This is a genomic window from Azospirillum sp. TSO22-1 (assembly GCF_003116015.1).
Classification (GTDB): domain Bacteria; phylum Pseudomonadota; class Alphaproteobacteria; order Azospirillales; family Azospirillaceae; genus Azospirillum.
This window is the reverse complement of the sequence record NZ_LGQZ01000051.1, coordinates 1-44953: the sequence shown is the minus strand read 5'-3', so window position 1 is coordinate 44953 and position 44953 is coordinate 1. Positions and strand designations below refer to the sequence as shown.

Here is a 44953-nt window from a genome sequence, read left to right as displayed (position 1 = left end):
GGGTGGAGGACAGGTTCACCTACGTCTCGGCCGCCGGCGGCGCCTTCCTGGAGTGGCTGGAAGGCAAGGACCTGCCGGGCGTCGCCGCGCTCAAGAAGAAGTAAGCGCGGGCAATCCCGCGCGCCGTCCATCACCATTCAAACGCAAGGATGCAAACCGATGAGCAAGACGATCATGTGGGCCGAGACCGACGCCCGGGGCGTCGAGACCGAATGCCTGTTCAACGAGGATTCCCGCACCTACGAGGTGATGGTCTGCGCCAAGGGGCCGTGGCTCTGCCGGTCGGAGTCGTTCCCGGTCGAGGCGGAGCCGGTGCGGGGGATGGCCGACGTGGACCACCTCCGCTCGATCCAGATCGCCGGGCGGCTCGCCGCCGACGTCCGTCACTCCCTCGGCACGCCCCGGACCTGAGGAACGGGGATCACGCCAGCCAGAGGTAGAGCGGAAGGAGCGCAAGCACGACGACGTGCGCGCCGTAATACAGGATCTCGAAGAACAGCGCGGCCTTGTCGAAGCCGAGGGAGGGGGTATCGGCCACGGCCGCCGCCCGTCCCTTGGGAACGGATCTGAACCGGCCGACCAGAACGAGCGCAACCGCGAGCCCCAGCAACGGAAGCAGCGCAGCCACCCCGAACGCATGGTTCATGAAGCCTGCCAGCATGGTCCATGCTCCTTCCCGGTACCGCAGGGGCCAAGTCAATCCGTCGCATCGGACGCGACGGCGTCCGCTTGCACCGCACCCAGTGCATCCTCCGCCTCACCGGCGCGGGCGGCCTTGCGCGCCATGACGTACCCGAGGGCCACGACGGCGATGGCGCCAACGAACGGCACGACGCTGTGCAGGACGGGCGCGTCGTGCTCGACCCAGGCGACCAGCGTCGGATCGGAGACGATCACCTCCCCCGCGATGTACCCGAGGAGCGCGGCGCCGGCCGTCACCAGGACGGGGAACCGATTGATCAAGCCCAGGACGAGCGTGCTGCCGAACACGATGAGCGGGATGCTGATCACCAGCCCGATCACCAGCAGAGGCATGTTCCCCTTCGCCGCCGCGGCGATGGCGATCACGTTGTCCAGGCTCATGACCGCATCGGCGATGACAATGGTCTTGACGGCCTCGATCAGGGATCCCCCGGTGCCGACCGCGTGGTTCTCCTCGTTTTCCGGGATCATCAGCTTGTAGGCGATCCACAGCAGAAGAACGCCGCCGGCGACCTTCAGGAAGGGGATCTGGAGCAGGTAGGCGATCAGGATCGTGAAGACGATGCGCAGGACGACCGCCGGTCCGGTCCCCAGGATGATGCCCAGCTTCTGCTGCTTCGGCGGCAGCGAGCGGCACGCCATGGCGATGACGACCGCGTTGTCGCCGCTCAGCAGGATGTTGATCCAGATGATCTGCAGGAGCGCCATAAGGAACTCGCCGAACTCGAACATTCCGCCCTCCGACCTGAAATCCGCCGCCGATGTCCAGGCAGGGCGCCCTCGCGCCGCACCCGCCGTCCGGTCAGAGTACCCGACACGTCGTTCACATACTAGTATATTAGATATTAGACACGACGCGGCACGATGCCGCGGCGCGCGCGGCGCCCGTCGAGCCTTTTGCCGCAGGGGCGGCGTTGGATTGCCTGCGAGGGGCGCGCGCCCTATCATCGCCGCAACGCCGGGATGGCGGTGAAGGAGCGGATGATCGCGATGCAGAACCCGGGATCTCGACCGCCGGCGTTTCCAGAGTCCGCAAGGTCCGGGGCGCACGACGCGGATCGGACGGTCGTCGCACCGTTGAGCCGCCCCTCACTGACCGAGGCGGCCGCGGCGCAGCTCAGGGAGTTGATCGTCACCGGCCAGCTGCCGGCCGGGACAGCCTTGACCGAGCACGCGCTGGCCGAGGTCATGCGCATCAGCAAGACGCCGGTCCGCGAAGCCCTCGCTCTGCTTCGGACCGAGGGGCTGGTCACGATCCTGCCGCACCGGGGCACGTTCGTGTTCGTGCCGGATCCCCTGGAGGCGGCGCCGATCTGCGCGCATTGGGCGATCCTGGCCACGGCGGCGCTGCGGGCGGCGGCCGAGCACGACCGTGCCGGCCTCGCCGCCGCCCTGGACGGAGTGCGCCTGCGGATCGCGCAGGCCGCGCAACGCGGCGACGAGCGCGCGGTGATCCGCGACGAGGCCGACGCGCAGGCGGCCATCTTTGCGCACTCCGGGAACGGCTTCCTGGCGGACGCCCATCGACTGATCGCCCACAAGATCGCGGCGATGCGCGTTCACGCCGGGCGTCTGGAGATGCCCGCATCTTCGGCCAAGCTCGAGATGGACGCGCTGTTCAAGGGCGTGGACGGCGGCGACGTGGAGGGCGCCGCGGCGCTGCTTTCGGCGCGCATCGAGCGGATCGGGGCCTTCCTCGGGCAGACGCTCGGCGGCGGCAAGGCTTCCCAGGCCCGCAGCGGCGTCATCATGCCGATGGTCCTGCCCTTCCTTACGGACGAGTGCCTGCTGAGCCTGCTTCAGGAGGTCTCGTTCTACCTCATGTAGGCGAGAGCGGAGAGGGCATCCGGCGGCCGGCGGCTTACGCCGCGCGGACCGCCGCGATGAAGCTGCTCACCTCACGACGCAGCGTTTCCGCCTCTTCAGCCAGGCTGCTGGCCGAATCCCGCACCTGAGAGGAGGAGGCTCCGGTCTCCATGACCGCCTGGTTCACGCCGACGATGTTGCTGGACACCTCGCTGGTGCCCCGGGCGGCCTGCACCACGTTGCCGGCGATGTCGCGGGTCGCCGCGCCCTGCTCCTCGATGGCGGCGGCGATGGCCGTGGCGATCTCGCTGATGTGCCCGATGGTCTGCGCGATGTCGTGGATGGCCGACTGGGCGCCGCCGGTCGCCGACTGGATCTCCTTCACCTTGGCCTGGATCTCCTCGGTGGCGCGCGCCGTCTGGTTCGCCAAAGCCTTGACCTCGCTGGCGACCACCGCGAAGCCCTTGCCGGCCTCGCCGGCGCGCGCTGCTTCGATGGTCGCGTTCAAGGCCAGCAGGTTGGTCTGCCCGGCGATGCTGTTGATCAACTCGACCACGGCGCCGATCTGGTCGGCTGCGTCCACCAGACCGCGCATGGTCGCGGTGGTCCGCTTGGCCTGCGTCACCGCCCGCTCGGAGATCTCCGTCGAGGTGCTGACCTGACGGCCGATTTCCGAGATGGACGCCGACAGCTCCTCGGTGGCCGTGGCGACCGTCTGCACGTTCGCCGAAGCCTGCTCCGAGGCCGCCGCCGCCGCCGTCGCCTGCTCGCTCGCGTGGCCGGCCATGGACGACATGGCGGTGGCGGTGCGCTGCATCTCCGTCGCGGCCGAGGCGACCGTTTCGACGATGGATGCCGCGTGTGCGTCGAACGCGCGCACCAGCCCTTCCAGATGCGCGGCGCGGCGCTCCTTGGCGGCCTGCTCGGCTGCCTGCGCGGCGGCGAGGCGCTCCGCGGTGATCATGCTGTCGCGGAACACCATCACCGCGGCGGCCATGGCGCCGATCTCGTCGCGGCGGCCGATGCCGGGGATCTCGACCGCCATGTCGCGGTCGGCCAAGCGCCTCATGCTGTCCGTCATGGCGCGGATCGGGCCGCTGACGCGCTTGTGGGCCGCAAGGAAGCCGGCAACCGTCAGGACGACGGCGGCGGCGACGAGGAAGGTGGCAATGACGGCGTCGAGCGTCGCACGGCCCGCCCGGGCGTCCGCCCGCGCCACCATCTGCTCGACGGCGGCATGCGCCGCATCGACGATGTAGCCTTGGTTGGCGGTGTCCTGCTGGCGGAGGGTGGCGAGATCGACGGGCAACGCCTGACCGCTCACAAGGGCCTTCAGGACCGATTTGCGCATCTCGACGTACGGCCCTTCGAAGTTGGCCTTCGCCTTGGTCACGGCCGCCGTGATGGAGGGGTGCGTGTCGAAACGGGAGACCGCCTCCTCCACGATCGACCACGCGTGCCTCGCCTGGCCGCTGAGGTCGGTGATGGTCAGCGCGTCGTCCTGGGTCCACTCCTTGCCCGTGGCGACGGCGACCTGGATCGGCAGGGCGACGCCGCCGACGTTCAGGCGGGTGGTCCAGGCGGCCCGCTTGATCAGGAGGAGATGGTCGACGACGGGATCGGTGAGCTTCAGCGCCCCGTCCAGGAGATCCGTGGTGGCGGTGAGGGCGTTCATGTACTCCACGGGCGCCTTCGACCACGCGTTCGCCACCTGGGGATCGCGGGCCGCCTTCGTCTGGCGGGCGGCCGCGTCGGCCTTGCCCCGCATCTCGACCATCAGGTCGTGAGCCGACCGGAGGCGGTCGGCGACCGCCCGCAAGCCCGGAAGATCGAGCGTCTCCAGCGCCGCCGCGATGGCGGCGTAGCCCTCTTCGGAGACCCGCCGGTTCGCAGCGACGTTGCTCTCGTCGGCGCCGCTGATGGCGGCTTCGGCGCCGAGGGCGGGAGTCAGCACGCCGCGCTCCAGCCGGACGGCGAGGAGCGTGCGCAGCAGCTCGCGGCTGACCGAGCTGAGGGCGGCGACCTGCTTGGCGCCGTGCGTGCGCTGGACGACATCGACCAGGGTGTAGGTGCTCGTGCTGATCAGCAGCAGGCCGAGCGCGGCGATCACCAACCCGAGAATCGCACGGATCGAGAGGCGCTGGAGAATCTGTGGCATGACGATGCCTATGCGGTTGGAAGGCGCCACGAAGCGGGCACGGCCCGTTCATGAACCGTGGTCCTGCGCCTGCAAGCGATCGGGTTGTGTGACAGCCACAAAGCCAAGGTCGCAAAATTGATATACTAGTATTTTTGTCGGGTGACCAGCGGCGGCTTGTCGCACGCCGCGACGCCCCCTGCCGCCCCGGCCCAACGCCGGTCAGGCGTGGTCGTGCGGCGGGTGCGGGAGGTCGAGGCCGAAGATCGCGACCAGATCCGCGACCTGGGCCGGGGTCAGGTGGCGCGGGTTCAGGTTGCGCAGCAGCAGGTGCAGCTTCGCCGTCTCCTCCAGTTCCTCGGTGGCGAAGACGGCGGCCTCCAGGCTGTCGCCGGCCACCACCGGGCCGTGGTTGGCCAGCAGCACCGAGGAATAGCGCCCGGCCAGCCCGCGGATCGCGTCGGCCACCGCCGGATCGCCGGGCCGGTAGTATGGCACCAGCGCCACCTGCCCGGCCCGCATCAGCGAATAGGCGGTCAGCGGCGGCAGCACGGCGCGCGGGTCGATCTCCGACAGCATCGACACGGCCACCGCGTGCGTCGAGTGCAGGTGCACGATGGCGCGCGCGGCCCCGCGAGTCTCGTACAGCGCCGTGTGCAGCGGGATCTCCTTGGTCGGCGGGTTGCCGGACAGCAGGCGTCCCTGGGCATCCAGGCGGGCGAGCCGCGCCGGGTCGAGGAAGCCGAGCGAGGCGTTGGTCGGCGTCACCAGCCAGCCGCCGTCGTCCAGCCGCACCGAGATGTTCCCCGACGATCCCGGCGTCAGGCCGCGCTCGAACAGCGAGCGGCCGAAGCGGCAGACGTCTTCCCGCAGCGTGCTTTCCGGCATGGTTTCGCCCTCCCCTTCCCCCGATGATCGCCCAGTTCCCGGCGCCGCGCCACAACTGCCGCCGTGCGGCATGTCACAACATTAACCAAACTGGTATATTGCTATGCCGTTCATCTAGGGCGTAAGTGATATGCGCCTTTGTCGCCGGATGACGGCGGCCCTCGCCGCGGGCGGGCCGACGAGCGTCCCCAGTCTTTGACCCGGACCTCGGCCGGCGCACGCGTCGGTGGCGGAGGAGGAGAGTTCCCATGAAGATGAACAAGCAGACGGCGCTGATCGTCGTCGCCATGGTGCTGGGCATCCTGGTCGGTTACGCCTGCAACGTCCTGAGCGGCGGCCCGGCGGCGAAGGAGATCGCCGGGTACTTCGCCATGGTGACCGATATCTTCCTGCGCCTGATCAAGATGATCATCGCGCCGTTGATCTTCTCGACCCTGGTCGCGGGGATGGCCGGCATGGGCGACGCCCGCACCGCCGGCCGCATCGGCGGCAAGGCGGTGGGCTGGTTCCTGATGGCCTCGGTGGCCTCGCTGACCATCGGCCTGATCTTCGCCAACCTGTTCCAGCCCGGCGCCGACGTCGGCGTGCCCCTGCCCGAGGCCGGCACCGCAGTCAGCCTGAAGACCTCGGCGCTGAACCTCCGGGAGTTCGTCACCCACGTCTTCCCGCGCAATTTCTTCGAGGCGATGGCCAACAACGAGATCCTGCAGATCCTGGTGTTCTCGGTGTTCGTCGGCCTGGCGCTCGGCAAGCTGCGCGAGACCAAGGCGCGCACGCTGGTCCAGTCCATCGAGGAAGTGGTGCCGGTGATGCTGACCGTCACCGACTACGTCATGCGCTTCGCCCCCATCGGCGTCTTCGCCGCCGTCGCGAATGTGGTCGCCACACAGGGGCTGGGCGTGCTGCTGGTCTACGGCAAGTTCATGGGCAGCTTCTACCTGACGCTGGTGGTGCTGTGGGCGTTCCTGATCGGCGCCGGCTATCTGGTGCTGCGCAACGACGTGTTCCGCCTGGTCAGGACGGTGCGCGAGCCCATGCTTCTGGGGTTCTCCACCGCATCCAGCGAATCCGCCTATCCCCGCGTCATGGAGGAGCTGAAGGGCTTCGGCATCAAGGAGCGGGTGATCGGCTTCGTGCTGCCGCTCGGCTATTCGTTCAACCTCGACGGCTCGATGATCTACACGACGTTCGCGTCGCTGTTCATCGCGCAGGCCTACAACCTGCCGCTCGGCCTGGAGCAGCAACTGCTGATGCTGCTGGTGCTGATGGTGTCCAGCAAGGGCATCGCCGGCGTGCCACGGTCGTCGCTGGTGGTGGTGGCCGCTGTCCTACCCATGTTCAACCTGCCGGAGGCCGGCGTGCTGCTCATCATGGGCATCGACCACTTCCTCGACATGGGGCGCACCGCCACCAACGTGCTGGGCAACGCCATCGCCACAGCCGTGGTCGGCAAGTGGGAAGACGCCATCGGCGCCGAGGAGGAGATGACGGAGGAGGCCGCACTTTCCGCCGCCGCTGCGGCGGACTGACGGCCGCTGACGTCATGAGCGGCTACGCCGCCCCGTCGGGCGTCCAGATCAGCGCCGGCTTCTCCTTCCAGGCGAAGCGCTCCAGGTGCTGGCCGACGATGCTCTCCACCTGCGCCAGCGCCGCCGCGTCCGACGCCTCGCAACGCAGGGTGAGCGCGCCGTCGCCGGCCTCCATGACGCAGACGCCCATGGCGAACTCCGCCCGGCCGCGGGTCTCGTCGTACTCGACCGCGATCTTGTGGCGGAAATGCTTGCAGAGCTGGACGAGGTAGCGGCTGGCCAGCGCCGTCGTCACCCTGGCTTCGGAGGCGATCATGGCGGGATGCTCCCGGACGGTTCGGACCGCGGCACGGCGCGGTCGGAGAGGACGATGGGAAAGCCCTGCGAGCAGCGCTCGACCCGGCCTTCGATGCCGTAGGCGCGGCGCAGCACGTCGGGGCTCATGGCCTGTTCCGGCGGCCCCGCCGTCAGCAGCCGGCCGTGCGCCAGCACCACCACCAGATCACAGGCGCGCAGCGCCAGATTGAGGTCGTGCATGGCCAAGAGCGCGATGGAGTGGTCGCGCGCGGCGATGGCGCGCACCGTCTCCAGCACGGTGAGTTGCCAGCGCAGGTCGAGCGCGCTGGTCGGCTCGTCGAGCAGCAGCAGCCGCGGCCGGCGGACCAGCGCCTGCGCCAGCCCGACCATCTGCCGCTGCCCGCCCGACATCTCGCCGAGGCGGCGGAGCGCCAGGTCGCGCAAGCCGAGCTGGTCGAACACCGCGTCGATGGCGGCTTCCGCCGACCCATCGCCGCGCACGGCGCGGAGCGCGGCCAGCACTGCCTCGTAGGCGACCAGCGAGGTGCCCTGCGGCAGCGCCTGCGGCAGGTAGCCGACCAGCCGCACCCGGCGGTGCGCCGCCATGGCCGTCAGGTCCTCGCCGTCCAGCACGATGCGGCCCGACGCCGGGCGCAGGCCGGCGATGGCCTTCAGCAGCGTCGACTTGCCGGCGGCGTTCGGCCCGATCACCGCCACCAGCGAGCCGGGCGGCACCGTCTCCAGCTCCAGCCCCGACAGCACGGTGCGGCGGCCGTAGCCGACGCTCAGGTCATGGAGCGAGAGCCCGCGCGTCACGGCGCCCTCCTCTGGCCGAGCACCAGCGCCATGAACAGCGGGATGCCGACCAGCGCGGTGACGATGCCGATCGGCACGATCAGGCCGGGGATCAGCAGCTTGCTGGCGATGGAGGCGGCGGACAGCACCACCGCCCCGGCAAGCGCGCTGCCCGGCAGGTAGAAGCGGTGGTCCTCGCCCAGCAGCAGCCGCGCGATGTGCGGACCGACCAGCCCGATGAAGCCGATGGCGCCGGCGAACGCCACGGCCACCGCCGCCAGCAGGCTGGCGCGCAGCAGCACGGTGAGGCGCAGCCGCTCCACCGGGATGCCGAAGCTGCGCGCCTGCTCCTCGCCGCCGCGCAGCGCGGTCAGCGCCCAGGCATCGCGCAGGGACAGTGGCACGCACAGCACCAGCACCACGGCGATCACGTCGATCTTGCCCCAGGTGGCGCGCGCCAGGCTGCCCATGGTCCAGAACACGATCTGCTGCAGGGCGTCGGTGTTCGCCACGAACTGGATCAGCGAGACCAAGGCGTTGAAGGTGAAGAACATGGCGATGCCGAACAGCACCACCGTGTCCTTCGTCGCGCCCACGCTGCGCGACAGCGCGTAGATCAGCAGCGTCGCCCCGGCCGCCCCGGCGAAGGCGCTGGCCGCGATGGCGACGTTGGCGCCCAGCCCGAACAGGTCGAGTTCCAGCACGATGGCGACCGACGCCCCGAAGGTGGCGGCGAACGACACGCCGAGCGTCATCGGGCTGGCCAGCGGGTTGTTGAGCACCGTCTGCATCTCCGCCCCGGCCAGCCCGAGCGCGGCGCCGACGAACACCGCCATGGCGGCGTAGGGCAGCCGCACGTCCCACAGGATCACGCCTTGCGCGCGCGGCAGCGCAGCCCGGTCGATGAGGCCGGCGACCACGTCGCGCAGCGGCAGCGCCGCCGGCCCGGTGGCGATGTCCACCAGGAAGGACGCCGCCAGCGCCACCGCCAGTGCGACCAGCAGAACGACGCGCCGCCGCACGAAGCCCGCGTAGAGGCGTGCCAATGGCGGCGCGGCCGTCATCTCCCCGCCATCCCTCATTTCAGGCCGACCCAGTAGGTGCCGTTCAGCGGGATCGGCTGGAAGCGTTCGTACAGCGTGCGCAGCGTCGCCTGCGGGTCGAGGTCGGCGAAGGCCTGCGGGTGCAGCCACGCGGCGAAGGCCTGCACGGCGGCGACGTTGAAGGGCGAGTTGTAGAAGTGGTGCCAGACGGCGAAGGCGCGCTTCTCGCGCACCGCCGCCAGCTCGGCGATGCCGGTGCGCTTGAGCGCGCGCTCCAGCGAGGCGCGGGCCAGCTCCGGCGTCACGCCGGCGCCCAGCACGATGCGGTTGGGCGTCTTGTCCATGGTGGCCAGCGCGCCGGTGGCGGTGCCGATGTAGACGTCCGGCTCGCGGGTCAGCAGGTGCTCGACGTTGACGGTGCCGGTCTCACCGGGCACGAGGCCGGCCGCGGCGTTGCGCCCGCCGGCCACGTCGATGAAGCGGCCCATCATGCCGTTCACCATCGTCTCGCAGCACTGGTCGTTGAGGCCGACCCGGCTCTCCAGGAACACCGTGGGGGGCGCCGCGAGGGTGGCGACGCGGTCGGTGACGCGCTTCAGCTCCGCCTCGTAGAAGGCGGTGAACTCCGCGGCCTCCGCCGCGCGGCCCAGCACCGTGCCGAGCAGCGCGACGCTGCGCGGCGTGTTCTTCAGCGGATCGCGGCGGAAGTCGATGAAGACCACGGCGATGCCCGCCGCCTCCAGCTGCGCGATGACCTCGGCGGCCTTGGGCGAGGGCCCGTGCCCCTCCAGCCCGAAGATGGCGACGTCCGGCTGCAGCGCGATGGCCTGCGCGACGTTGAAGCTGTCCGCCGACACCCGCCCGACCGGCGGGATCTCCGCCAGCTTCGGGAAGCGCTCGCGGTACTGCGCGAAGGTGCCGGGGTCGAGCAGCTGGAACTCGCCCATCTGGCCGACGACGCGCTTCGTCGGGTCGTCGCGGTCGAGGATGGCCAGCACCGGGACATAGCGTCCCTCGCCGAGGATGACGCGCTCCACCCGGGCCGGCACCGACACCGTCCGGCCGGCGAGGTCGGTGACCTCGACCCGGTCGGCAGCGGTGGCGGACCCCAGCGGCAGCAGGACGGCCAGGGCGGACAGCAGGATTCTCAGCATCGACGAACCTCTCGGAATCACGGGGCCGGCCCCAGCGTCGCGCGCAGGGCGTGGCTGAGGGCGGTCGGCACGACGGAGGCGTGGTTCTCGCCCTCGAACGTGCGCTGGACGACCTGAAGGGTGCCCAGCCTGGACAGCCGCGCGGCCAGCGCCTCGGCGTCCTCCACCATGTTGCGCTGGCGCTCCAGCCCGCCGACGGCGATCAGCAGGCGGCGGCCGGGCGGCGGGGCGGAGGCGGCGAAGCGGCTCTCCTCCTCCAGGATCGCGCGGTCGTTCCACCAGAGCGACGGGCTGATGGCGGCGTAGGCGCGGAAGGCGTCGGGCCGGGTGAACAGGGTGTGCAGCACGAACAGCCCGCCCAGCGAGTGGCCGAACAGTGCGTCGCGCGTGCCATCTACCGGGAAATCGCGGGCAATGGCCGGCTTCACCTCCTCCACCAGGAAGCGCAGGAAGGCGTCGGCGCCGCCGTTGGCCGGCCAGGGCGAGCCGTCGGGGCGCGGTGGCAGCTTGGTCGGGTCGGCCGGCGTGGTGAAGTCGCGGATTCGCTGCGTGTCGTCGTACGGCCCGTCGGTGGGATAGCCGATGCCGACGACGACGGCCGGCGCCACGCCGGTGGCGGCGGGGCGGCGGCCCTGCACGCGCACCGCCTCCGCCGCCGTGGCGAACGCCGCGTTGCCGTCGAGAACGTAGAGCACCGGGAACCCGGCCGGCGGCGGCGGGCCGGCCGGCCGGGCGACGAGGATGCGGTACTCCCGCCCGTCGTCGCGGGCGTGCATCACGCGCACCTCGCTGTTCGGCACGGTGACGGAGTCCGCCGCCGCCGGGGCGGCGCCGGCCAGGAGAAGCGCCAGGATAAGGGGGACGAGCCGGCGCATGCTCAGAACTTCGCCGTCAGCTTGAGCCAGGCGCTGCGCGGCTCGCCGTAGAAGTTGAACACGGTCGGTCCGCCGACGCGCGAATAGTACTTGGTGTCGAACAGGTTGTTGACCGACAGCGCGACGCCCACGGCCTTGGTGACCTGATAGCCGATCTGGGCGTCGGCGACGGTGTAGCCCGCTTGCTCGAACCGCACCGCGCCCGACTGCGCGAAGTAGCCGCTGTAGGCGCGCAGGCCGCCCCCCACGTGGAAGCCGTCGAGCGGGCCGTCCTGGAAGCTGTAGCGGGTCCACAGCGTGGCGGAGTGCTTCGGCGTCCAGGTGTTGAAGGTGCCGGACTGGCCCGGCGGGGCGGTCAGGTACTCGGTCTGGGTGTAGGCGTAGCCGGCGAACACCTCCCAGCCCGGCAGCACGGTGCCGCTGACCTCCGCCTCGAAGCCCTGCACCCGCACCTTGCCGGCGGCGATGGAGACGGCGGGCCGGGTGGCGTCGGCGATGGCGCGGTTCTCGTCGGTCAGGCGGAACAGCGCGGCGTGGGCGTTCAGGGCACCACCCAGGAACTCGCCCTTCAGGCCGGTCTCGTACTGGGCGCCGGTGCGCGGCCGCAGCACCGCGCCGTTGGCGCCGGTGGCGGTCTGCGGCTGGAAGATGTCGGTGTAGCTGGCGTAGGCCGACACCGTGTCGGTCAGATCGACGATGACGCCGGCGTAGGGCGTGAACTTGCCCTCCTCGGTGAAGGTGGTGACGGCGCCGTTGACCAGGTTGGTGGAAGTGTTCTCGTAGCGGCTGAGCCGCCCGCCCACCAGCACGGTCAGCGGGCTGACCGGCTTCAGGCGCAGCTGGCCGTAGGCGCCGTACTGGATCGGCTCGTTCTCGGTGCGCGTGGTGAAGGGCGTCGCCGGCTCCGCCACGTTGGAGATCGGGTTGTAGATGTTGATGGCCGGCCCGAAATTGACCTGACCCTGGTACAGCTTCTGCTGGTAGCGCCGGAAATCGACGCCGGCCAGCACGGTGTGCGTCTGGCCCAGCAGGTTGAACGGCAGGCTGACGTTGGCGTCGGCCGAGAGCGACTCCTCCCAGTACTGGCGCGCCAGCACGGTCAGGCCGGTGGTGTTGGTGCGCGGGTCGACGGCGCTGCGCGAATAGGCGTACTTGAAATCGACGTCGCGGTCGCTGTAGCGGACGGCGGCGCGGGCCCGCCCACCGTTCTCGAAGCGGTGCTCCAGTTCGGCGAAGCCGTCGGTGATGTCGTTCCGGAAGCGGTTCCAGTCGGCGCCGATGAAGGTCGAGCGGTCGACGTCCAAGAGCTGCCCGGACGCGTAGGCCGGTAGGCCGTTGAACGGGTTGATGCTCGCCTCCTGCCGCGCCGCCGAGAGCGACAGCGTGGTGTTCTCGGTCAGGTCGATATCGACGGTGCCGTAACCGACCTTGGTGCGGTTGTGGTTGACGTTCACGTGGGTGTCGCGGTCCTGGAAGGCTCCGACGAGGCGCCCGCGCACCTTCCCCGCCTCGGTCAGCGGTCCGCCGACGTCCACCTCGGCGCGCCGGTATTCCCACGACCCGAGGGTCGCCGAGCCCGTCGCGGTGAAGCGGTCCTGGGCGCGCTTGCGCACCAGGTTGACGGTGCCGCCCGGCTCGCCGGTGCCGAACAGCATGCCGGACGGCCCGCGCAGCACCTCGATGCGGTCGAACATGACGAGGTCCGGCTGCGTGCCGTAGACGCTGGACAGCGGCGCCGGCAGCCCGTCCACCAGCGCGTTGTCCAGCTCGTAGCCGCGGGTGAAGATGCTGGAGCGGCCCTGGTCGTTGGTCAGCACCGTCATGCCGGTGGTGGCGCGCATGGCGTCCTCCAGCCGGTTCAGGTTCTGGTCGTCGATGCGCTGGCGGGTGACGACGCTGACCGACTGCGGGGTCTCGCGCAGGGTCGTCGGCATCTTGGAGCCGACGGTGGTCACCGACCCGCCGTAGGAGCCGGTGCCCTCGGTGGCGCCGGGGTCGCGGCTGCTGCGCCGCCCTTCCACCGAGACCGGGTCGGTGACGACGACGCCCGGCGCCGCGGCGACCTTCTCCAGCACCACGGTGCGCGTGTCGCTGAACCGCCACGTGTAGCCGGTGCCGGACAGCAGCTGGCGCAGCCCCTGCGCCGGCGTCAGCGTGCCGCTCAACCCGGCCGTCCGCAGGCCGGCGAGGTCGCGCGAGGCGAACAGCAGCCGCAGGCCGGCCTGGTCGGCGAAGGCGGTCAGCGCGGTGTCCAACTCCTGCGCCGGAATCTGGAAGCGCACCGCCTGCTCCGCCTGCGCCACCTGCCGCGCCGTCTCCGCCGCGCGGCCGAGCGCCGGAACGGCGCACAGCGCCGCCGCGGTGGACAGCAGTAGCAACGCCCGAACGCTCCTCACCCGATGCCGGTCCCGATCGACCGCCACACACCCCCGCCGCTCAGCCATGCCAGAAGCCCTTCGTTTCTTATGCAAATACTGCGAACGAGAACCATTCGCACTCTCTAGGTCTACGACGAACGAGGGGGAACGACCTTGCAGCGGCCGGCGAAAAATTTTCGCGAGGTCAGTAGATCACCGTCAGCAGCGGCAGGCGGACGATGCGGGCGGCCATGGTCTGCTCGACCGTGCGCAGCAGGCCGTCGGCGTCGCCGAGTTCGAAGATGCCCGACACCTCCAGCGCCCGCAGCCGGTCGTCCGCCACGACGATGCGGCCGGGGCGGTAGCGCTGCATCTCGGTCACGACGTCGCCCAGCGGGCGGCGGTTGAAGATCAGCTTGCCGCGCCGCCATGCCGTCTCCGTGCGGGCGTCCACGCGCTCCGGCGCGCCCGGCTCGCCGCCCGTGCCGAAGGCCACGCGCTCGTCGGCGACGAGGCGGACCGCGTGCGCGCCGCCGCGCACCTCGACGCTGCCCTCACTGACCACCACCTCGACCGCCCCGCCGGTGTTGCGCACGCTGAACACGGTGCCGAGCGCCTGCGCCTCGCCGCCGCCGGCGCGCACGACGAACGGGCGCGCGGCGTCGCGGACGACCTCGAACTGGGCCTCGCCCTCGTGCAGCACGACGCGGCGCTCGCCGGCCGAGAAGGCGACGGACAGCGCCGTCGCCGTGTTGAGCGCGGCCAGCGAGCCGTCGGGCAGGCGGATCTCCCGCCGCTCGCCGACCCGCGTGGCGTGGTCGGCGTACAGCCCGGACAGCGGACCGACCACACCGCCGCCGACCGCCAGCGCGGCGGCCGAGGCCGCGACCGCACCACCCAGCACGGCGCGCCGACCGAACGCGCGCGCCCGCTCCGGCCGCGCGCCGACGGCGCCGATGTCGCGCCACAGCGTCTCGGCCTGCGCCGCCGCCGCCACGTGCGCCGGGCTGCGCCGGCGCCACGCCGCGAAGGCCGCCTGGTCCTCCGCCGTCGCCCGGCCGGAGCGCAGGCGCACCACCCAGTCGATCGCCTCGTCGCTCAGCCGCGGCGGGAACGGGATGGGTAAGCGTGGTTCGTTCGGCATCATGGGCGTCCCGGCAACGGAGGCCGCGCCTCCCCTGTCCACACGACGAATCCGGCGGGGCGAAACGGCAGCGCGAGCATGCGCTATTCTCCAGCGTTGAGGGAATCCAGGCGGTCGCGGCAGTGCCGCAGCGCCTGGGCGATGTACTTGGCCACCATGCTCTCGGACACGCCGAGCCGAGCCGCGATCTGCGCGTGGGTCATTCCCTCCATGCGGCTGAGCAGCAGCGCCTGCCGTGGCTTCGCCGGCAGCGCGTCGAGCGCGGCGCCGAGCTGGCGGATCCGTTCGCGCGCCAGCAGCGTGGTTTCCGGCAGCGGGGCGGGATCGGGCACCGCCTCCACCGCGTCGTCGCTCACCACGACCGCGGCACGCCGGGCGTTCTGCCGCAGCGTGTCGATGGCGAGGTTGCCGGCGACGCGGAACAGGTAGGCGCGCTGGTCCTGAACGTCCGTCACCGCCTCCCCCGCCGCCGCCAGACGCAAGACGGTGTCGTGCGCGACGTCGGCGGCCCGGTCGGGATCGCCCATCCGCCGCGCCAGGAAGCGGAGCAGGTCCGCGTAGTGTTCCTGGACGCTGGCGATCAGACCGTTGGATCGCTGCCGCTCGCTGGGCACGTCCGGACCTCCTGTGGGCGCTGCGGTCACACCGCACCGATGCGGATGGAGCGTTATCCTACGCGTCCTAACCTTTTGCCGGGCCGGCGGTCAAGGATGATATGCGATTCATTCGCATTTGCATTCTATGTTGAGGCACCGCCTCGGCTCTCCGCCTGATTTCCACGCAGCCGTTTGAGGCACCTCCACAGGGCGACGCAGGATCCCTGTGCCGACCTATGTCCAAAACTTGGCTTGGCAGCCGACCACAGGCCAGCTGAGACGCCCCAGCCCCCCTTGCGGAGGACGACCATGAACATCCTGGTGATCAACCACTATGCGGGCTCCGACCGCCTGGGCATGGAGTATCGTCCGTTCTACCTTGGCCGTGAATGGATGGCACGCGGGCACGCGGTGACCGTCATCGGATCGAGCGTCTCGCACCTGCGCGCCCACAAGCTCGCGATCCACGCCGACCTCGACGCGACCAAGGAGGAGGGGATCCGCTTCCGCTGGTTGCGGACCGGCGGCTATGCCGGCAATGGCCTCGGCCGGGTCGCGAACATGATGACCTTCATCGGCAAGCTGATGGCGTACGCGGACCGCATCGCCGGCGAGGAGCGGCCCGATCTCGTGATCTGCTCCTCCACCTATCCGCTGGACATCTACCCCGGCGCGCGGATCGCCCGGCTGAGCGGGGCGCGGCTGGTCTTCGAGGTGCACGACCTGTGGCCGCTGAGCCCGATGCTGCTTGGCGGCTACTCGCCGCACCACCCCTACATCCGCCTGATGCAGATGGCCGAGGATGCCGCCTACCGCCAGGCGGATGCCGTCGTCTCCATCCTGCCCCACACGCTGGAGCACATGGTGAGTCGGGGCATGGATCCGCGGAAGTTCACCCATGTGCCGAACGGCATCCCCGTCGCCCACCCGCAGGCGTCCTTCAGCGGCGATCTGCCGCCCGACGTGGAGACGGTGATCGAGCAGGAACGCGCGCGCGGGCGCTTTCTCATCGGCTATGCGGGCGGCCTGAACCTGTCCAACGCGGTGGGGCCTCTGGTCGAGGCGGCGCGCCTGCTGGCGCACGAGAACGTGTCGTTCCTGCTGGTCGGAAGCGGCAACCACGAGGATGCCTTGCGGGCGCAGGCGGTGCGCCACGGGCTCGACAATTTCCACCTGCTCGGCCGGATTCCCAAGCGGGCGGTGCAGACCTTCCTGACGCGGCAGGACGCGCTGGTCGTCTCGTGGGCGCGCAGCCCGCTCTATCGCTACGGCATCTCGCCCAACAAGATCTTCGACTACATGCTGGCCGGCCGCCCGGTGGTGCAGGGAAGCGACGCCAGCAACGATCTTGTCGGCGAGGCCGGATGCGGAATCACGGTTGCTCCCGATGATCCGGCCGCGCTGACGCAGGCCATTCTCGCCCTGCGACGGATGCCCGCCGCCGAGCGGCTGCGCCTTGGCGCGAACGGCCGCCGCTTCGTGCTTCAGCATCATGATTATCAGGTTCTGGCGGCACTCTTCCTGCACGCGGTGGCGCCGGCCACCGGCCTGCGCGGGTGAGGCCGACGGTGACGAATCCCCGCGCCATGCCCCCAAGGCCGAGGGCCGCGACGCGCGGACGGGGAGCACGTGGGGGATGCCCTCCGCATCGGTCAGCACCAGCGCCTCCACGCCGTGGAGCTCGGCGATCACCGCGGGCGACAGCACTTGCGGGGTCCAGCGGGCACGGTCCGGCACCCGCCAGACCGGCATGGCCGACGGTCAGCAGCGTCGCCGGCCCGCGCGAGATGGGAACCTGTGGAGCAGGCGGTGGCGCGGACGGCCACCGACGTTGCTCAGGCCGGCGACGCGGTGGAGTCCCCGGCTTCCGTGACGAGGATCGGCTTGCCGAGCAGGCGACACTGGCCGCGCACCACGGCGACCTGATGTTCGTCCTGGTTGGTGATGCGGATGTCGTAATAGGCGGTGCGGCCGCTGGTCACCACCTCAGTGGCCTCCGCCGTCAGCCGGTCGCCGAGCCTGGCGGGCGCGATGAACGCGACGTTCATGGTTTGCGACAACGTGGCGACGTTGCGCGAACACACCGCATAGGCGCACGCGGTGTCCGCCAGGGTGAACAGGATGCCGCCGTGGCACAGGTCGTGTCCGCCCAGCATGTCCTCGCGCACCGTGATCGCCATGCGCGCGCGCCCGGGCCCGATGTCCAGCAGGTCGATGCCGAGCTGCCGGCTGACGCGGTCACGGCCGCGGATGGCGGTGGCGACGGCGGTCGCAAGGGCCTCGGGAGAGCCGGCGGCGGTGGCGTCGATGATGGTGTCCAACGGCGTGTCTCCTTAGGTGCGCAGGATGATGATGGTGCAGGATTTGGTATCGCCGTCCTTGTCGCCGCCCATGCAGTGGGCCAGCCCGACGCGCGCCCCCGGCACCTGCCGTTCGCCGGCGCGGCCCTGCAGATGCTGGGCGATCTCCACCACCTGGGCGACGCCGGTGGCGCCGACCGGATGGCCGCGGCTCAGCAGGCCGCCGGACGGGTTGACCGGCGTGCGGCCGCCGAGCGCCGCCGCGCCGCCCTCCACATAGGCGCCGCCTTCGCCCGGCGGGCACAGGCCGAGCCCCTCGTAGTGCAGCAGCTCGGCGATGGTGAAGGCGTCGTGGCATTCGACCACGTGCAGGTCGCCCGGCCCCAGCCCGGCCTGCTCGTAGGCGAGGCCGGCGGCCCGTCGATCGGTCTCCCAGCGCGCCAGCTCGGGCGCCGTTTCGTAGGTGCCGGTGGTCAGCACCGAGGCGGCGACCCGCACGGTCGCTCCCAGCCGCCGCGCCACGCGCTCGCTCACCAGCACCAGCGCCGCCGCGCCATCGGCGATCGGGCAGCACTGCAGCCGGGTCAGCGGCGTGGCGATCATCGGTGCCGCCAACACCTCCTCCAGCGTCACCGGCTGGCGGAACATGGCGGCCGGGTTGCGGCCGGCGTGCGCGCGGTTCTTCACGGCCACGGCGGCGAGCTGCTCCGGCCGGGTGCCGAACTCGTGCATGTGGCGCTGCGCGCGCAGCGCGAAGCTGGCTGGCGTGACCAGCCCCAGCAACGTGTCCACCTCTGTCTCGCCGGAGTTGATCAGGCCGAGCTGCGGCACGCACATCTTCTCGGCGCCGACCACCAACGCCACCTCGGCCTCGCCGGCGCGGATGGCGGTGCAGGCGAGGTGCACGGCGGTCGAACCCGAGGTGCAGGCGTTCTCGACGTTGAGCACCGGGATGCCGGCGACGCCGACCTCGGCCAGCACGTTCTGCCCCAGCGTCGAGGCGCCGAACAGTCGGCCGGCCAGCGCGTTGGCGAAGACGCCGAAGCCGACGTCGGCCGGCCGCAGCCCGCTGTCGGCGAGGGCCGCGCGGGCGGCCTCGGCGCCCAGCGAGACGACGTCGCGTGCGGGATAGCGGCCGAAGGGCAGGACGGCGCTTCCGGCAATGTGGACGATGGTCATGCGGCGTCCTCCAGGCGACGGAACACCGGGCGCAGGCAGGCGGCGCCGTCGTTGCCGACGCCGACCGGGCGGGCCACCAGCTCGACCCGCTGGCCGGGCGCCAGCGCCGCCGCCGAGTCCTGGTCAAACAGGCCGAAGACGCGAAGGCCGGTGCCGTCGATGTCTACATAGCCCACCGCGTACGGCGTCGGCAGTCCGTAGGGCGCCTTGGCGCAGACGGTGGTGTGGCTGTAGACCCGGCCGACGGCGGCGACCTCCACCGGCTCGGCCGGCGCGAGGGTGGCGGCGTTCCAGGCGCGGCGCGGGAATGTCAGGGCACCGTCGGCACCGGCGCGGGCGGCGAGCAGGACCACGTGCCGGTCGTCGAGCACGCGGTAGGCCCCGGCCAGTTCGGGTGGCAAACCGGTCATGCGGGGGTCCTCTCGCGGTCCCAGGTGTCGGCGGTCACGCCCTCGGCGCGCAGCCGGTACTTCTCGACACGCTGCGTCGGCGTCTTCGGCAGCTCGGCCATCGGCCGGACGTAGCGCGGCACCATGAAGGCCGCCATGTTGGCGCGGCAGTGGGCGATCAGCTCATCCGGCGCCAGCGCCGCACCCGGCTTGGCGACGACGCAAACCATCACCTCGTCCTCGCCGAGCTCGGAGGGGACGGGAATGGCGGCGCTCTCCTGCACCGCCGGGTGGCTGTTGACGGTGCGCTCCACCTCGAAGGAGGAGATGTTCTCGCCGCGCCGGCGGATGGCGTCCTTGCGGCGGTCGACGAAGCGGTAGAAGCCGTCGGCGTCGCGCTCCAGCACGTCGCCGGTGTGGAACCACAGGTCGCGCCACGCCTCCACCGTCTTCTCCGGCATGCGGCGGTACTCCAGCATCATGGCGTGCGGCCGCTTCGGCCGGATCAGCAGCTCGCCGGGCTGGCCATCCGCCGCCTCCAGCCCATCGTTGCCGACGAGACGGACCTCGTAGTCTTCCGTAGGCACGCCGCAGCTTCCGGGCTTGCGCCGCTCGCGCGTGCTCATCAGCGGCAGGCCGATCTCGCTCATGCCGTAGCCCTCGACCAGCGTGACGCCGAAGCGCGCCTCGAACGCCTCGAACAGGCCGGGTCCGGCGCCGGCGCCCATCATCAGGCGCAGCGGGTGGTCGCGGTCCGCCGGCGACGGCTCCGCCTTCATCAGCATCGACAGGATGGTGCCGATGTAGTTGAACTCGGTGCAGCCGTGCCGGCGGATGTCGTCCCAGAAGCGCCCGGCCGAGAACTTCTCCGCCAGCACCATGCGCGCCCCGGACAGCAGGGCCGGCATGGTGGACAGCACCTGGGCGTTGCCGTGGAACAGCGGCAGCGCGTTGTACAGGCAGTCGTCCTCGGTATAGCCAGTGGCCCCGGCGATCAGCTCGCCCATGCGCACGCCGTAGTGGTGCGGCATCACCGCACCCTTGGACGGCCCGGTGGTGCCGGAGGTGAACATGATCGCGTACGGATCGGACCACGCGACGCCGGGGTCGCGCCAGCGGCCGTCGTTGTCCATCAGGTCGGCCAGCCGGTGCACCGCCAGCCGCCCGGCGGCGGCCGGCGGCTCGCCGGCGATCACGAGGTGCTTCAGGCGGGGCAGCCGCTCCGCCACCGCCAGCACCGCCGGCACGAACTCGGCGTCAGCAACGATGATGCCGCACTCGGCGATGTCGAGCATGTGCGCCAGGAGGTCGCCGCGGTGCGCGGTGTTGAGCGGCACCTCGATGGCGCCGATGGCGGCGGCGCCGAACCACAGCGCCAGGAACTCCGGCTTGTTGCCCATCAGAATGGCGACGGTGTCGCCCTTGCCGACGCCGAGGCCCTGAAGGCCGGCGGCGGCGCGTTCGCACAGGTGCCACAGCGCGGCGTAGCTGAAGGTCTCCCCGCCGAAGCTGAGGAAGGCGCGCCCGCCCTGGCGTTCGGCGCGGTCGCGCAGCACGGCGTGCACCGTGCGCTTCTGCGGTCGGTCGTTGCGGAACATGGCCCCTCCCTCCCGTCAGGCGGCGCGGTCCTGCCCCGTCGCCGGCGCCGCCGGGTCGGGGAAGGCGCCGTAGTAGCGCAGGATGGCCGCGGGCGGGCTCTGCCGCTCCCACTCCCGCTCGAAGGCGGCGTAGGGCTTGGCGCGGCGCAGCCGGTCCTGGCGGGCCTGCGTGCGCGCCGCCTCGGTGGCGGCCTCGTCGAGGTGCAGGGTGTGCGGGTCGACCACCACCCGGTAGACGTCGCGCGCTGCCTGCACCGTGCAACGCCCCGCGCGCAGGTCGCGCACCACCGCCGCCGGATCGCGCTGCAGCGGGTCGCCGTAGCCGGCGCCGCCGGTGACCGGCACGTAGTAGGTGTCGCCCTCGCTGAACGGGGAGGGCGGTGCGGCGAGGTTGCCGTAGCCACGCTGCCCCTCCTCCGGCGTGCCGCGGCCGTAGAGGGCGCCCATCGAGTTGGGCAGCCGCGGGTCGGCGTCGCGCAGCAGCGTCCCGGCGTTGGAGCCGTGCACCGTCTGCACGAAGGCCGGCGGCGCCGCGCGCCCGCCGAAGATGCCGAGCGTCGCCGGGAAGTGCGAGCCGAAGCCCATGCCGCCCAGCACCACCCACGGCACCCCGTGCACCTTCAGCCCGAAGCCGACGCCCGAGCCGCCGCGGTGCTTGCCGTGGCCGTAGGAGTTGTCGAAGAAGTTGCGGAACAGGTAGAGGAAGGGCCGGTCGCTCTCGGTGCTCTCGACGTCGCCGCAGTCGCTCATGGTGGCGAAGAAGGCGCCGGCGCAGTCCACGCCGTCCCTGCCCGGCCGCCCGCCCGCACCGGTGGCGTTGATCTCCGGCGTGATGTCGGCCATCGGCTCGCCCCACTGGTTGAGGCCGGCGAACACGGTGACGGCGAAGCCGGTGTACCACGCCCCCACCGCCCGGCTGGGGTCGGTGGCGTAGGTCATGCGCGCACCCGCCATGAACATGCCCTGGGTGAACGCCACCTGGGTGGCCGGCGCGTAGGACACCGGCACGTCCCCCTTGGCGTTAACGAAGCTGTCCTCGGGGAAGCGCCAGTCGATGGCCTCCAGCAGGCCGTTGTTGGCCGGCAGGTCGTGGAACAGCCAGCCGCAGAAGTACACCATGGCAAGGCCGATGATACCCTGGAAGTAGGTGTTGAGCGGCCGGTCGGGCAGCAGCGGCGACGAGCCGTCGAGCACCAGCGTGATGCGCTCCCCCTTCTTCTCGACCGCGAGGTTGATCTTCAGGAGCTGGCTCTCCGGCCCGACGGTGTCGAGGAAGCGCGGCTGCCGGTAGACGCCGTCGTTGAGCGCCGCCACCTTGCGCCGGGCCGCGGCGCCGGTGACGGTCAGCACCTTGCGCAGCGCGCCGACGAAGAAGGCGACGCCCTTGTCGGCGATCAGGTCGCGGACCCGGCGCTCGGCGATGCGGGCGGCGGCCAGGCGGGCCTTGAGGTCGAGGATCATGGTGCGCGGGTCGCGCGTCATGGTGGCGAGCATCGCCAGAAGGTCTTCCTTCAGCGTGAAGTTCTCGCCGACCTTGATGGGCGGCACCAGCAGCCCCTCGTCGTAGCGCGACTTCGCCCCGTTCACCATGCCGCCGGGCTCCGAGCCGCCAGCCTCGCCGGTGTGCACGGCGGCGCCGATGAAGCAGACCAGCTCGCCGTCGACGATAACCGGCACGCACAGCCCCATGTCGGCGTTGTGCACGCCGCCGTAGAACGGGTCGTTGTAGAAGAAGGAATCGCCGTTGCGTACGCCGACCGACGGGTCGTCCTTCAGGTGCTTGACCAGGTACTTGACGGGAAGCTGGCTGAGCACCGCGTGGTGGTAGATGCCGGTGGCGCAGATCGCCAGATCGCCCTGCGCGGTGTAGACGCCGAAGGCGACGTCGCCCCAGCGCATCGCGGTGGAGGCGCCGAGTTTCATGGTGGTCTCTTTGCCCTCCAGCGCGATCATCTGCATCTTGTGCTGGAAGATCTCGAAATCGAGATCGGCGACGGCGGCCTGCGCCGCCTGCTCGCGCGCGGTCACCGGCTCCGGGCGCAGGCGGTGCACCACTTCGGTGTCGCGGCCGTACTTGATGGACATGGCGTCTCTATCCCCTGTTCGGGTGTGTCGGTGGCGGCGGCGTCAGGCGTCCGTGCGGGTGAGGATGCCGTTGCGCAGCTCGTCCATGCGGTAGGTCCAGCCCGGCTCGACCACGTAGGTGGTGTCCGGCGCCTCGATCAGCGCCGGGCCGCTCAGGCTGTGGCCGGGCTTCAGGCGCGTCCAGTCGTAGACCGCCGTTGCGCGCGGCCCCTCGGCCGGGTCGAAGCAGGCCGGGCGGCTGCCGCTCAGCGCCTTCGCCGGGTCGGGCGGGCCGGCGGCGGCGCTGGTCAGCGGCGGCGGCTCAGCGATGACGCTGGCGGTCAGGTAGAAGCACTCGACGTTGATGCCGCCGGCCGGGAACGCGGCTTCCGGCGAATAGACCCGCGAGTACAGCCCGGTGAAGGCGGCGCACAGCGCCTCGACGTCGGCGCGTCCGGTGAGGTGCAGCGACGGCGCCGTCACCTTGGTGAGGTTGTACTGGCTGCCGTAGCGCATATCGAGGTCGAGGCGCAGCCGCACCCGCTCCGGCCCGAAGCCCTCCAGCCGCAGGTCGCGCAGCGCCTGCCCGCGCAGCGTCTCGACGACGCCGTTGAAGGCGCCCAGGTCGGCCAGGTACTCCTGCCTGTCGTAGCGGAACAGCTTGATGGTGCGCGACTGCTCCCACACCTGGCTGATCTCCATGCTCGACGCGCCGAACGCGCCGGAGACGGAGGACACCGCCGGGATCACCACGGTGCGCGCGCCGATGTACGGCGCAAAGCCGCAGGCGTGCGTGGCTCCGGCGCCGCCGCAGGCGAAGACGACGAAGGTGCGCGGGTCGTGGCCCTTCAGCGCCACCTCGTTGAACACCTCCTGCCCCATGCGGGCGTCGACCAGCCGACGGATGCGCCACGCCGCCTCCTGCACCGGAATCCCGAGCGGCTTCGCCACCTTCTCTTCGATCACCCGTTCGGACGCCTCGGCGTCCAGCGGCATGTCGCCGCCCAGGTAGTTGTCGGGGTTGAGGTAGCCGAGCACGAGGTCGGCGTCGGTCACCGTGGGCTCGGCGCCGCCCTGGTCGTAGCAGGCCGGGCCGGGCATCGAGCCCGCCGACTGCGGCCCGACCTCCAGCTGGCCGTCCATAAGCCGGTTGACCCAGGCGATGGAGCCGCCGCCGGCGCCGATCGACTTCACCTCGATGGCCGGGATGTTGGTGCGCCAGCGGTCGATCACCGGGATGAAGTCCTGCGCGCGCAGCTCGCCGCCGGCCACCACGCCGATGTCGAAGGACGTGCCGCCCATGTCGGTGAAGACGATGTCGCGGAAGCCCGAGAGCGACCCCAGCCGCGCCGCGCCGTGCATGCCGGCGACCGGGCCGGCGTTGTGGGTCAGCACGGCGCGGGTGCGCGACACCTTCTTGGTGCCGCCGGTGTTGTGCACCAGGATCACCGGTTTGGTGAAGCTGGCGGCGCGCAGCTCGGTGCCGAGGCGGCTCAGCTCCTGCGCCATGATGCCGTGGATGTAGGCGTTGACCACCGCGGTCATGGTGCGGGTGTACTCGCCGGCCTTGGGCGACACCTCGCTGGACAGCGTCACCGGCATGGCGCCCAGGTAGTCCTCCGGGTACTCCTCCTCGATGACCTGCTTGATCAGCCGCTCGTGCTCGGGGTTGACGAAGGACCACAGCAGCGACACCACGAAGCCCATGGCGCCGCGGTCGACCAGCGTCTGCAGCTTTTCGAGGATCTCCTCGCGGGTCAGCGGCATGACGACGCTGCCGTGGCAGTCCATGCGCTCGCGTACGCCGACCACCATGTCCGGGTCGATGAGCGGCGCCGGCTTCTCGATGGTGGCCATGTCGCGCACCTCGTGCACCGAGGCGCCGTCCGCCCAGCTGCGGCCTCGGCCGATGAAGATGGTGTCCTCGAAGCCGGCGGTGGTGATCAGGCCGAGCTTCGGTCCGCTGCGCTCGATCAGCGCGTTGGTGCCGACCGTGGTCGAGTAGCGCAGCGCCTCCACCTGCTCCAGGTACCTGGGCAGCGACAGGCCGCTGCGCCGCGCCAGATCGCGCACGCCGCGCATGAAGCCGACCGACAGATCGTAGTGCGTCGTCGGGGTCTTGCAGGTGACGATGCGGCCGTCCGTCCCGACCGAACAGAGGTCGGTGAAGGTGCCGCCGATGTCGATGCCGACGTTGAAGCCCATGCCAGATTCCTCCCGTCGCGGCCGGTCAGCGGTGCAGCGCACCGAGGGCCGTCTTGGTTTCCATGATCCGTTCGAGGTCGGCGTCCGCCGCCAGCGGCCCGGCCGACGAGAGCGCCAGCACCAGGGCGTCGCCCGCGCACCGTCGCGTTATCTCGGCCAGCGCTGCGGCGCGTCCGGAATCCTCCAGCGGCAGCGGCAGCACCGCGCCGCGCCAGTTCCCCTCGCCGAGCGCCCCGGCCACTGCTGCCGGATCGGCGTCGCTGGCCCCGGGCCCCAACCACGCGTAATCGAGGCCGAGCGGGGCGAGCCGGCGCACCTCGTCCGCCGCGCCCTCCCAGCCGTCGGCGAGCACCGCGGTGGCGACGTCGTAGTAGGCGGCGACCTTGCGCGCTGCGGCGTAAGCGCGCTTCAACGCGCCGTCCACCGGCACCCCGCGGGCCTCCGCGTCCTCCAGGAAGACGATCAGGTCGGGGCGCGTCTTGCACACCGCCTCGGTCATCCGCGTCAGCGCCGGCCGCGCCGCCTCCAGGCCCTCCTTGCCGGCGTCACCGGCGGTCAGGCGGGCCAGCGTCGCCGGCCCGGCCAGTGCGGCGACGCAGCCCAGGCTGCCGCGCGCCGGCTCGAAGGCGCGAACCAGCGTGTCGGCGAGGCGGGCGAAGCGCCCCTCGTCCGCCGCCATGGCGGGGTCGAAGCCGAGGCACAGCGCGTCGCCGCCGACCAGTGCGGTGGCTTGCCGCACGGCGCGGGCGCGGCGGTCGGGGTCGGCCTCCAGCGCCGCCGGGTCGTACCCGGCGACGCGCGCCGCCAGCGCCTCGACCAGCGGCAGGAAGGGCGGGCGGGGCGGCGTCTCGCCCCTCGCCAGCGCCGCGAACAGGGAACGTCCCTCGCTCATCCGGCCACCCCGTGCCGCGCCTTCAGCGCGTCGATGTCCAGTTCGATGTCGTGGGTGATCGGGTGGCCGGGCGGCAGGTACTCGTTCTCGATCAGCGTGCCGCAGCCCGGGCAGTAGAACTCCAGGAGCCGGCAGAAGTCGGCGTCGGGGGTGAAGCTGTAGGCCTGCCCCTCGACCAGCGGCGGGTGGGCCTCGGCCAGCGGCACCTCGGCGACCACGCAGCCGGTCTTGTAGGCGGCGCGCGCCGAGGTCAGCTCGTGCCCGCAGGCGTGGCAGCACCAGGTCTCGCGCGGCAGGTCGATGTCGAGGTTCTCGGTGATCCGCACCTTCATGGCTCAGGCCCCCCTCTCCAGCACGAGGTTGTCGAAGCGATCGACGGCGGCGGCCCAGCCCTCCGTCACGAACACCGTGGTCTGCGCGGATTCGACGAGGCACGGCCCGGCCATGGCGTGCCCGTGCCCGAGGCGGGCGCGGTCGTAAACCGGCAGCGTGCGCCGGCCGCGCCCGGGGCCGAGGTAGACGGCGCGGGTGCCGCGCAGCGCGCCGTCGGCGCTGCCGGGCGCCATCGGCACCGGGCGCAGGCGGAAGTGCGGCACCGGCGCGCCGGCGAACAGGCCGACGGTGGTGACCACCAGATCGTCCTCGACGTCGCCGCCGAGCGCAGCGGCGGCCTGCCGCGACAGCTCCTCCAGGCTGTGCAGGTCGTCGTGGAAGCCGGGTGCCGCGGTCAGCCGGGTCTCGGCGCCGGTCGCCTTGGATTCGACGATCAGCTCCACCGTCCAATGCAGCTGGCCGGGCTCGAAGCCCTCGCCGCGCATGTCGCGCTCGGCGCGGGCGCGCATCCCGTCCAGCGCCGCGGCCAGCGCGTCCATTGCCCCGGCCGGGCGCAGGGTGGCGGCGACGCGGGCGTGGTACAGGTGGCCGACGTCCATCAGCGACGAGGAGTAGGCCGAGAACACCGCCGAGAACGGCGTCACCACGATGCGGCGGATGCCGGCGGCCTCGGCCACCGCGCAGGCGTGCAGCGGGCCGGCGCCGCCGTACACCACCATCAGCGGGTCGCGTCCGCCGACCTCCTCGCACAGGCGGCGCGTCGCCTCGCCCATATCGGCGTCGACGGCGGCGCGGACGCGCCACGCCGCCTCCTCGACCGGCACGCCGAGCGGCCCGGCGACCCGGGCGTCGAGTGCCGCCGCCGCCTTGCCGGCATCGAGCTGCTTCTGCCCGCCGAGGAAATAGTCGGGGTCGAGCAGGCCGAGCACCAGGTTGGCGTCGGTCACCGTCGGCTCGGTGCCGCCGAGGTCGAAGCAGGCCGGGCCGGGCAGCGCGCCGGCCGAGCGCGGGCCGACCTGCACGCGTTCTCCCGCCACCGCGGCGATGGAGCCGCCGCCGGAACCAAGCGCCCGGATCGCCAGCATCGGCAGGTTGCAGCGGAAGCCCTCGACGTCCGGGCGCAGCGCCTGGCTGGGCAAGCCGGCGCGCACGTAGCCGATGTCGAAGGAGGTGCCGCCCATGTCGGCGGACACCACCAGTTCGGCCCCGTACAGCGCGCCGATCTCCCGCGCGCCGAGCAGGCCGGCGGCCGGGCCGGAGTTGTAGGTGTTGATGGCGCGCGTCTTGGCGACGCGGGCGGCGGCGCCATTGTTGTGGCCGATCAACAGCTGCCCCGGAAAGTCGCGCCGACGCAGGTCTTCGCCGGCCTTGTAGAGCAGCCGGGTCAGCTTGCCGTGGATGTAGGCGTTCAGCACCGCGCTGTTGACCCGCTCCTGCAGGCCCGAGCGGCGGCTGACGTCGGAGCTGAGGAACACCGGCACCGAGCCGAGGTAGTCGCGCGGGTACTCCGCCTTGATCGCGGCGCGCACCGCGCGCTCGGCCGCCGGGTCGGCGTCGGCGCCGTGCAGCGCCACGACGAGGCAGTGGGCGCCGCGGTCGATCAGCGCCTGCGCAGCGTCCAGCACCTCGGCGGAGCCGGTGCCGGCGATGCCCAACACCATGTCGGGGGCGACCAGCGGCGCCTTGCCGTCGGCGTCGGTGGTCGGCGCCAGCGTCTCGCAGCCCCTGGTGACGATCAGGCCGACCTTGGCGCCGGTGCGCTCGATGATGGCGTTGGTGCCGATGGTGTTGGAGAAGCGGATGACCTCGGCGTCGCGCAGCAGCCGCTCCACCGGCACGCCGAACGCCTCGGCGCCGGCGCGGATGCAGTCGATGAAGCAGGCGGTCAGGTCGTGCGGCGTGGTCGGCGTCTTGACCGAACGGAACTCCTCGCCGTGCGCGAAGAAGCCGTCGGTGAAGGTGCCTCCGGTGTCGATGTCGATGGTGTAGCCCATGGCGTGCGTGTCCTTCCCCCGGGGCGCGCGGCCCCGTTCCCTCAGGTCTGCGCCGCGTTGTGGCCGCGGCTTTCGGTCGGTCGGAACTCGGTCAGTTGGAATCGGGGCCGTGCAGCCCGTGCAGGATGAAGTCGACGATCTCGCGGTGGACCGTATCGACCGGCAGCGGGCCGTCGCCGCGGTACCAGCGCAGTTGCCAGTTGATGACACCCAGCACGTTGAAGGCGAGGATCTTCAGGTGCGGCGTGCGGATGATGCCGGCGGCGCGCAGCGCCTCCAGCTCACGGATATAGATGCCGAGCACGGCGCGCTGGACGTCCTGGTTGACGCGGTCGCCGCCGTCGGTCAGGCGGTCCTGCTGCAGGAAGATCATGCGCAGCTCGCGCTGGTAGCTGGTGGACACCGTCAGGTGCGCCCGGACCAGCGCCTCGAACCGTTCCAGCGGCGCCTCGATCCCGGTCAGCGCCCCTTCCAGCCGGTCGGGCAGCGTCTTGACCGAGTACTCCATGATCTCCAGCCAGAGCCCCTCCTTGCTGCCGAAGTAGTGGTAGATGTTGGAGACGCTGACCCCCAGCGCGTTGGCGATGTCGCGGATCGAGGTGCCGGTGAAGCCGCGCTTGGAGAAGAAGTCCAAGGCGGTCTGCAGAAGCACTTCGCGTGAGCTGGCGCCGGCCTCGCCGGGACGCACCGCCACCGCAGCGGCGGCCCGCCGGCTCCTGGAACTGTCTAACGTCATCGAACCTCCCCCTTCGGCCCGTGGCCTTTGGCCCCGGGCGCCGCTGCTGGCCGATCTCTCCGCCGCCCGTCGCCGGGCTTCTAGAGCGATCGTTCGATTTAGACCCAACCACATGTAAATTCGCTTGTCAAACTGATTTGTGTGCGGTTAGATAGTCCGCATAGCAATTGAACGAACGTTCGATGCAGCGGCCCCGAAGCAAAGCGCCGCCGCGTACGGACGACACCCGAGGGGAGGAAAGCCAGCGCATGGCACGCTTGAACGGCAAAATCTGCATCATCACCGGCGCCGCCCACGGAATCGGTGCGGCCACCGCCCGCGCCCTGGTCCGCGAGGGCAGCCGCGTCACGCTCACCGACGTCGATGACGCCGCTGGCCAGGCGCTCGCCGAGTCGCTGCGTGCCGGCGGCACCGACGCCGTCTACCTGCACCAGGACGTCGCCGATCCGCAGGGTTGGGACGCTGTGTTCGAGTCGGTGCTGGCGCGTCACGGCCGCCTCGACGTGCTGGTCAACAACGCTGGGCTCGGCACCTACAACGACATCGAGACGGTCAGCCTGGAGGAGTGGCGGCGCATCATGGCGATCAACGTCGACGGCGCCTTCCTGGGCACGCAGCGGGCGATTCGCGCCATGAAGGAAACCGGCGGCGGTGCCATCGTCAACGTCGCCTCGGTGGCCTCCTTCATCGGCGCTCCGTCGCTGGCCGCCTACAGCGCCAGCAAGGGCGCAGTGCTGATGCTGACCAAGAGCGCCGCCACCTACTGCGGCCAGCGCGGCTACAACATCCGCGTCAACGCCATCCACCCCGGCCTGATCGACACCCGCGCCGGAGTCGAGATGGCGCGCAAGGCCACCGGGGCGGCCAGCGACGAGGAGGCGGTCGCCTTCTTCACGCAACTCCATCCCATCGGCCGCATCGGCAAGCCGGAGGAGATCGCCGACGGCATCGTCTTCCTGGCCGGGCCTGAATCGAGCTTCATGACCGGTTCCTCCCTGGTGGTGGACGGCGGCTACACCGCACTCTGACCGGAGCCGCGCGCCGTCCATCCGCGCCGGCGCGTGCCCATCCCTAGAACGAACGTTCGAACAACAACTCCCTGCCGGAGGATGCGCATGCGGCGCGCCGTGACCCTGCTCGCGAAGGCCGGTCCCTTCCTCATCATCGGCGGCCTGATCGCCGCGGTCTTTGTGGTGAAGCTGGAGCCCGTCGTCCACGCGATTCCCGAGCCGGCGCTGGCGCCGCGCGACCTGTTCTTCGGCGCCGCGGCGCCGGGCGACGGCGTGCTGTGGATGGCCGGCACCGACGGCAAGATCGTCCGCTCCGACGACGGCGGGCGGACGTGGCGGGCTCAGCGCAGCGGCACCGCGCGCACGTTGCAGGCCATCGCCGCGTGGTCGCCGGCCCAGGCGGTGGCGGTGGGCGCCGGTGCCACCGTGCTGACGACCGCGGACGGCGGCGCCTCCTGGCAGCCCGCAGCCCCGTCGCTCGACAAGCCGCACCGCCTGCTGGCCGCGGCGCTGGCGCCGGACGGCCGGCTGTGGGTGGCGGGCGAGATGGGGACGCTGCTGGTCTCCGCCGACCGCGGGCACAGCTTCGCCGCCGCAGCCGAACCGCGCGACGTCGGCCTCAACGGCATCGCCTTCGCCGACGCCGCGCGCGGCTGGGTGGTCGGCGAGTTCGGCGAGATCCGCCACACCGTCGACGGCGGGCGCACCTGGACCACCCACGAAGCGGCGCCGCGCAGCCTGCTGGCCACCGCGTCGTGCAGCGGCGGGGCTGGCGTCGCGGTCGGGCTGGAGGGCACGGTGCTGCTCACCGCCGACGCCGGGGCGAGCTGGCGCCCCGTCGCCACCCCGACGCGCGAGCCGCTGTTCGCCGTCGCCTGCGCCGACGGGCGCTGGACCGCCGTCGGCGACCGTGGCGCCGCGCTGACCGGTACGCCGGACGGCGATTCCGCCGCGCCGCTGCCGCTCGAAGGCGCGCCGCCGACATGGCGCGCCGCGCTGGCGCGGGCCGGCGACCGCCTGCTCACCGCCGGCGCCGGCGCCGGCTGGATCGCCGCCGGCCGCTTTCTTCCATTCCCGGGCTGACGCCCATCAGCCCTTCTCGGGCTAACGCCCGCTGGCCCCATTCCGGGCTGAGGCCCGCCGGAGCACGTGACGCCATGCTGCAGCGCATCGCCACCCTGATCATCCGTTTCCGCCTGGCCCTGCTGCTGGCCATGGCCGCCGCCTCGACGGTGGTCGCCTGGTTCGCCACGCAGATCCAGGTGCGCACCGACCTCGCCGACCTGCTGCCGCGCGACCACGCGTACGTCGCGGTCGACCGCGCCTTCCGCACCTCGTTCGGCAGCGCCAACATGGTGTCGGTCATGCTGGAGGTGCGGGACGGCACCATCTTCCGCGCCGACGTGCTGCGCGCCGTCCAGGGCATCACCCGCGAGCTGGAGTACGTGAAGGGCGTCAACCCCTTCCAGATCAACTCGCTGGCCGCCCGCAAGATGGTCGAGGTGCGGGCCGACGACAAAGGCATCGAAACCCGCCCGCTGATGTGGCCGGAGGTGCCGGAGGAGGGCGCCGGCATCGAGGCGCTGAAGCGCGCCGTGCTGAGCAACCCACTGGTGTTCGGCCGCTACGTCTCGGCCGACCTCGGGGCGGCGCTGATCACCGCCGACTTCTACGGCAACGCCATCGACCATCAGGCGGTGTTCGCCCAGGTCGGCGCCATCCTGGAGCGCTACACGCTGCCCGGCGTCACCGTCCACGTGGTGGGCGAGCCGGTGCTGTACGGCTGGGTCGAGGCGCACCTGCCGGAAACCATCGCGGTGTTCGCCGCCACCATGCTGCTGACCGCGTTCATCCTGTTCGTCACCTCGCGCTCGTTGCGCGGCACGCTGCTGCCGCTGCTGGCCGGGCTGGCGAGCGCCGTCTGGGCGCTGGGCTTCGCGCGCATGCTGGGCTTCTCCTTCGACCCGCTGGTCGTGGTGGTGGCCTTCCTGATCTCGGCGCGCTCGGTGTCGCACTCGGTGCAGGTGGTGGCGCACTTCGACGACCGCGTGCTGCTCGACGGGCTGAGCCCGCCGGACGCCGCCCGCAGCACCATCACCGACCTGTTCAAGCCCGGCACGCTGGGCGTGCTGACGGATGCCGGCGGCATCGCCATCGTCGCGCTCACCCCGATCCCGTTGTTGGAGAAGGTGGCGATCATCGGCTGCATCTGGGTGGCGACGATCCTGGTCACCAGCGTGCTGCTGACGCCGATCCTGCTGTCCTATGTGCCGACCCCGGTCGGCCACAGGCTGCGGGCCGACGTGTCGCCGCTGCTCAACCGGCTGCTCGATGGCTGCGCCCGGCTGGCGCTCGGCCGGCGGCGCGCCTGGGTGCCGGTGGTGGCGGCGGTGATCTTCGCCGGGTCGTTCGCCTATTCCTTCCACCTGTCGATCGGCGACGCCTCGGCCGGCTCGCCGATCCTGTGGTCGGACTCGCCCTACAACCGGGCGGCGGCGGCGATCAACGCCCGCTTCCACGGCGCCGACCGCATGTTCATCGTCGTCGCCGGCAGCGAGCCGGACGCCATCAAGCGCCCCGAGGTGCTGAAGGCGATGCGCGACCTGCAGCGCTTCATGGAGGCGCAGCCGGAGATCGGCGCCACGGTGTCGATCGCCGACCTGATCCCGGCGATCAACCGCACCATCCACGAGGGCAACCCGCGCTACCAGGACCTGCCGGACGACCGGCTGGCCATCGGCGAGATGCTGTACTTCTTCGGCACGGGGCTGGACGCCAGCGACACCGCGCTGTTCTTCGACGCGCAGTACCGCAACGCCTCGATCACCGCCTTCTTCACCGACCGGCGCGGCGACACGGTGGCCACCGCCATCGGCCGCATCAAGCGCTACCTGGCCGAGCACCCGGTGCCGGACGTCGAGTTCCGGCTGGCCGGCGGCGTGGTCGGCAACACCGCGGCGATCAACGAGATCATCCTCGGCGACCAGATCCGCTCCATCGCGCTGGCGCTGCTGGTGGTGGTGGCCTGCTGCCTGCTGGCCTACCGCGACGCCGGGTCGGGCATCGTCTTCATGGTGCCGGTGCTGCTGTCCAACACGGTAACCTTCTGCCTGATGGCCGCGGTCGGCATCGGCATGAACATCAACACGCTGCCGGTGGCGGCGCTGGGGATCGGGCTGGGCGTCGATTACGCCTTCTACGTGGTCGATCGCATCCGCGAGGAGCTGGCGCGCGGGCGTGGCCTGAACGCCGCGCTGCACGCGGCGCTGCGCGGCTCGGGCCGCGCCGTGCTGATCACCGGCGTGACGCTGTGCCTCAGCGTCTTCGTGTGGTCGGCGTCGTCGCTGAAATTCCAGGCCGAGATGGGGCTCCTGATGGGCGTGTGGCTGCTGGTGTCGGCCACCGCCGCGCTCGTCCTCATGCCGGCGCTGGTCGTGGTTTTCAAGCCCGCCTTCGTGGTCGGCGCCCGCCGCTCGGGGAACGGGCGGCCGGCGGCCGACGAGGCGCTGGCCTGGAAGTGCGCAGGGGAATGAGAAACGGGAGGAACACGCCAATGATGAAGAAGGGTGCGAGGTGGAGGACGGGCGTCCTGGCGCTGCTGCTGGCGGCGGCGAGCGGCCCGGCGGCGGCCGAGAGCTTCGAGTTGGGAGGCGACGCGCGGCTGTCGGTCAACGGCTACCTCCGGCAATGGATGTCGTTCAACCTGAACGACATGCCCGAGACGCCGGACAACGACCGCTGGCGCGTGAGCATGGCGCGCTCGCAGCTGCGGCTCGACACGACGCTGACCATGCCGGGCGTCAAGTTCTTCGCCAGCGGCCGCGGCGTCGCCGAGGCGGAGACCGGCTGGCAGCGCGACCTGGAGCGCATGGGGGCCAACGGCGGCCATGATCTGATGCGCAAGTACAACGCGCTGGAACTGCGCGAGGCGTGGGCGGAGTCCGCCTTCGACCGGCTGACGCTGCGCCTGGGCAAGCAGCAGGTGGTGTGGGGCGAGACCGACTTCTTCGTCGCCTCCGACATGGTGCACGGCTTCGACTACAGTTGGCGCGCCATGCTGGAGACCGAGAACGAGGAACTGCGCAAGCCGCTCATTCTCGCCAACGCCATCGTCCAGATACCCGAGGCGGACGGCTCGCTGCAGGCCTTCGTGCGCCCCGGCCTCGACCGCGGGCGCGACATCGGCAATACGTTCGACACCTGGGGCGGGCGCTGGTCGCCGCAGCCCTACCGCGGCTTCTGGCGCGACGGCCTCGTCGGCCGCGACGCCCGCCACCCCGACGGCGACGTGCGCGACCCGACCTACGGCGTGCGCTGGCGCGGGCTGGCCGGCGACGTGAACTACTCGCTGCTGCACCTGCGCACCTTCCGCCCCGACCCGATCGTCAACCCGGCGGTCAACCCGGTGGGTGGGCGGCAGCCGGCCGGGCTGCTCGGCGACGACTACCACCCGGTGGTGAACGTGTACGGCGCCACCGCCTCCGGCTACGCCCCGCCGGTCGACGCCGTGCTGTCGGCCGAGGTCGCCTACATCCCGAACATGCCCTACAACTTCGACAGCCTGGGCGGCACCGGGCTCTACCCGGGCTTCCTGGCCGGCCTGCTGCCGCCGAACGCCGTCGGCGTGCGCAAGACCGACCTGGTGCGCTGGATGCTGCGCAGCGACTTCAACGTCGACCTGCGCTCCGTGCTCGGCACCGACGGCACCTCGTTCCTGTCCTTCCAGCTGTTCGACAGCTGGCACCCGAACCTCAAGGGCTCGGACAACCTGCTGTACTGGCCGGGCTTCCAGACCAAGCTGAAGGAGCACGCCTTCACCCTGACCGGCGTGCTGCAGCTCAGCTACCTCAACGACACGGTGAAGCCGGGTCTCGCCGCCGGCTGGGACATCAGCTACGGCGGCGGCTTCGTCATCCCCAGCATCGACTACATCGTCGGCGACCACCTGCGGCTGCGCGCCGAGGCCGACTTCTTCTTCGCCAAGCGGGCGCAGCGCAGCCAGGCCGCGGCGTCCGACCAGGTCGGCTTCATCAGCTTCTTCGACAACAACTCGCAGTTCGTGCTGCGCGCCACCTATCAATTTTAACCCGGGTCAGTTCTGAGCCCCGGAAAGGAGGACCCGTCATGAAGACCCTGGTCACGCTGTGCGCCCTCGGCCTGCTGGCCGGTGCGGCCACGGCCGGCGCGGCGGAGCTGCCGCCCGGCACGGTGATCGACGCGCGCAGCCTCGACGCGCGGCTGAAGGACACCTTCGAAGGCAAGACCATCGCCAGCCTGCTGCCCGACAAGCTGGCCTGGCAGGTGCGCGAGAAGGGGCTGGCGATCACCCTGAAGGCGTCGAAGCCGTGGACGGTGGACGCCCGCTACCAGCAGTGGACCGACAAGAACCGCGCCGGCGCCGTGCGCATCGCCGACGGCAAGGGGCTGGAGAACTGGCAGGCCGGCGTGCCGTTCCCGGTGATCGACCCCGCCGACCCGCAGGCCGGCGCCAAGGCGGTGTGGAACCTGCTGGTCGGCCAGCCGGTCGGCTGCTACTGGAGCCAGCCGCGCTACACCTTCATCACCTTCGACGGCACCAGCGGGGTCGAGCGCGAGATGCTCTGGCGCTTCAGCCGCATCAACCTGGTCGGCCGCTACTGCGACCCGCAGGGCAAGCTGACGCTGGGCGACGGCACGATGCGCTCGAAGGAGATCCTGGTGGCGCTGGAGCCCTTCGACATGCGCGGCACCGGCATGCTGAGCGCCCAGTACATGACCGGCGACGTGGCGCGCAGCTGGGCCTACGTCCGCTCGGTGCGGCGGGTGCGCACCATCTCCGGGTCGAGCTGGATGGACCCGGTGGGCGGCGGCACCGACATGGTCAACGACGACGTCGACACCTTCAACGCCCATCCCAGCTGGTACAAGGGCCTGAAGTACCTGGGCAAGCGCTGGGTGCTGGCGCCGGCCAACACCGACGTGCCGATGTGGCGCCCGGACGCCGGCAACCGCAAGGACATGTACCCAGCGCTCGACCTGACCAAGGCGCCCTACTGGTACCCGGCCGTCGGCTACGAGCCGCGCGAGGTGCACGTGGTGGAGACCACGCCGCCGCCGGAGCACCCCTACGGCAGAAAGGTGCTGTACATCGACGCGCAGTACCCGCTGCCGCGCTACACCGAGATCTACGACAGGCGCGGCGACTTCTGGAAGTGGGGCACCTGGATGAGCAAGAACGAGCGTGACGCCGAGCGCAACCCGGTGGTCGCCACCTACGCCGGCGGCATGTTCGACTTCAAGCGCAACCACGGCACGCTGTTCCTGTCGACGCCGAACCCGGTCTACAACGACCCGAAGATCACCGAGAACGAGCTGAGCGTCGGTGTGCTGGAAGCCATCGGCGGCAGCTGAGGCCGGGCCTCGTCACGCGTTCACTCCCCGGCGCCGCGAGGTGCCGGACCTTGAGCCCCGGCCTTCGTGCCGGGGTTTCTTTATGGGCCTCGCGACGGGCGGGTTCAGGAAGATCGTAGGGGAAAAAAAGGCCGCCACCGAGTGCAACGGCAGCGGCCCGAGGCTTGGGAGGAAACGCACTGCGGCAAGCCGCAATAGCAAAATTGATATACTAGAATATCACAGCGAATGCGAGCGGCGAGTTGTCGCAGGGGGATGCCTGCGGGAGTGCGTCAACCCGTCGCCCTCCCAAGCCCTTTCGTCTGCGAATGGATGGGACTATCCCTATATGGCTATGACCCTTGTGAGGGTCTCCGTGTCTTCCGGAGCCGTGCCATGTCCCCGTCAGAGTTGCCCCTTCGCTGGCGCATCGGTTTCCTCGCCTCGCTGTCGATCATCGCCGCCGGGCTGGTGGCGGCGGTGGGCGGCCATTTCGTGAATCAGGCGCTGGTCGAGCAGCGGATGAACAGCGTCCGCTTCATCGCCGAGAGCGCCGGCAGCATCGCCGCCCGCTTCCACAAGCTGGCCCAGGACGGCGCGCTGAGCGAGGAGGACGCCAAGGAACGGGCCAAGACCGCCATCGGCGCCATCCGCTACAACAACGGCGAGTACCTGTGGATCTGGACGTCGCAGATCATCAGCGTGATGCACGCCAACACGGGGCTGATCGGCAAGAGCGGCAGCGAGATCCGCGACCGCAACGGCGTCTACGTCATCCGCGAGGCGGTGCGCGGCGCACTGGCCCAGCCGCCGGAATTCGTCCACTACGCCTGGCCGCGGGCCAACGACCCGCAGGGGCCGACCTTCGAGAAGCTCAGCTACTCCGTCCACTTCAAGCCGTGGGACTGGGTGGTCGGGACCGGCGTCTACACCGACGACCTGCGCTCGGCGTTCCTCGACATGATGACCGTCTTCGGGCTGGTGGTGGCCGGCCTGTCCTCGCTGGCGCTGCTGCTCGGCTGGGGCGTGGCGCGCAGCGTGTCGGGGCCGCTGACGCGGGTGCACGACGCCATGGTGCGCCTCGGCGAGGACGACCTGTCCGTCGAGGTGCCGGAACGCTCCCGCCGCGACGAGATCGGCGACATGGCGCGGACGCTGGAGGTGTTTAAGGAGAACCTCCGGCACAACCGCCGGATGGAGCAGGACGCGCGCGACGCCGAAAGCCGCGCCGCCGCCGAGAAGCGCCAGTCCACGCTGGACATGGCGCAGCGCTTCGAGACGCGGGTCGGCGGCATCGTGAACGCGGTGGGCAGCGCCGCGACCGAACTGCAGGCCACCGCCGTCCAGCTCAGCGCCGCGGTCGAGGAGGTGTTCGCCCAGTGCACCACGGTGGCCTCCGCGTCCGAGGAGGCGTCGGTCAACGTACAGACGGTCGCGTCGGCGTCGGAGGAGATGTCCACCTCCATCCGCGAGCTGTCGACCCGCGTGTCGCGCGCCGCCGAGCGTTCCAAGGCGGCGGCCGACGGCGCCGGGCAGGCGCAGAAGGAGCTGGACTCGCTGTCCACCGCCATCGAGCAGGTCGACCAGATCGTCGCCGCCATCAACGCCGTGGCCTCGCAGACCAACCTGCTGGCGCTGAACGCGACCATCGAGGCGGCGCGCGCCGGCGAGGCCGGCAAGGGCTTCGCCGTGGTGGCCAGCGAGGTGAAGAACCTCGCCAACCAGACGCACGCCATGACCGAGCAGATCGGCAACCAGATCGGCGCGGTGAAGAGCGCGTCGGGGCGGACGGTCGAGGCCATGCGCACCATCATCGGCCAGGTGGGCGAGATCGACCGCTCGACGGCGGAAATGGCCTCGTCGGTCGAGCAGCAGGGTGCTGCGACCGGCGAGATCAGCCGCAACGCCCAGCAGGCGGCCACCGGCACCAGCGAGGTGTCGCGCAACGTCAACGGCATCCGCGAGGCCGAGGGCGAGACCGGGGCCGCGACCCAGAACGTCAAGCAGGCCGCCGACAGCCTCGCCGGGCAGGCGGCCATGCTCAAGCGCGAGGTGGACGCCTTCCTTTCGGAGATCCGCGCAGCGTAACCTTCCGGGTACCGGCGGCGCGGGCGGAGGGCGTGTCATGCGTGTGATCGAGCGGTTGCGCGGGTGCCTGCCCGCCACCTTGCGGGGCAAGCTGCTGCTGGTGTCGCTGGTCGTGGTCGCGGTTCCCATCGCGACCGGCGGCTATCTGCTGGAGCGCGAAGGGCGCCAGGCCCTGCTGCGGGAAAAGCAGGAGAAGCTCTTTGGCCTCGCCCGGATTCTCGACGCCCATCTCGGTGGCGGGTTCGACGCCCCGCCGGCGGACCGGGACGCCGCAATCCGGCGCGTCAACGCCGCGCTCGCCCCGTTCACCGACATGGTCGCCGCCGCCAACCCCGGCGTGGGCGTGGGGTATTACAGCAAGGCGCTGAACGCCATCGTCACCTACGGGCCGAGCGGGCAGTACGGCGACACCGTCGGCCGGCCGATCCCGGCGGACCACCCCGGATGGCGGGTGCTCGAAACCGGAACGATGGCGGTCGAGACCGGCCCGCAGGTGCGCGGCCTCATCATGAACGCCATGTGGCCCATCGTGCGCGAGGGCGCAGTGATCGGCTACATCTGGGCCAACGAGCTGTCCGACGACGTCGAACGGCAGGCCGCCGCCATGGACCGCGCCATCCTGGCGGTGAGCGCCGCCGGCATCCTCCTCGGTTTGCTGCTGACGCACGTGATGTCGCGGCGCCTGGCGCAGCAGATCAAGGGCATCACCGATGGTCTGGCCACCATGCGGACGGACCTCGGCCACGCCATCCGGCCGCCGCCCGGCGAGATCGGCGCGATCGCCGTCGAGGTGAACGCCATGGCGCGGGCGCTGCTCGACGCCCGGTCGCTGACCGAGAACATCCTGCTGAGCATCGCCGACGGCGTCGTCGCCGTGGACCGCGAGGGCCGGGTCACCTCCATCAACCCGGCGGCGCAGCAGATGATCGGGATGCCGGCCGCCGCCGTCATCGGCCGGCCCTACCAGTCGCTGTTCGACGGCGATGCCCACTTCGCCAGCGCGCTGCTCGACACCCTGCAGACCGGGTGCCCGCACGTCGGCGTGACCCTCGACCTGCCCTTGCCCCGGCAGACCCTCACCGTGAACGCCAGCAGCAGCCTGCTGCGCGACAGCCACGGCACCAGCATCGGTGCCGTCGTCGTGCTGAAGGACCTGACCGAGCAACTCCGGCTGAAGACCCAGATCATGCGCGCCGACCGCCTCGCGGCCCTGGGCGAGCTGATGGCCGGCGTCGCGCACGAGATCCGCAACCCGCTGACCTCGATCCGCGGCTTCATGCAGTTCCTGGAGCGGTGCGACGACATCAAGGAGTGGCAGAGCTACGCCCCGCTCATCATCCGGCAGGTGGACAGCCTGAACCGTATCATCACCGAGCTTCTGGAGTTCGGCCGGCCGCGCCCGCCACTCATCCGGCCGGTGCCGGTGAACGACGTGATCCGCGAGGTGCTGCTGCTGTCCGGCGGCAAGTCCGGCGTCCAGGTGGTGCCGGAGCTGTCGCCCGACCTGCCGCTGATCGACGGCGACGGCGAGGCGCTGAAGCAGGCCGTGCTGAACCTCATCATCAACGCGCTCCAGGCCATGCCGGAGGCCGGGGGAACGATCCGCGTCGCCACGGCGGTGAACGGCGACGCCGTGGTCGTCACGGTGACCGACGACGGCACCGGCATCGCGCCGGAAAACCTGGAGAAGGTCTTCGACCCGTTCTTCTCCACCAAGCCCACCGGGACCGGTCTGGGGCTCGCCATGGTCCACCGGATCGTCGATGCCCATTACGGGGCCATCGCCATCGAGAGCACGCCCGGCACCGGAACCGTGGTCACCCTGCGGTTCCCCATCGTCCACAAGGCACTGCCCGCGTCATGACCAGCCGCCCCTCCGCCCTGCAGACTCCCGCCGCCCTGGTCGTCGATGACGACGAGGGTATCCGCCAGATGTTGGCCGCCGTGCTGACCAAGGAGGGCTTCGAGGTCGCAACCGCGGCCGACGGACAAGAGGCGGTCGCGGCGTTCGCCGCCCGCCGCCCCGCCGTGGTGCTGATGGACATCCGCATGCCGCGCATGACCGGGCTCCAGGCGCTGTCCGAGATCCGCAGGCTCGACCGCTCGGCCGCGGTGATCCTGATGACGGCGTACGCCCAGGTGGACACCGCGGTGCAGGCGATCAAGGACGGCGCCTTCGACTACGTCATCAAGCCGTTCGACATCGCCGAGGTGATGCTGCTGGTCGGGCGCGCCGTGCAGATGCGCGGCCTGCGCGACGACATCGCGGCGCTGCACCGGGAGCTGAGCGCCAGCTACCGCACCGACCGCATCCTGACCAGCAGCCCGCAGATGGCGGAGCTGCTGCAGACCATCGCCAAGGTCGCCAAGAGCAACGCCACCGTGCTGGTCACCGGGGAGAGCGGCACCGGCAAGGAGCTGGTCGCCGCCGCCATCCACTACAACAGCCCGCGCGCCTCCGGCCCGTTCATCAAGGTGAACTGCGCCGCGGTCCCCGAGGGGCTGCTGGAGAGCGAGTTCTTCGGCCACGAGAAAGGCGCCTTCACCGGAGCCGTGGCGCGGCGGCGCGGCCGGTTCGAACAGGCGGAGCACGGCACGCTGTTCCTCGACGAGATCGGCGACATCTCGCCCAGCCTGCAGGTCAAGCTGCTGCGCGTGCTGCAGGAGCGCGAGTTCGAGCGGGTCGGCGGGGCGGAGCCGGTCCGCGCCGACGTGCGCGTCGTCGTGGCGACCAACCGGAACCTGGGCGAGATGGTGCGCCAGGGCCTGTTCCGGCAGGACCTGTACTTCCGCCTCAACGTGGTGACGCTGCGGACCGTCCCGCTGCGCGAGCGGCCGGAGGACATCCGCCTGCTCGCCAGCCACTTCCTGCAGCGCTTCGCCGCCGAGAACCAGGTCGACGTCAGCGGCTTCGACGAGCAGGCGATGGACGGCCTGCTGCGCCACGGCTGGCCGGGCAACGTCCGCGAGCTGTCGAACGCCATCGAGCACGCGGTGGTGATGAGCACCGGCAGCCTGATCCTGCCCGAGGACCTGCCGGAGCCGATCGCCGGCAAGGCCGGCGAGGCGCCGGCCGCCCCCCTGCCCTGCCCCGCCGATCCGGAATGCCGCCCGTTGCGCGAGATGATCAGCCGGTACGAGGCGCAGGTCATCGCCGATGCGCTGCACCGCAACGCCGGCAACCGGATGCGCACCGCGCAGGAACTCGGCATCAGCCGGCGTTCGCTGCTCTACAAGCTCCAGGAATACGGCATCGCGTAGGACCGCGGGCCGCTGCGCAAAAGTTTGCGCACCGCGCACAAAGCTGCGCACCGAACCCGCGCCACGGCCCCTCTGGAGAGCGGCTGGGCACACATATGTTGCGGCGCTGCCTGTCCCTGAATTCAAAAACTTAGCCGTCATCCCCGCGAAGGCGGGGATCCATAATTTCCAAAGCGGGCAGTGGTGGAACGCATGGATCCCCGCCTTCGCGGGGATGACGAAAAAAGCTGAATTACAGAGACTTACCGCCTCGCAGTGTCAGTGCTGCGGCCTCCTGGCATATCCCTTGCTTCCTATGCCCCAGGCCTGATCGCAGGCCACACCGCACGGCCGAGACTCCGGCCATTGCGACCCGCCGGTCGGCTGGCCGCCAGCACGGACAAGGGGACGCCCATGAGCAAAGTGCGCACACTCGAAGACGCCGTCGCGCTGATTCCCGACGGCGCGACCCTGATGATCGGCGGCTTCATGGCCGTCGGGTCGCCGCTGCGCCTGATCGACGAGTTGGTCCGCCAGCGCAAGCGCGACCTGACGATCATCGCCAACGACACCGCCCGGCCCGGCCAGGGCATCGGCAAGCTGATCGTCGAAAAGCTAGCCGCCCGCGTCGTCGCCAGCCACATCGGGCTCAATCCCGAGACGCAGAAGCAGATGATCGCCGGCGACCTCCAGGTCGAGCTGGTGCCGCAGGGCACGCTGGCCGAGCGCATCCGCGCCGGTGGCTTCGGCCTGGGCGGCGTGCTCACCCCGACCGGCGTCGGCACGGTGGTCGAGGAAGGCAAGCGCACCGTCGAGATCGACGGCCGGACCTTCCTGCTGGAGCTGCCGCTCAAGGCCGACTTCGCGCTGATCAACGCCAAGCGCGCCGACTACCTGGGGAACCTGGAGTACGCGCTGACCGCGCGGAACTTCAATCCGATCATGGCGATGGCGGCCGAGACCGTGATCGCCGAGGCGCAGGATATCGTGCCCGTCGGCGTCATCCCGCCGGACGCGGTCGTCACCCCGAACGTCGTGGTCGACCTGCTGGTCGCCAAGGAGCGCCGCCATGGATGAGAAAACCCTGATCGCCAAGCGCGTGGCGCTGGAGCTGCGCGACGGCAACCTCGTGAACCTGGGCATCGGCCTGCCGACCCTGGTGGCCCGCTACCTCCCGGCCGGGGTGAACGTGTTCTTCCAGTCGGAGAACGGCATCGTCGGCATGCAGGCGCTGCCCGAGGAGGGGATGGAGGACGATGACCTGACCGACGCCGGCGGCGGCCCGATCGGCGCCGTGCCCGGCGCCTGCGCTTTCGACAGCGCCATGTCCTTCGGACTGATCCGCGGCGGCCACCTGGACGTCACCGTGCTGGGCGGCCTGCAGGTGGACCAGGAGGGCAAGCTGGCCAACTGGATGGTGCCCGGCAAGATGGTGCCCGGCATGGGCGGCGCCATGGACCTGGTGTCCGGCGCCCGGCGCGTGATCGTCGCCATGCAGCACAGCGCCAAGGGCGAATCCAAGATCCTCAAGCGCTGCACGCTGCCGCTCACCTCGGCGCGTCCGGTCAGCCTCGTCGTCACCGACCTCGCGGTGATCGAGCCGACCCCCGGCGGCCTGCTGCTGCGCGAGACCGCCCCCGGCGTGACCGTCGCGCAGGTGCTGGCCAACACCGCCGCCGACCTGATCGTGCCGGACGACGTCCCGGTGATGCCGATCACCGCCTGACACCGCGTTTCCCGCTCTTCCCGTGGATGGGAGTTCCGATCATGACACACGTGACCAACGTCTCGGACGGCGCCGGCGCCAAGCGCGACCCGGCCGCCGCGCAGCAGGGGGCGCTCGCCCGCCTCGCCATCGCGTTCACGGAATGGGCCGAGAAGTGGTTCCCCGACGCCTTCGTGTTCGTCGTCCTCGCGGTGCTCGCGGTGGCGCTCGGCAATCTGGCGACGGGCGCGACCCCGGCCGCCATCGCCAAGGGCTTCGGCGCCGGCTTCTGGACGCTGATCCCCTTTACCATGCAGATGGCGATGGTGGCGATCACCGGCTACGTGGTAGCCAGCTCGCCGCCGGCCACCCGGCTGATCGAGTGGATCGCCCGCTTCCCGCAGACCGGGCGCGGTGCGGTCGCCTTCGTGGCCTTCGTCAGCATGGCCGCGTCCTACTTCAACTGGGCGCTCAGCCTGGTGTTCGGCGCACTGCTGGTGCGGGCGCTGGCGCGGCGCACCGACCTGCGGATGGACTACCGGGCGGCCGGTGCCGCCGCCTACCTCGGCCTCGGCGCCACCTGGGCGCTCGGCCTCAGCTCCTCGGCGGCGATGCTGCAGGCCAACCCGGCCAGCCTGCCGAAGTCGATCTCCGACATCACCGGCGTCATCCCGCTCAGCCAGACCATCTTCCTGTGGCAGTCGTTCGTCATGGGCGGCCTGATCTTCGCAGCGTCCATCATCATCGCGTACTACTCGGCGCCGGCCGACCGCTTCGTCCGCACCGCGCAGGACTACGGCATCGACCTCGGCGAGAAGCAGGCGGAGGCGCCGAAACAGACCCGCCCGGGCGAGTGGTTCGAGTTCAGCCCGGTCCTGCCGCTGCTGCTGGTCCTGCTGGCGGTCGGGTTCGTCTACACCGAGTTCGCGAGCAAGGACCCGCTGCTGGTGATCTCCAACCTCAACACCTACAACTTCATCTTCCTGATGCTGGGCGTGCTGCTGCACTGGAACCTCCGCAGCTTCCTCGGCGCGGTGGCGAAGGCGGTGCCGACGGCCGGCGGCGTGCTCATCCAGTTCCCGCTCTACGGCGCCATCGCCACCATGCTGACCGCGGTCAACGGCGCCGACGGCGTGTCGATCTCGCACCATCTGGCGAACATCTTCGTCGGCATCGCCAACACGCACACCTACCCGGTGGTGATCGGCATCTACTCGGCGGTGCTGGGCTTCCTGGTCCCGTCGGGCGGCGGCAAGTGGATCATCGAGGCGCCCTACGTGATGCAGGCGGCGGTCGACCTGAAGGCGCACCTCGGCTGGGCGGTGCAGGTCTACAACGCGGCCGAGGCCCTGCCGAACCTGATCAACCCCTTCTGGATGCTGCCGCTGCTCGGCGTGCTCAGCCTCAAGGCGCGCGACATCGTCGGCTTCTGCTTCACGCAGCTGCTGGTCCACGTGCCCCTGGTCCTCTTCCTGCTGTGGATCCTGGCCTACACCCTCTGACAGCGCAGTCCTGAAAACGGCGGGGG

At 71.0% G+C, this 44953-nt stretch carries 37 protein-coding genes; 15 read left to right on the top strand and 22 right to left on the bottom strand.

Features of this window, described 5'->3' with window-relative positions:
- Nucleotides 1-159: 159 nt before the first annotated feature.
- Nucleotides 160-411: a hypothetical protein gene (locus TSO221_RS14205; RefSeq protein ID WP_109119160.1), complete on the top strand. Its 252-nt coding sequence runs from the start codon at nucleotides 160-162 to the stop codon at nucleotides 409-411.
- Nucleotides 412-421: 10 nt separating this feature from the next.
- Here TSO221_RS14205 and TSO221_RS14200 read toward each other — a convergent pair whose 3' ends face one another.
- Both TSO221_RS14200 and TSO221_RS14195 read right to left on the bottom strand, forming a co-directional pair.
- Nucleotides 422-661, bottom strand: coding sequence for a hypothetical protein (locus TSO221_RS14200; protein ID WP_109119159.1), 240 nt, complete (start codon nucleotides 659-661; stop codon nucleotides 422-424).
- A 35-nt stretch (nucleotides 662-696) separates the two neighbouring features.
- Nucleotides 697-1434: a TerC family protein gene (locus tag TSO221_RS14195; protein ID WP_109119158.1), complete on the bottom strand. Its 738-nt coding sequence runs from the start codon at nucleotides 1432-1434 to the stop codon at nucleotides 697-699.
- Nucleotides 1435-1779: 345 nt separating this feature from the next.
- On the opposite strand from TSO221_RS14195, the gene TSO221_RS14190 reads away from it, so the two are divergent.
- A complete protein-coding gene (locus TSO221_RS14190; protein ID WP_158284092.1) occupies nucleotides 1780-2529 on the top strand; it encodes a GntR family transcriptional regulator in 750 nt (249 codons plus the stop codon).
- Between the two features lie 34 nt (nucleotides 2530-2563).
- On the opposite strand, the gene TSO221_RS14185 is transcribed toward TSO221_RS14190, so the two are convergent.
- Together TSO221_RS14185 and TSO221_RS14180 are read right to left on the bottom strand one after the other, a co-directional pair.
- Entirely contained in the window at nucleotides 2564-4666 is a 2103-nt protein-coding gene (locus TSO221_RS14185; protein WP_109119156.1) for a HAMP domain-containing methyl-accepting chemotaxis protein, read from the bottom strand.
- Nucleotides 4667-4867: 201 nt separating this feature from the next.
- Entirely contained in the window at nucleotides 4868-5533 is a 666-nt protein-coding gene (locus TSO221_RS14180; protein WP_109119155.1) for an aldolase, read from the bottom strand.
- A gap of 248 nt (nucleotides 5534-5781) precedes the next feature.
- Here TSO221_RS14180 and TSO221_RS14175 point away from each other — a divergent pair, with 248 nt between their 5' ends.
- Nucleotides 5782-7062, top strand: coding sequence for a dicarboxylate/amino acid:cation symporter (locus TSO221_RS14175; protein WP_109119154.1), 1281 nt, complete (start codon nucleotides 5782-5784; stop codon nucleotides 7060-7062).
- A gap of 22 nt (nucleotides 7063-7084) precedes the next feature.
- Here TSO221_RS14175 and TSO221_RS14170 read toward each other — a convergent pair whose 3' ends face one another.
- The 8 genes from TSO221_RS14170 to TSO221_RS14135 all read right to left on the bottom strand — a co-directional run bounded on the left by TSO221_RS14170 (nucleotide 7085) and on the right by TSO221_RS14135 (nucleotide 15341).
- Nucleotides 7085-7378 carry a DUF2218 domain-containing protein gene (locus tag TSO221_RS14170; RefSeq protein ID WP_109119153.1) on the bottom strand — a complete coding sequence of 98 codons (294 nt, stop codon included), beginning with the start codon at nucleotides 7376-7378 and terminating at the stop codon, nucleotides 7085-7087.
- Nucleotides 7375-8175, bottom strand: coding sequence for an ABC transporter ATP-binding protein (locus TSO221_RS14165; RefSeq protein WP_109119152.1), 801 nt, complete (start codon nucleotides 8173-8175; stop codon nucleotides 7375-7377). The genes TSO221_RS14170 and TSO221_RS14165 overlap by 4 nt, the downstream gene beginning before the upstream one ends.
- Nucleotides 8172-9218, bottom strand: a complete 1047-nt coding sequence (locus TSO221_RS14160) for an iron ABC transporter permease (protein ID WP_109119151.1) — start codon at nucleotides 9216-9218, stop codon at nucleotides 8172-8174. Before TSO221_RS14160 ends, TSO221_RS14165 begins: the two co-directional genes overlap by 4 nt.
- Before the next feature lie 14 nt (nucleotides 9219-9232).
- Nucleotides 9233-10351: an ABC transporter substrate-binding protein gene (locus tag TSO221_RS14155; RefSeq protein WP_109119150.1), complete on the bottom strand. Its 1119-nt coding sequence runs from the start codon at nucleotides 10349-10351 to the stop codon at nucleotides 9233-9235.
- 17 nt (nucleotides 10352-10368) lie between these two features.
- Entirely contained in the window at nucleotides 10369-11226 is an 858-nt protein-coding gene (locus TSO221_RS14150) for an alpha/beta hydrolase-fold protein (protein WP_109119149.1), read from the bottom strand.
- A gap of 2 nt (nucleotides 11227-11228) precedes the next feature.
- On the bottom strand, nucleotides 11229-13604 hold the full coding sequence (locus TSO221_RS14145) for a TonB-dependent receptor (RefSeq protein ID WP_158284091.1): 2376 nt from the start codon (nucleotides 13602-13604) through the stop codon (nucleotides 11229-11231).
- 184 nt (nucleotides 13605-13788) lie between these two features.
- Nucleotides 13789-14727, bottom strand: a complete 939-nt coding sequence (locus tag TSO221_RS14140; protein ID WP_199229479.1) for a FecR domain-containing protein — start codon at nucleotides 14725-14727, stop codon at nucleotides 13789-13791.
- A gap of 83 nt (nucleotides 14728-14810) precedes the next feature.
- Entirely contained in the window at nucleotides 14811-15341 is a 531-nt protein-coding gene (locus TSO221_RS14135) for an RNA polymerase sigma factor (RefSeq protein WP_247878049.1), read from the bottom strand.
- Nucleotides 15342-15632: 291 nt separating this feature from the next.
- On the opposite strand from TSO221_RS14135, the gene TSO221_RS14130 reads away from it, so the two are divergent.
- Complete coding sequence (locus TSO221_RS14130; protein ID WP_109119146.1) at nucleotides 15633-16883, top strand: glycosyltransferase family 4 protein; 1251 nt, start codon at nucleotides 15633-15635, stop codon at nucleotides 16881-16883.
- Between the two features lie 275 nt (nucleotides 16884-17158).
- Here TSO221_RS14130 and paaI read toward each other — a convergent pair whose 3' ends face one another.
- From paaI to TSO221_RS14085, 10 genes are all read right to left on the bottom strand, one after another.
- Entirely contained in the window at nucleotides 17159-17644 is a 486-nt protein-coding gene (paaI, locus tag TSO221_RS14125) for a hydroxyphenylacetyl-CoA thioesterase PaaI (protein ID WP_247878048.1), read from the bottom strand.
- Nucleotides 17645-17656: 12 nt separating this feature from the next.
- Nucleotides 17657-18802, bottom strand: a complete 1146-nt coding sequence (locus TSO221_RS14120; protein ID WP_109119145.1) for a thiolase family protein — start codon at nucleotides 18800-18802, stop codon at nucleotides 17657-17659.
- Nucleotides 18799-19212, bottom strand: coding sequence for an OB-fold domain-containing protein (locus TSO221_RS14115; RefSeq protein ID WP_109119144.1), 414 nt, complete (start codon nucleotides 19210-19212; stop codon nucleotides 18799-18801). The genes TSO221_RS14120 and TSO221_RS14115 overlap by 4 nt, the downstream gene beginning before the upstream one ends.
- On the bottom strand, nucleotides 19209-20789 hold the full coding sequence (locus TSO221_RS14110) for an AMP-binding protein (protein ID WP_109119143.1): 1581 nt from the start codon (nucleotides 20787-20789) through the stop codon (nucleotides 19209-19211). The genes TSO221_RS14115 and TSO221_RS14110 overlap by 4 nt, the downstream gene beginning before the upstream one ends.
- A gap of 15 nt (nucleotides 20790-20804) precedes the next feature.
- On the bottom strand, nucleotides 20805-22874 hold the full coding sequence (locus TSO221_RS14105) for a hydantoinase B/oxoprolinase family protein (protein ID WP_109119142.1): 2070 nt from the start codon (nucleotides 22872-22874) through the stop codon (nucleotides 20805-20807).
- A gap of 42 nt (nucleotides 22875-22916) precedes the next feature.
- The gene (locus tag TSO221_RS14100; protein ID WP_109119141.1) at nucleotides 22917-25058 is read right to left on the bottom strand and encodes a hydantoinase/oxoprolinase family protein; all 2142 of its coding nucleotides are present in this window, start codon (nucleotides 25056-25058) and stop codon (nucleotides 22917-22919) included.
- 25 nt (nucleotides 25059-25083) lie between these two features.
- Complete coding sequence (locus TSO221_RS35940) at nucleotides 25084-25950, bottom strand: hypothetical protein (RefSeq protein WP_199229478.1); 867 nt, start codon at nucleotides 25948-25950, stop codon at nucleotides 25084-25086.
- Nucleotides 25947-26282 carry an acetone carboxylase subunit gamma gene (locus tag TSO221_RS35935; protein ID WP_199229477.1) on the bottom strand — a complete coding sequence of 112 codons (336 nt, stop codon included), beginning with the start codon at nucleotides 26280-26282 and terminating at the stop codon, nucleotides 25947-25949. Before TSO221_RS35935 ends, TSO221_RS35940 begins: the two co-directional genes overlap by 4 nt.
- A gap of 3 nt (nucleotides 26283-26285) precedes the next feature.
- A complete protein-coding gene (locus tag TSO221_RS14090) occupies nucleotides 26286-28277 on the bottom strand; it encodes a hydantoinase/oxoprolinase family protein (protein WP_109119140.1) in 1992 nt (663 codons plus the stop codon).
- 91 nt (nucleotides 28278-28368) lie between these two features.
- The gene (locus TSO221_RS14085; protein ID WP_158284090.1) at nucleotides 28369-29013 is read right to left on the bottom strand and encodes a TetR/AcrR family transcriptional regulator; all 645 of its coding nucleotides are present in this window, start codon (nucleotides 29011-29013) and stop codon (nucleotides 28369-28371) included.
- A 248-nt stretch (nucleotides 29014-29261) separates the two neighbouring features.
- On the opposite strand from TSO221_RS14085, the gene TSO221_RS14080 reads away from it, so the two are divergent.
- From TSO221_RS14080 to TSO221_RS14030, 11 genes are all read left to right on the top strand, one after another.
- Complete coding sequence (locus TSO221_RS14080) at nucleotides 29262-30041, top strand: glucose 1-dehydrogenase (RefSeq protein ID WP_109119138.1); 780 nt, start codon at nucleotides 29262-29264, stop codon at nucleotides 30039-30041.
- 87 nt (nucleotides 30042-30128) lie between these two features.
- Nucleotides 30129-31106, top strand: coding sequence for a YCF48-related protein (locus TSO221_RS14075; protein WP_109119137.1), 978 nt, complete (start codon nucleotides 30129-30131; stop codon nucleotides 31104-31106).
- Nucleotides 31107-31180: 74 nt separating this feature from the next.
- Nucleotides 31181-33556, top strand: coding sequence for an MMPL family transporter (locus TSO221_RS14070; RefSeq protein ID WP_109119136.1), 2376 nt, complete (start codon nucleotides 31181-31183; stop codon nucleotides 33554-33556).
- Between the two features lie 20 nt (nucleotides 33557-33576).
- On the top strand, nucleotides 33577-35109 hold the full coding sequence (locus TSO221_RS14065) for a DUF1302 family protein (protein ID WP_109119135.1): 1533 nt from the start codon (nucleotides 33577-33579) through the stop codon (nucleotides 35107-35109).
- A gap of 38 nt (nucleotides 35110-35147) precedes the next feature.
- Entirely contained in the window at nucleotides 35148-36413 is a 1266-nt protein-coding gene (locus tag TSO221_RS14060) for a DUF1329 domain-containing protein (RefSeq protein ID WP_109119134.1), read from the top strand.
- Nucleotides 36414-36788: 375 nt separating this feature from the next.
- Nucleotides 36789-38480, top strand: a complete 1692-nt coding sequence (locus TSO221_RS14055) for a methyl-accepting chemotaxis protein (protein WP_158284089.1) — start codon at nucleotides 36789-36791, stop codon at nucleotides 38478-38480.
- A 37-nt stretch (nucleotides 38481-38517) separates the two neighbouring features.
- The gene (gene atoS, locus TSO221_RS14050) at nucleotides 38518-40344 is read left to right on the top strand and encodes a two-component system sensor histidine kinase AtoS (protein ID WP_109119132.1); all 1827 of its coding nucleotides are present in this window, start codon (nucleotides 38518-38520) and stop codon (nucleotides 40342-40344) included.
- Nucleotides 40341-41741, top strand: a complete 1401-nt coding sequence (atoC, locus tag TSO221_RS14045; protein ID WP_109119131.1) for an acetoacetate metabolism transcriptional regulator AtoC — start codon at nucleotides 40341-40343, stop codon at nucleotides 41739-41741. Before atoS ends, atoC begins: the two co-directional genes overlap by 4 nt.
- Before the next feature lie 393 nt (nucleotides 41742-42134).
- Nucleotides 42135-42797, top strand: coding sequence for a 3-oxoacid CoA-transferase subunit A (locus tag TSO221_RS14040; RefSeq protein ID WP_109119130.1), 663 nt, complete (start codon nucleotides 42135-42137; stop codon nucleotides 42795-42797).
- Entirely contained in the window at nucleotides 42790-43446 is a 657-nt protein-coding gene (locus TSO221_RS14035) for a 3-oxoacid CoA-transferase subunit B (RefSeq protein WP_109119129.1), read from the top strand. The genes TSO221_RS14040 and TSO221_RS14035 overlap by 8 nt, the downstream gene beginning before the upstream one ends.
- Nucleotides 43447-43487: 41 nt before the next feature.
- Nucleotides 43488-44927, top strand: a complete 1440-nt coding sequence (locus tag TSO221_RS14030) for a TIGR00366 family protein (RefSeq protein ID WP_109119128.1) — start codon at nucleotides 43488-43490, stop codon at nucleotides 44925-44927.
- The last annotated feature ends 26 nt before the right edge of the window (nucleotides 44928-44953 follow it).

What these genes read in the sequence shown, in the direction of transcription:
- TSO221_RS14195 (WP_109119158.1), bottom strand. Translation starts at nt 1,434, where the DNA reads ATGTTCGAGTTCGGCGAGTTCCTTATGGCGCTCCTGCAGATCATCTGG.
- TSO221_RS14040 (WP_109119130.1), top strand. Translation starts at nt 42,135, where the DNA reads ATGAGCAAAGTGCGCACACTCGAAGACGCCGTCGCGCTGATTCCCGAC.
- TSO221_RS14200 (WP_109119159.1), bottom strand. Translation starts at nt 661, where the DNA reads ATGCTGGCAGGCTTCATGAACCATGCGTTCGGGGTGGCTGCGCTGCTT.
- TSO221_RS14030 (WP_109119128.1), top strand. Translation starts at nt 43,488, where the DNA reads ATGACACACGTGACCAACGTCTCGGACGGCGCCGGCGCCAAGCGCGAC.
- TSO221_RS14115 (WP_109119144.1), bottom strand. Translation starts at nt 19,212, where the DNA reads ATGACCGGTTTGCCACCCGAACTGGCCGGGGCCTACCGCGTGCTCGAC.
- TSO221_RS35940 (WP_199229478.1), bottom strand. Translation starts at nt 25,950, where the DNA reads ATGAGCGAGGGACGTTCCCTGTTCGCGGCGCTGGCGAGGGGCGAGACG.
- TSO221_RS14105 (WP_109119142.1), bottom strand. Translation starts at nt 22,874, where the DNA reads ATGTCCATCAAGTACGGCCGCGACACCGAAGTGGTGCACCGCCTGCGC.
- TSO221_RS14055 (WP_158284089.1), top strand. Translation starts at nt 36,789, where the DNA reads ATGTCCCCGTCAGAGTTGCCCCTTCGCTGGCGCATCGGTTTCCTCGCC.
- TSO221_RS14150 (WP_109119149.1), bottom strand. Translation starts at nt 11,226, where the DNA reads ATGCGCCGGCTCGTCCCCCTTATCCTGGCGCTTCTCCTGGCCGGCGCC.
- TSO221_RS35935 (WP_199229477.1), bottom strand. Translation starts at nt 26,282, where the DNA reads ATGAAGGTGCGGATCACCGAGAACCTCGACATCGACCTGCCGCGCGAG.
- atoS (WP_109119132.1), top strand. Translation starts at nt 38,518, where the DNA reads ATGCGTGTGATCGAGCGGTTGCGCGGGTGCCTGCCCGCCACCTTGCGG.
- TSO221_RS14090 (WP_109119140.1), bottom strand. Translation starts at nt 28,277, where the DNA reads ATGGGCTACACCATCGACATCGACACCGGAGGCACCTTCACCGACGGC.
- atoC (WP_109119131.1), top strand. Translation starts at nt 40,341, where the DNA reads ATGACCAGCCGCCCCTCCGCCCTGCAGACTCCCGCCGCCCTGGTCGTC.
- TSO221_RS14070 (WP_109119136.1), top strand. Translation starts at nt 31,181, where the DNA reads ATGCTGCAGCGCATCGCCACCCTGATCATCCGTTTCCGCCTGGCCCTG.
- TSO221_RS14060 (WP_109119134.1), top strand. Translation starts at nt 35,148, where the DNA reads ATGAAGACCCTGGTCACGCTGTGCGCCCTCGGCCTGCTGGCCGGTGCG.
- TSO221_RS14185 (WP_109119156.1), bottom strand. Translation starts at nt 4,666, where the DNA reads ATGCCACAGATTCTCCAGCGCCTCTCGATCCGTGCGATTCTCGGGTTG.
- TSO221_RS14140 (WP_199229479.1), bottom strand. Translation starts at nt 14,727, where the DNA reads ATGCCGAACGAACCACGCTTACCCATCCCGTTCCCGCCGCGGCTGAGC.
- TSO221_RS14205 (WP_109119160.1), top strand. Translation starts at nt 160, where the DNA reads ATGAGCAAGACGATCATGTGGGCCGAGACCGACGCCCGGGGCGTCGAG.
- TSO221_RS14155 (WP_109119150.1), bottom strand. Translation starts at nt 10,351, where the DNA reads ATGCTGAGAATCCTGCTGTCCGCCCTGGCCGTCCTGCTGCCGCTGGGG.
- TSO221_RS14065 (WP_109119135.1), top strand. Translation starts at nt 33,577, where the DNA reads ATGATGAAGAAGGGTGCGAGGTGGAGGACGGGCGTCCTGGCGCTGCTG.
- TSO221_RS14180 (WP_109119155.1), bottom strand. Translation starts at nt 5,533, where the DNA reads ATGCCGGAAAGCACGCTGCGGGAAGACGTCTGCCGCTTCGGCCGCTCG.
- TSO221_RS14175 (WP_109119154.1), top strand. Translation starts at nt 5,782, where the DNA reads ATGAAGATGAACAAGCAGACGGCGCTGATCGTCGTCGCCATGGTGCTG.
- TSO221_RS14080 (WP_109119138.1), top strand. Translation starts at nt 29,262, where the DNA reads ATGGCACGCTTGAACGGCAAAATCTGCATCATCACCGGCGCCGCCCAC.
- TSO221_RS14120 (WP_109119145.1), bottom strand. Translation starts at nt 18,802, where the DNA reads ATGACCATCGTCCACATTGCCGGAAGCGCCGTCCTGCCCTTCGGCCGC.
- TSO221_RS14110 (WP_109119143.1), bottom strand. Translation starts at nt 20,789, where the DNA reads ATGTTCCGCAACGACCGACCGCAGAAGCGCACGGTGCACGCCGTGCTG.
- TSO221_RS14130 (WP_109119146.1), top strand. Translation starts at nt 15,633, where the DNA reads ATGAACATCCTGGTGATCAACCACTATGCGGGCTCCGACCGCCTGGGC.
- TSO221_RS14035 (WP_109119129.1), top strand. Translation starts at nt 42,790, where the DNA reads ATGGATGAGAAAACCCTGATCGCCAAGCGCGTGGCGCTGGAGCTGCGC.
- TSO221_RS14075 (WP_109119137.1), top strand. Translation starts at nt 30,129, where the DNA reads ATGCGGCGCGCCGTGACCCTGCTCGCGAAGGCCGGTCCCTTCCTCATC.
- TSO221_RS14170 (WP_109119153.1), bottom strand. Translation starts at nt 7,378, where the DNA reads ATGATCGCCTCCGAAGCCAGGGTGACGACGGCGCTGGCCAGCCGCTAC.
- TSO221_RS14100 (WP_109119141.1), bottom strand. Translation starts at nt 25,058, where the DNA reads ATGGGCTTCAACGTCGGCATCGACATCGGCGGCACCTTCACCGACCTC.
- TSO221_RS14160 (WP_109119151.1), bottom strand. Translation starts at nt 9,218, where the DNA reads ATGACGGCCGCGCCGCCATTGGCACGCCTCTACGCGGGCTTCGTGCGG.
- TSO221_RS14085 (WP_158284090.1), bottom strand. Translation starts at nt 29,013, where the DNA reads ATGACGTTAGACAGTTCCAGGAGCCGGCGGGCCGCCGCTGCGGTGGCG.